The organism is Clostridium sp. CTA-1 (assembly GCF_054768215.1).
The window spans coordinates 1-43,859 of sequence record NZ_BAAAAP010000030.1; the positions used below are offsets into that span (position 1 = coordinate 1).

The 43,859-nt window shown below is 25.9% G+C and carries 35 protein-coding genes and 1 riboswitch; of the genes, 6 read left to right on the top strand and 29 right to left on the bottom strand.

From position 1 onward, the window contains the following. Nucleotides 1-492: 492 nt before the first annotated feature. Nucleotides 493-616: riboswitch (cyclic di-AMP (ydaO/yuaA leader) on the top strand. A gap of 4 nt (nt 617-620) precedes the next feature. From ACYUEW_RS16975 to ACYUEW_RS16985, 3 genes are all read left to right on the top strand, one after another. After that, nucleotides 621-1,262 (top strand): cell wall hydrolase, encoded by a 642-nt coding sequence (locus tag ACYUEW_RS16975; RefSeq protein WP_460277439.1) that lies wholly within the window; start codon nt 621-623, stop codon nt 1,260-1,262. Nucleotides 1,263-1,744: 482 nt separating this feature from the next. Continuing rightward, nucleotides 1,745-2,119 carry a GntR family transcriptional regulator gene (locus tag ACYUEW_RS16980; RefSeq protein ID WP_003486838.1) on the top strand — a complete coding sequence of 125 codons (375 nt, stop codon included), beginning with the start codon at nt 1,745-1,747 and terminating at the stop codon, nt 2,117-2,119. A 14-nt stretch (nt 2,120-2,133) separates the two neighbouring features. Beyond that, nucleotides 2,134-3,264 carry a DUF1648 domain-containing protein gene (locus tag ACYUEW_RS16985; RefSeq protein WP_460277442.1) on the top strand — a complete coding sequence of 377 codons (1,131 nt, stop codon included), beginning with the start codon at nt 2,134-2,136 and terminating at the stop codon, nt 3,262-3,264. Between the two features lie 1,382 nt (nt 3,265-4,646). Here ACYUEW_RS16985 and ACYUEW_RS16990 read toward each other — a convergent pair. The 11 genes from ACYUEW_RS16990 to ACYUEW_RS17040 form a co-directional block, all read right to left on the bottom strand. After that, complete coding sequence (locus ACYUEW_RS16990; RefSeq protein WP_460277444.1) at nt 4,647-7,214, bottom strand: 3'-5' exonuclease; 2,568 nt, start codon at nt 7,212-7,214, stop codon at nt 4,647-4,649. 682 nt (nt 7,215-7,896) lie between these two features. Next, entirely contained in the window at nt 7,897-9,342 is a 1,446-nt protein-coding gene (locus ACYUEW_RS16995; RefSeq protein WP_003486844.1) for a TrkH family potassium uptake protein, read from the bottom strand. Next, the gene (gene trkA, locus ACYUEW_RS17000; RefSeq protein WP_003486846.1) at nt 9,339-10,706 is read right to left on the bottom strand and encodes a Trk system potassium transporter TrkA; all 1,368 of its coding nucleotides are present in this window, start codon (nt 10,704-10,706) and stop codon (nt 9,339-9,341) included. The genes ACYUEW_RS16995 and trkA overlap by 4 nt, the downstream gene beginning before the upstream one ends. A gap of 517 nt (nt 10,707-11,223) precedes the next feature. Continuing rightward, the gene (locus ACYUEW_RS17005; RefSeq protein ID WP_003486848.1) at nt 11,224-11,385 is read right to left on the bottom strand and encodes a DUF3021 family protein; all 162 of its coding nucleotides are present in this window, start codon (nt 11,383-11,385) and stop codon (nt 11,224-11,226) included. A 393-nt stretch (nt 11,386-11,778) separates the two neighbouring features. Then, nucleotides 11,779-12,906 carry a YibE/F family protein gene (locus ACYUEW_RS17010; RefSeq protein WP_003486849.1) on the bottom strand — a complete coding sequence of 376 codons (1,128 nt, stop codon included), beginning with the start codon at nt 12,904-12,906 and terminating at the stop codon, nt 11,779-11,781. Nucleotides 12,907-13,209: 303 nt separating this feature from the next. Next, nucleotides 13,210-13,488, bottom strand: coding sequence for a hypothetical protein (locus ACYUEW_RS17015; RefSeq protein WP_003486851.1), 279 nt, complete (start codon nt 13,486-13,488; stop codon nt 13,210-13,212). Nucleotides 13,489-13,534: 46 nt separating this feature from the next. Then, nucleotides 13,535-14,362, bottom strand: a complete 828-nt coding sequence (locus ACYUEW_RS17020; protein WP_460277447.1) for a hypothetical protein — start codon at nt 14,360-14,362, stop codon at nt 13,535-13,537. Nucleotides 14,363-14,365: 3 nt separating this feature from the next. Continuing rightward, a complete protein-coding gene (locus ACYUEW_RS17025; RefSeq protein WP_460277449.1) occupies nt 14,366-16,567 on the bottom strand; it encodes a heavy metal translocating P-type ATPase in 2,202 nt (733 codons plus the stop codon). Nucleotides 16,568-16,598: 31 nt separating this feature from the next. Then, nucleotides 16,599-16,979 carry an HMA2 domain-containing protein gene (locus ACYUEW_RS17030; RefSeq protein WP_460277451.1) on the bottom strand — a complete coding sequence of 127 codons (381 nt, stop codon included), beginning with the start codon at nt 16,977-16,979 and terminating at the stop codon, nt 16,599-16,601. Between the two features lie 13 nt (nt 16,980-16,992). Further along, a complete protein-coding gene (locus ACYUEW_RS17035) occupies nt 16,993-17,559 on the bottom strand; it encodes an HMA2 domain-containing protein (RefSeq protein WP_052303004.1) in 567 nt (188 codons plus the stop codon). Between the two features lie 463 nt (nt 17,560-18,022). Further along, nucleotides 18,023-18,781: a prepilin peptidase gene (locus ACYUEW_RS17040; RefSeq protein ID WP_460277454.1), complete on the bottom strand. Its 759-nt coding sequence runs from the start codon at nt 18,779-18,781 to the stop codon at nt 18,023-18,025. Between the two features lie 326 nt (nt 18,782-19,107). Here ACYUEW_RS17040 and ACYUEW_RS17045 point away from each other — a divergent pair, with 326 nt between their 5' ends. Next, a complete protein-coding gene (locus ACYUEW_RS17045) occupies nt 19,108-19,482 on the top strand; it encodes a phage holin family protein (protein ID WP_003486863.1) in 375 nt (124 codons plus the stop codon). A gap of 158 nt (nt 19,483-19,640) precedes the next feature. On the opposite strand, the gene ACYUEW_RS17050 is transcribed toward ACYUEW_RS17045, so the two are convergent. Together ACYUEW_RS17050 and ACYUEW_RS17055 are read right to left on the bottom strand one after the other, a co-directional pair. Beyond that, on the bottom strand, nt 19,641-20,069 hold the full coding sequence (locus ACYUEW_RS17050) for an HIT family protein (protein ID WP_460277456.1): 429 nt from the start codon (nt 20,067-20,069) through the stop codon (nt 19,641-19,643). Between the two features lie 37 nt (nt 20,070-20,106). Continuing rightward, nucleotides 20,107-20,322 (bottom strand): hypothetical protein, encoded by a 216-nt coding sequence (locus tag ACYUEW_RS17055; protein WP_003486868.1) that lies wholly within the window; start codon nt 20,320-20,322, stop codon nt 20,107-20,109. Between the two features lie 320 nt (nt 20,323-20,642). Between ACYUEW_RS17055 and ACYUEW_RS17060 the strand changes: the two genes are divergently transcribed. Beyond that, entirely contained in the window at nt 20,643-21,107 is a 465-nt protein-coding gene (locus ACYUEW_RS17060; RefSeq protein WP_045517898.1) for a pyridoxamine 5'-phosphate oxidase family protein, read from the top strand. Between the two features lie 36 nt (nt 21,108-21,143). Here the strand turns inward: ACYUEW_RS17060 and ACYUEW_RS17065 are convergent, their stop codons facing one another. The 15 genes from ACYUEW_RS17065 to ACYUEW_RS17135 form a co-directional block, all read right to left on the bottom strand. Beyond that, nucleotides 21,144-22,037, bottom strand: a complete 894-nt coding sequence (locus tag ACYUEW_RS17065) for a DegV family protein (RefSeq protein WP_460277459.1) — start codon at nt 22,035-22,037, stop codon at nt 21,144-21,146. 320 nt (nt 22,038-22,357) lie between these two features. Then, nucleotides 22,358-22,714 (bottom strand): NifB/NifX family molybdenum-iron cluster-binding protein, encoded by a 357-nt coding sequence (locus ACYUEW_RS17070; RefSeq protein ID WP_003486884.1) that lies wholly within the window; start codon nt 22,712-22,714, stop codon nt 22,358-22,360. Between the two features lie 153 nt (nt 22,715-22,867). Then, the gene (locus ACYUEW_RS17075; protein WP_003486887.1) at nt 22,868-23,662 is read right to left on the bottom strand and encodes a CPBP family intramembrane glutamic endopeptidase; all 795 of its coding nucleotides are present in this window, start codon (nt 23,660-23,662) and stop codon (nt 22,868-22,870) included. Between the two features lie 322 nt (nt 23,663-23,984). Then, nucleotides 23,985-25,703, bottom strand: coding sequence for an ABC transporter ATP-binding protein (locus ACYUEW_RS17080; protein WP_043031782.1), 1,719 nt, complete (start codon nt 25,701-25,703; stop codon nt 23,985-23,987). Between the two features lie 304 nt (nt 25,704-26,007). Beyond that, entirely contained in the window at nt 26,008-28,380 is a 2,373-nt protein-coding gene (locus tag ACYUEW_RS17085; protein ID WP_460277475.1) for a cation-translocating P-type ATPase, read from the bottom strand. A 401-nt stretch (nt 28,381-28,781) separates the two neighbouring features. Beyond that, the gene (locus tag ACYUEW_RS17090; RefSeq protein WP_003486894.1) at nt 28,782-28,997 is read right to left on the bottom strand and encodes a heavy-metal-associated domain-containing protein; all 216 of its coding nucleotides are present in this window, start codon (nt 28,995-28,997) and stop codon (nt 28,782-28,784) included. 118 nt (nt 28,998-29,115) lie between these two features. Continuing rightward, nucleotides 29,116-31,551 carry a heavy metal translocating P-type ATPase gene (locus tag ACYUEW_RS17095; RefSeq protein ID WP_460277464.1) on the bottom strand — a complete coding sequence of 812 codons (2,436 nt, stop codon included), beginning with the start codon at nt 31,549-31,551 and terminating at the stop codon, nt 29,116-29,118. A gap of 36 nt (nt 31,552-31,587) precedes the next feature. Continuing rightward, nucleotides 31,588-31,854, bottom strand: a complete 267-nt coding sequence (locus tag ACYUEW_RS17100; protein WP_003358680.1) for a metal-sensing transcriptional repressor — start codon at nt 31,852-31,854, stop codon at nt 31,588-31,590. Between the two features lie 269 nt (nt 31,855-32,123). After that, nucleotides 32,124-32,927 carry a lipid II flippase Amj family protein gene (locus ACYUEW_RS17105; RefSeq protein WP_003486899.1) on the bottom strand — a complete coding sequence of 268 codons (804 nt, stop codon included), beginning with the start codon at nt 32,925-32,927 and terminating at the stop codon, nt 32,124-32,126. A gap of 334 nt (nt 32,928-33,261) precedes the next feature. Further along, nucleotides 33,262-33,426, bottom strand: a complete 165-nt coding sequence (locus tag ACYUEW_RS17110; RefSeq protein ID WP_003393739.1) for a zinc-ribbon domain-containing protein — start codon at nt 33,424-33,426, stop codon at nt 33,262-33,264. 228 nt (nt 33,427-33,654) lie between these two features. Beyond that, nucleotides 33,655-34,749 carry a glycoside hydrolase family 113 gene (locus tag ACYUEW_RS17115; protein WP_460277467.1) on the bottom strand — a complete coding sequence of 365 codons (1,095 nt, stop codon included), beginning with the start codon at nt 34,747-34,749 and terminating at the stop codon, nt 33,655-33,657. A gap of 360 nt (nt 34,750-35,109) precedes the next feature. Beyond that, nucleotides 35,110-37,206 (bottom strand): cellulose biosynthesis cyclic di-GMP-binding regulatory protein BcsB, encoded by a 2,097-nt coding sequence (locus tag ACYUEW_RS17120; RefSeq protein ID WP_045516815.1) that lies wholly within the window; start codon nt 37,204-37,206, stop codon nt 35,110-35,112. A 190-nt stretch (nt 37,207-37,396) separates the two neighbouring features. Next, a complete protein-coding gene (locus ACYUEW_RS17125) occupies nt 37,397-38,659 on the bottom strand; it encodes a glycosyltransferase family 2 protein (protein ID WP_042385262.1) in 1,263 nt (420 codons plus the stop codon). Between the two features lie 5 nt (nt 38,660-38,664). Continuing rightward, on the bottom strand, nt 38,665-40,329 hold the full coding sequence (locus tag ACYUEW_RS17130; protein WP_460277470.1) for a DUF2334 domain-containing protein: 1,665 nt from the start codon (nt 40,327-40,329) through the stop codon (nt 38,665-38,667). Then, on the bottom strand, nt 40,322-41,167 hold the full coding sequence (locus ACYUEW_RS17135; RefSeq protein ID WP_042385265.1) for a GGDEF domain-containing protein: 846 nt from the start codon (nt 41,165-41,167) through the stop codon (nt 40,322-40,324). Before ACYUEW_RS17135 ends, ACYUEW_RS17130 begins: the two co-directional genes overlap by 8 nt. A 266-nt stretch (nt 41,168-41,433) precedes the next feature. Here ACYUEW_RS17135 and ACYUEW_RS17140 point away from each other — a divergent pair, with 266 nt between their 5' ends. Beyond that, nucleotides 41,434-42,705 (top strand): methyl-accepting chemotaxis protein, encoded by a 1,272-nt coding sequence (locus ACYUEW_RS17140; RefSeq protein WP_003486910.1) that lies wholly within the window; start codon nt 41,434-41,436, stop codon nt 42,703-42,705. A 203-nt stretch (nt 42,706-42,908) separates the two neighbouring features. Here the strand turns inward: ACYUEW_RS17140 and ACYUEW_RS17145 are convergent. Beyond that, on the bottom strand, nt 42,909-43,859 hold a 951-nt coding region (locus ACYUEW_RS17145), incomplete at its 5' end, for an alanine/glycine:cation symporter family protein (protein WP_460277473.1).

Genomic DNA, 43,859 nt, shown 5'->3' on the forward strand with positions numbered 1-43,859 from the left:
TCCATATAAATTTGTTATATGTTTATATTTAACAAAGTATTATAATAATTACTTTCTATATTTATATCTAATTCCCTCTAATAATTTAAAAATTATGAAAATTATTATTGAAATAAATGCTATGTTTAATTTATTTTTGTATTTATTAGTATATTCTCCTATTCTTTAATTTCTTAGTTATTCTTTCCTTTTGCTCTGAGTTTATGTAACATTTTAAATCTATAATATTATTTCTAGGTTTTATGTTTAAATTTAAAACGTTATCTTCCCATTTATAATTATTTATATGTGTTTTAAACAATTAATTTTTTCCATATAAATTATAAATATTTTTATTAAAGCTTTAAATTTTAACATTAATATGCTTTTATGGCTAAATCTTAAAAAATATGTGGTTTATAATTGTATATAACCCCATATATTACTCATATTCCACATTTTTGGCATAGACAAGCTTTTAAAAATTTTGTTAAAATGTCACTAAATATTAATAAACAAATCATGCCGAATCTTCTTTATGAAGTACCGGGGATATCTTTGGGGTGAATCTCTTAGGAATAGGGTACCTCTAACCCGAACCCGTCAACTAACCTGGGAGGCAATATGGAGGGATTTAACTAATGACAAAACACAAATCATTAAAAACACTTTTAGCTACACTAACTTTTTGTGTAGGTTTATCTAGTCCAGTCTTTGCTGCAGATTACAAGGTAAGTTCTGGTGATTCTCTTTACAAGATAGGTCAATTATTCAATGTATCTTCAGACTCTATTATAAAGAATAATAATCTTAAGGGAAACACAATTTATCCTGGACAAGTTTTGAATTTACCTGGAAAAACTTCTAGTAATACTAGTCCAGCACCAGCTCCAACTACACCAAAGCCTATAGTGAATTATACAGAATCAGATTTAGACCTTTTAGCTAGACTTATAACAGCTGAAGCTCAAAGTGAACCCTATAGTGCTCAAGTAGCTGTGGCATCTGTAGTTATAAACAGAATAAAAAGTTCTCAATTTCCAGACAGTATTTCATCTGTAATTTATCAGAAAAGTGATGGATACTATCAATTTACACCTGTATTAAATGGTTGGATAAATAAACCTGCTACAGAAACATCAAAAAAAGCTGCTAAAGAAGCTTTATATGGATCTGACCCAAGCAAAGGTGCACTATATTATTTTGATGATACTGCCACTAATAAATGGTTATGGTCCAAGCCTATAACAGCTAGAATTGGCAACATGGTTTATGTTAAATAATACCATTAAAAAGCCACTATCAAGATTTAAAATATTGTTATAAATAATAACCCCATAAAGCCAATAATAAATAATTAAAAATTTTAATAAACAACATACTTAAAATTATATCAAATGAATAAACACAAAAAAGTTTCTCTTATAAATGTACATTGTTTCCTATTTAAAGTTCACATTATGTACTATTTATATAAGAGAAACTTTTTTTTATTCACATTATATTATTGTAAACTTTTAAAAATATAATTAATAATATTGTATTCTATATACATAATTGAGTTAAAAAAGTATATGTTTAGAAATATAAATATGGATAAAGATAAAAATATTTATATTTATTAGTATACCTAATCTGTATTAAAGAAATATTGAAATTTAGCATTTTTTAACCTATTATTCGTATTTTTAATATTTTACTTTTAGAATGCATGTAATATAATATATATAACAGATATAACTTATATAATAGGTGGTGATTATTATTGATTTTACAAATAGATTTTGAATCTCAAATACCTATCTATGAGCAACTTAAAAGACAAATAATAGAAGGTATAGCTAAAGGTTATTTAAACCCCGGTTCTCCACTACCTTCAGTTCGTCAACTAGCTGAAGATATAGGTATAAATCTTCATACTGTAAACAAAGCTTATAATATCTTAAAATCAGAAGGTTATGTAACCATAGACAGACGAGTTGGAGCAGTTATAAGTAGTAACTTACCAACAAAAACTGCTGAATATAAAAATAGTCTTAAAGAGGAGCTTAAATATATAACTGCAGATGCTCATTGTAGAGGTTTTTCTAAAGAAGAATTTGTGAAATTTTGCGAAGACATATTAAAAGAATATGAGTAAGGATGTGAATATCTATGAGTGAAAATTTATTTTTATCTATATTATTAGGTTCTTGTAATTTATTATTACTGATTATTCAAATTGTAACCCCTAAAACTACAAGAAAAGATATTTTTTTAGGAGTTAGAATTCCTGAAGAGGAATCAGAAAAAATTGAAATTAAAAATATTTATAAAAGCTTTGTTCTATGGAATATAATAATAAGTTTACCTGTAATTTTTCTTTTATCCTTTACAGTATATAAATTTAACAATATAGGTTTATTTGTGTTATTTACATTTATATATATATTTATTAGCTTTTTGATATATCTTAAATTCAATAAGGATGTAAAACAATTAAAATCTAATAAGCATTGGTTCAAAAATAAAAAACAAGTAATTGCTGTAGATACTGAATTTTCTTCTGAAAATCCTAATAAAAGTTTAATTAGCCCCTGGTGGTTTTTAATTCCTATTGTAATAATTTTAATTACTATATTTATAAATATAAAGATATACCCAAGTTTACCTAATAAAGTAGCTACTCATTGGGACTTTAGAGGTAATATAAATGGATATCAAAATAAGTCTACTTTTTTAATATATCAAATGCCATTAATGGAGATCCTTATGACTAGTATATTCTTTTTATGTTATAAAATTATAGGATGGTCTAAAAAACAAATAAGTGCTGTTAATCCTAAGGAATCAAAAATAAGAAATAAATTATTCAGACGTATTCTATCTATTTATATAACTTTTAGTACTATAGCAATGATTACATTCTTATCTATAATAAATTTTCAAATTATGAAAGTTATAGACATAAGCAATAAATCTATGACTTATTTCAGTTTAATATTTACTTTATCTATGATAATAGTACCTATAATATTAGGAGTAAAAATAGGTCAAGGTGGAAGCAAATTAAAATTAAAATATAAGGATGATAATATAAATAATTTTATAAATAAAGATGATGATAATCATTGGATATTTGGTAATACAATCTACTATAACAAAGAAGATCCTTCCTTATTTATAGAAAAAAGATTTGGCATAGGTTGGACTATAAATGCAGGTAGACCTTTAGGATTAATTATATATATATCTTTAATATTAATAATAATTGTATCCATAATATCATCTTTTCTCGCTAAATAAGGAAATTGTACCGTAAAGGAAGTTATACCACAGCCTATTAAAAAGGGATATGTGTCTAGAAAGACAACTCAATTCTCTAAGAGATTCTAATTTGTTTTTTCTTAAAATATATTGAAAAAAATGAAACTCGCTGACCGTTCAAACAATCATTTTTTTCTTAATATATTTTCAAAAAACAAATAAGAATCTCTAAGCTTTTTCGAATGTCTTTTACACCACATATCCCTCTTTTTAATAGGCTAAAGTTAGCATAACTCTTTAAAGATATTTGTATCATTATAAGAATATAAATAAATTTAAGATATTTATATTGTTTTCAATAAGGGCTTCAAAAAAATTTCGTTAAAAAATTGATGAGAAACATGTCAAAAGACTATATTTCCCATGGATTTTATAGAAATTTAAATTATATTTAAATCATTTGCGGTAGCAAACAAATTTAATAAAATAAAAATAATGACTTCAGCAAGTTTTATTTTGTATAAACTTACTGAAGTCATTACTATTCCTACTTAGTTTGCAACTTCTATTTATAACAACTTATTTCTAGTTTAATATTTCTAATAAAAAATACTTTTATAGCTATCTATTGACTAAAAGTATTTCTTGTTTTAATTTTCAACCTTTAAAGGCTATTAAGTCGCAATTTCCTTAAATTATTTATTTTCTTTACCATTTTAAATAACAATATTTTATAAATAAGTATTGTTATTCATAAAATGTTGTGTTATAATAAATCATTGCATGATTTCACATGTGATACCCTTTCACCAAAAGTACAATATATTTTATAGATTATATATTTATGCGCTTTTGTATTTATATATAATTTTTTTTATTGTAAAAATTTATTCGATTGCTACCATTGCTAATACTCCCATCTTCTATCAAAGTGAGAGATAAGCACTGCTACGCACCTGGATAAGTTCTTCTAAGGTTCAAATGGAGAAAAAGTAATTCTTTTAAGCAAACTCCACTTGAATCCAATAATCACTTAATAAGGAGGTGAATTTAATGCTTAAAGAAACTTTAATAATTTTAACACAAGATATTATAGAAGAATGCTTAAGTGAATGTTTATCTGAATAGTTTTAAGCAACTATTATATATTCTTTTAGAAAGGTAATTTTATAAACTATTATGCAAAAATCTAGTTAGTTTTTATGAAAAATAAAAATTATGGAGGTCTTTCATGAATAAAAATAACCCCATAGAGGAATATAATGTCTATAGGCATTATTCTATAAAAAAGCCACATTAAGTAGAAATATTTTGATTATATTTTTCTTAATGTGGCTTTAAACTATAAATTATTCTCAATATTATCTTTAATTTTTATACTTTCTATGAAATTCTTATCATAAATATCTCAGTAATATTTATTAAATATACTTCAAATAATCTTTAGGTATATAATCTATAAGCATACTTTTAGCTTTTCTTCTATTATGTTCGTATTCTGAAAAGCTTAGGTATAAAGATTTCTTTGCCCTAGTCATAGCTACATAAAATAGTCTTTTCTCTTCTATTTCATTTCCTTCTTTTACCGCCATATAATTTGGAAATATATTATTTTGAAGTCCAGCCAAAAATACATAATCAAATTCTGCCCCTTTTGCTTGGTGTACTGTTATTATTGGTACCCTTGGATACTTTATAAGCATTCTATCTAATTCGCTATTGGACAAAGAAGTTATTTTTAAAAACTCTATTAAATTATCTCTTGGGCATGTTTCTTTATTTTCTATTTCTTTAGCTATAACAAAAAATTCCCTCAAATTGTTTATCTTAGTATATTGGTCTTTGTATATTTCTTTTATCTTTGTTTTATTAACTATTTCTCCTATTATATCCTTTGGATTTTTTATATAACTTAATTCTTTTAAATTAGTTATCTCTTCATATATAGGTTGAAATTTTTTAATATATTTTCCGTACACTGCCATCCTATTTATTATGGTAGGTTCAACTTTTTCCTTTAACATAACCATAAGAACATCCTTTGTAGCTAATATATCATCCATGGCATCATGACTAGATTTTGTTTCTGTATTAAATAACTTACTTAGAGTTTCTAATTTATGATTAGTTAGGCTTGGATAAAACCGTCTTGCTATATCTAAAGTATCATAATAGGTTTTAAAATTTGCTTTTTCCAAACCTAATCTTTGAAGTTCACTATTTAATATAGTTATATCAAAGGTTATATTATGCCCAATTACCACTGTGTCTTTTACGAATTCTAAAAAATCCTTTAAAACTCTCTCTTTATCCTCTCCCTTTTCTTTTAAAAATTGATCACTAAAACCATGTACTAAATAAGAATCTCCTACATATTTCTTAGGCGTCAAAAACCTTTCAAATTTTTCTATAACTTCCCCTTTATTGTTTATTTTTATACCTGCAATTTGCACTATTTCATCCTCTGTAGTGTTAATTCCTGTGCTTTCCACATCAAAAACTACTACATTTTCATTATCTAATTCTCTAGTTAAAAGCTCATAATAATCTCCATATTCTTGAGTATTTTTATGAATTAAATCTGTAAGTCTTACACCTATTTTTATATTTTCTTCTTTTTCTATCTCTTCTATAGTCTTTTCTCCTATACCTTTTCCAAATTTTTTTAATATTCTTTTCAAACTATTATTGTCAAAATCATTTACTATAAGTTTTAAATAAGCTAATACATCCTTTATTTCCCCTCTTCTAAAAAACTTAAATTCATCCACCAAAAGAAATCCTATTCTCTCTTCTTTTGGAAGCTTTGAATTTAATATTTTAAATTTTTCACTTAAAGCTATATTTATTCTATTATTCCTAGTTAATATAGCAACTCTTGAAAGATTCTCTAGGTTTAAAGATTTTATTCTATTAAATATGAAAGCTGCCTCTTCCATAAAATCATAAGCTTTCTTAAATTCTATTAAATCCCCTTTTATGTTAGCTTTAGGTTCTATACCTTCTTTATATATTTCATTTACACCTTGTCCAAAAGCATTTATTAAAAATTCATAAGATGCTTTTAATAATATTTCTGAAGATCTATAGTTCTTATCAAAAACTATAAATTCTGGATTATATTCTTTTCTATACTTATCAAATATTATTGATGGATTAGATCCTCTCCATTCATATATAGTCTGATAATAATCACCACTAATCATTATATTATTGTTTTTAAATAGTTTTGAAACTATATTATATTCTACTTCACTAGTATCCTGTACTTCATCTATATGAATAAATTTATATTTTTGTTTCCAATATGTAGCTATTCTATCATTTTGAAATAAATCATAAACCTTTATTATTAAATCATTAAAATCCAATCCATGCCTTTCATATAGCTTTTTATCATAACTTGTTACCATTAAGTATCCATATATTTTTAAATAATCTACCAAGGTTTTATCTATCATATATTTTTCATTTTTACATATATCATTAAATATATTTGTATTATATTTTATCATAGTGTCTATAACATCTTTATAATCTCTCTCTTTATAATTTATACTTTTTTCTTTTACCATATTTATAAATCTTTGGAGACAAAAAACATTAAATTTATATGGATTTAATTCACTTATTATTTCCTTTGTATCTTCTTCATCATATATAGTAAAATCAAAGAAAATATCCGTATTCTTTTTTGCTTCCTTTTTTATTACATCAAAACAAAAACTATGAAAAGTCTTTACAGTAACTTTTAATCCTTCTTTTCCTACTGTTTCTATTATTTTTTCTTTCATTTCCTTGCAGGCTCTGTTAGTAAAAGTTAAACAAAGTATTTCATCCCCTGAAGCTAAACTTTTATCTATTATATTTCCTATTCTATTACTTAATGTTTTTGTTTTTCCTGTACCTGCTGAAGACAAAAGAAGTATATTTTTATCTAATGTATCTATTACCTTTTGCTGTTTATCATTAAAATATATATCTAACATAAGTTTCACCTCCAATTATACCTTGCTTTCTATTATTAAATATATTTATGTYATTTTTTATAAAATTATAGAATTCATACTATATAGCCTATTAGTAGTACTCCTTATATAAGCCTTCATTAATACGAGCATAAATAAATTCTTATACGCTTCATATAATAACATATATTATTTTTAATAAAACTCCACCTATAATTAAGACACATTATATACATCTTCTTATATTCTATCATAGGTAATCTATTATTATAAAAACACTATATAAATATATATTTAATTTATTTTCAAGTGATCCTTTGCTTTTTTTGTAAAGTTAACTTAAAAAAATTAGGTCCCATATTTATAATACTGTAAAAATACGTATTTATCATTAAACATTAGCTGTCATTATACTAGATACTAGGATTATTTTATAGTGGAATAGGCTAAAAATATTTCAGAATTATAAATATGAATTAAGTTGCCATATTAGTAAAATAAATTAATAGTTATCTATTAAATATTACAACTGAATTATAAAAAGAGGATATCTCAAAATAAAAAATATTTAATTTTAATATAAAAAACACTTTGTAACCATATAAATAAAATTTACAAAGTGTTTTTTATAATTGCTCTTTTAAAATTAAATGTGTCTTAATATCCCATCTGTTATTTTTATATTACTATGCATTAAACTGTATTATATTTTTCTCATTCTTGAAGGTCTTAGCATTACTAGCATTGGATATATTTCTAATCTTCCTGCCAACATACAAAATGAAAATACTATTTTACTAAAAGGTGAATAGCTGCTAAAATTGCCTATAGGTCCTACCACCTTGAAGCCAGGCCCTATATTACCTATAGTTGCAAGAACTGAAGAAAGTGTAGTCTCTATATCCATACCATCTACTGATACTAAAAGCACTGCTATTACAATTATACTAACATAAGCAAATACAAATAATCCTACCTGTGATATAGTTTCATCCTCTACAACCTTACCATCTAATTTTACTGAATTAACCATTCTTGGATGAATAATTTTATTTATTTCTCTTTTCATAGCTTTAAACAAAAGTACTATACGAACAGTTTTAATTCCCCCACCGGTAGAACCTGCACAACATCCTGTAAGCATTAATAGAGCTAATATTGACTTACTAAGGGTTGGCCACAAATCAAAATTAGTAGTAGCATAACCTGTAGTTGTTACAATAGAGGCTACCTGGAAAGATGATTGCCTAAAACCTTCCTTTAAAGATCCTCCATACATTCCTTTAATATTAAAGGCTATTACTATCATAGCAAGCAATACCATACCTATGTAATATTTTACTTCTTCATTTTTAAAAGCTTGTTTGATATTTCCTGCTATTAGTTGAAAATATACATTAAAATTAACACCGAACAATATCATAAATACTGTTATTATAACTTCTATATACACATTATTATATGCTCCTACACTACTATTCATACTAGAAAATCCACCAGTGCCAGCTGTACCAAAGGCATGTATCAATGTATCATAGAATGGCATACCTGCAATTAAAAGTAAACTTATTTGTATTATAGTCATAGCAAAATATATTAAATACATTATTTTGGCTGTTTCTTTTATCCTTGGAACAATTTTTCCTGGAGTAGGCCCTGGGCTTTCTGCCTTTAAAAGATGTATTGTAGTACCACCTATAGAAGGCATTAATGCTAATGTAAATATTAATATTCCCATACCACCTATCCAATGTGTAAAACTTCTCCAAAACAATATTCCTCTAGGTAAAGATTCTACTTCTGTTAAAATAGTAGCTCCTGTAGTTGTAAATCCTGACACTGTTTCAAATATACAATCTACAAAAGAAGGTATCGCTCCACTTATATAAAATGGTAAAGCTCCAAATAAAGATATAACTATCCAACAAATGGAAACAGATAAAAAACCTTCTTTAGCATAAAAAGTTCTATTTTTAGACTTAATATTTGACATTATAACTGCAGTACACAGCATTATGCCAATAGTTATTATAAAACTATTGGCATCTTTGCCACCATAATAGAAGGATACTATAAGGGGAAACATCATAACTAAAGCTTCATATTTTATTACATTTCCTAATACTTTAAATACTATTGGGTAGTTCATATCAAGTTTCCTCCCTCTAGTATATTATTAATATCCATTATATTATTTTCTTCTGTTACTATAATAACATTATCTCCATCTCTTATAGAGTCCTCCCCATTAGGAATTATTATATGTTTATTTCTAACTATAGCAGCAATCAATACTCCTTTTTTTATCTTTATATCTTTTAAAGCTATATTTAGACATTTAGTAGTACCATTAGCTGCAAATTCCACTGCCTCAGCTTGCTCTCCTACTATTTTATATAAATTTTCAATAAAACTTCCTTTTTTATTCTTCAATCCTCTTACATATGTAATTATTTTATTAGCCGTTAAAGTTTTAGGACTTATAACACTTTCAACTCCAATATTTTTAACTATATGATTATAATTTACCTTTGTTATCTTCGTTATAACATTATGTATATTAGCATTTAATGCAAATAAAGATGCTATAATATTTTCTTCATCTCTATCTGTTAGAGCTATAAAAGCATCTACATCTTTTAAACTTTCTGATTCTAAAAGTTCTTGTTCTGTACCATCTCCATTTATAATAATGGCTTCTGGTAATGTTTCATTCAAATCTTTACATTTAGAATAATTTTTCTCAACTATTTTTATATTAGCACCAACTTTGTTAATTAATTTAGTAAGATAATAAGTTATCCTTCCTCCTCCTATTACCATTACACTTTTAATTTTATTCTGGTGTTTACCTAAATATTTGAAAAACAATATTATATTCTCGTGATCTCCTATAACATATACCTTGTCATTACTTTTAAGTATAAAATCACCTGTAGGCATAAATACTCTGCCATCCCTTTCAACAGCACAAAATAACACAGAGCATTTTTTTAAATCAATATCAGAAATAGATTTTCCTGCTATAAAGTCTTCTTTTCCTAATCTAAAACTAACTAAATCTACTTTGCCCTGAGCAAAATTTTCTACACTAGATACCGTTGGAAATTTTATAAGTTGTGCAATTTCAAGGGCTGCTTCTTTTTCTGGATTAATAATCATATCAATTTCTAGCTCTCTTTTTAGCATTGTAAGCTCCTCTGCATATTCTGGGTCTCTAATTCTTGCTATGGTATGTTTTGCTCCAAATCTCTTAGCTGCTAAACAACAAAGCATATTTCTCTCATCACTATTAGTAACTGCAATTACTACATCTGCTCTACTAACTTCAGCCTCCTTAAGCACATTTACTCTTGTACCATTGCCTTTAATACACATTACATCAAGATTATCCATAGCCTTTTGAAGTGCTTCAACATTTTTATCAATAACAATTACATCATTATTTTCTTGAGATAAGTGCTTTGCTAAAGTGTAACCTACCTTTCCATTTCCTACAATTATAATATGCATTTTTCTTTTACCTGTCCTTTCACTAACTAGATATATATTACATATAAAAATATATAAAAAAATAAAAAATAAGGTTATAAAAATACGCTAATTCATAGACCTAATTTTTTTATTTTAATACTATATTTATTGCTCTAATAAATAATTAAAATAACACTATATTATATAAGTCGTCATGTCCCCAATAATTATAATACAAATTTTTCTAAAATGTATTTTTCTAAAGCCCATAAGCTTCAAATATTTTTATTTATTTTAATTTTTCTCTTGTTATCTTCTATTTTAAACATAAAACTACTTTATCTAATGTATTTCTACTATAACCTTTACTTTTCCTCAAAACTCTAATATTATGGCAGTTCTTCTAAATTTCTTTATTTATGTCTCAGTTCCAATTTTTTATTAATTTCTATAGTTTTTCTCTTCCAGTAAGCTTTGAAAACAAACCATGCTATTATATATATATCATTACATATAAAACAATATACTTTATTCTTGCTATATTTCCCTTTGGTATCTATCTTCCACAAATAGCTATAGAAAAATATATAAAACTAAAAATTATAAAATGAGCTATTGTTTGCTTTAATAAACTCCAAGGTTCCATATCAAATACAATAGATGAAGCCGCAAGTTTAAAACCTAGTATAGCTGATATTATAAATTGATTAAACATCATACTAACACATATCCTTGTACCCCTTCCTTTAATGCTATAATTGCAAAAATAACTTGATTTATAAATACACCTACAGCTATACCGTATAATCCTTTTTTATATTATAACTGTTTTCTATCTCCTATAAAATAGCAATAAGCGGTCTTATGTTTTATATAAGCGGTAATAATTTAGGGATAGTTCTTTAATATAAAAAAACTATCCCCTTAAAATTAATTTTGATATGCTATTTTAAATAAATTTAATTAAATATCACTATTAATTATTTTAAATTATAACTAAATTTCATGAACCATCCCTTTTAAATACTTTAATTTATAACTAAAATTTATGAACTATACCCTTAATTATTTGCATGATAATTAAAATTCATGAATCCTCAATCCTCCTAAATTATTCTTTATCTATACCTATTAAACTTACAGCTAATGTAGTTATAGGTATTGTAAATATTAATCCTATACTACCACATAGAGCTTGTATTATTTCTGCTGCCATTACATCTTGATTTAGCATTCTTTCAAATGGTAATTTATAGGAAGATATAAGTAACAAAGTATACATAGCTCCTCCTGCATAGGCTAAAATAAGAGTATTAGCCATAGTTCCCATTATATCTCTCCCTACATTAAATCCTGCTTTTACAAGTTGTTTTTTACTTATTTCTGGATTATTTATTTTTACTTCTTTCATAGATGATGCTATAGACATACTTATATCCATTACTGCACCTAATGCTCCCATAAGTATTCCTGAAAACAATAATCCTCTAAAATTAAATTTTGGATTTCCAGTTATATATATAAGCATTTGGGCTTCTTCATCTGTAAGGCCTATTACTTGAAGTATATTGCTGCTTATAAGAGCTATAATTCCTGCCACCATGACTCCGCCTAAGGTTCCTATAATAGCTGCTAAACTTTTTTTATTTTTGCCGCTTATTATGAGTAAATTTAAGATACTAACTCCTATACATATAATTATAGAAACTAATATTGGATTAAATCCTGACATTATTAATGGTATAAGTATTTTAAGAACTGAATATGTAGTTATAAGTAACGCTAAAACTGAACGTATCCCCTGCATTCCTCCTAAAAGACTTAGTAAAACTAAAAATAATATAATTATTCCTTTCAAATATTTGTACCTTACAACTTCATATATATATGCTTTTTTTATGTTATCTTTATTATCCTCTTCTATATTTATTAGTACCTCATTTCCCTTTTTTGCATAGGTTTCATGATAAGTCTTATCACTAACTAAATTGTCCATATCTATTACTTTATCTTTATATTTGCCATTTAAAATTTTCACCTTTACTTTACTTCTCGAAAGTTGCCTTTTTTCTCCTTCATTATTTTCTACTTCTATAATCTTTCCATGTATAGCTTCTTTTCTTATATAGGAACTAGGCATTAACATACCAACTATAACTATGATAGTTAAGACTATTACTTTAATATCAGACTTGGTTAATTTTTTTATGTTCCTTTTTAACATGTCTGTAAAATTCATTTCCTCATCTCCTACAATGGTCCTTTAATAAAATAATTTCCTTAATTCTACTTATATATTTAGTATTAAAATATATCATTTATTCTTAACATATAGATTTAATTATAACATAGCTTAACTTTTCTTTTATTTAAAATACTATGAATTAAATAAATTTAATATAAATTATATGAAATTTATTTAATTACTAATAGGGTATTAATATTTATTATTTAAAACAAAAATACCTCATAGAGCAGACTTTTTATTGGCTACTCTATAAGGCATTCTCTAAATTTAATATCAATTTTTTACTAAAATAAATTATTCAGCTTCTACTGTTTCGCAGCATCCTTCACTAGAACAAGTTGTTATTTCTTTTTCAGCTATTAAATCTTCTAATAATTCCTTGGTCTCCATTAGTTCTTCTAAAGACATTTGTGAGTAATCTTTATTGCTTTTAGAAGCTACATTTATTCCTTGTTTTTTTAAGAAATCATCTATTTGAGTTTGTCTTTTTTTATAAACATAATATCCTGCAGCACAAACTCCTACTCCTACTAAAGCTCCCTTAATATGATCATTATTAATGTTTGAAAACATATGAATCCTCTCCTTTGTTGTTTAATTTTATATATTATTTTAATAGCTAGCTTAATAAAAATCTGTTTATAGCTTGTCCTCTGTTACAGCTTATATCCTTACTAAAATTTTTCATAATAGTTTTATTTACCATCACATTATTTTTGCAAAGATTATTGTTTTCACATTGTATGCATTCAGATGCAAATTCTTTTACTAAATCTATTTTATTTTCTATGTTCCTATATTCTTCAAACTCTACATTATAATATTTTTCTTTAGTTCTAGATTCTTCAAATTCTTTTATATTTAAAACTATTCCTCCATAGGATCTATTTACTAGATGCCTACCAAATGTAGTTATCCAAGTTATAAAAGCAGCTCCTAAATAATTTCCTTTTCTTACAGAATCAAATAAATACATTACAGATACTACTTCTGGATCAAAACTTCCTTTATTTTTTATTTCCATTAAAGCATGCTCTACTATTGCACTAGCTGTGCTTCCTACAGATAACCAATTTAAAATTGTATGCACGCCTTTTCTAGGAGATACACTTTTCAATATATAGGATGCTAAAATTACCCCTACTGAATAATAAGCTCCTTTAGGCATACTATTGCAATTATTTTTATTTAAAACTTTTATAGAGGATAAATTATATTCTTTTGAGTATTCTATAGATACTCTTACTATAATTTCTACCATATCAATCTTTAAGGACTCAAAATGTATAAGTATAGAACGAGTAATCTCTGAATATTCGAAGGATACTATCCCCTGCTTATTTTCTATATCTTTTTTTACTCTATCTACATTTCTTATAGGATGAGATAGCTTTAGTCTTATTCTATTATGCATTCTATGAGCTATATATATAGAAGGATTATCCATAAGCTAAATGCTCCTTTCAAAATTATAAAAGAATAATCTTAATGAATTAGCTATTACAAAAATTGTACTAGAATTATGAAGTACTGCTCCCCAAAATACTGGTAACACTCCAGCAGCTCCAAGAATAAGCCCCAAAGAGTTTATACTTAAAACTATTCCAAAGTTTTCGCTTATTATATCCATAGTCTTTTTAGACATTACTGTTATTTCTGGTATTACCATAGGATTGTCTAATTGCACTGTTATATCAGAAGTCTCCATAGCCACATCTGTGGTTCCTTTTCCTAATGAAATTCCTACATCTGCATAAGATAAAGCTGGTGCATCATTTACTCCATCACCTATCATAATTACTCCTGAACCTTTAGATTGAAGTTTTAAAATAGCCTTCGCCTTATCTTCTGGTAAAAGTTCTGCTTCAAAACTATCGACTCCCATTTTTGTAGCTACAGTTTCCGCCTGTTCCTTAGTATCCCCAGTTAAAAGTATCATTTCATTTATACCTTGATATCTTAAATTATTTAAGGATTTTTTCATATTCTCTCTCATTTTATCCTCTATAATTATAGATCCTAGAAGTTTTTTATTTTTAGATACATATATTATATTTTGTTCAGTAGTAAAGTTTTTCTCTAATTTTTCTTCCATAAATGAAACATCTATTTTATTTTCTATCATAAAGTTTTTACTTCCAACTCTAATTAAATCTTCCCCTACTATAGTTTCTATACCTCTTGAAATATGGTTTTTAGTATCTTTATGTTTAGGTATTTCTAAAGCTAAAGCTCTAGCCTTATTAAGCACCGCTACGGCCATAGGATGTTTAGAAACCTCTTCCGCCGCTGCTGCTAAAGCTAATATTTCTTTTTCATCCATATAATCTTTAGCTTTAATTATAGTTTTAACCTCTGGACGGCCTTCTGTAAGTGTACCTGTTTTATCTAATATTAAAGTATCTGCCTTAGACAGAGCTTCTATATAATTTCCACCCTTTATAAGTACGCCATTTCTAACAGCTGTATTTATAGCTGCTGAGAATGCTGCTGCTGTAGAAAGCCTTATCCCGCAAGAAAAGTCAATTACTAACATATTTAAAGCTCTTGAAGAACTCTTTGTAGCTAAATAGGTTATACCTGCAAATAAAAAGTTAAAGGGTATTAAATAACTTGAAAATTGATCTGCGTAGTTTTGTATAGGTGCCCTTTGATATACAGCATCCTCCACAAGATGAACTATTCTTGAAACTACTGTTTTATCTCCTGCTTTTTCAGTTTTTATAGTTATATCTCCATTTTTAACTAGAGTTCCTGCAAAAACTGAATCCTTTTCTTTTTTTATAACAGGAATAAATTCTCCTGTTACAGAAGATTGGTCTACCACCGCTTCTCCACACACTACTTGTCCATCTACTGTTATCTTTTCTCCAGCATGAACTATAACTAAATCCTCTGGCTTTAAAGATTCTATTTTCACCTTAGAAACTGATCCATCTTCTATCTGTTTCCAAGCATATTCTTCTTTTAAAGAAAGCATATCTTCTATAGACTTTCTTGTTTGAACCATAGTATATGATGTTAATAACTCTGCAATGTCTGATAACAAAATTATCATTAAAGAAGATACCCCATTACCTGCCAATAAACTAGCTATTATAGATGACACCGTTAAAGCATCTGCATTAGGCCTTAAATCTTCTTTTAAAGAAGAAATTCCACTTTTAAAGAAAGGATAAGATAAATATAAGCTAGTTAAAGCTGGTACTGTAGTAAACTTTTTATATAGGGGTAACCCTATATTTTCATCTTTTTTTATTACAGAATAGGCTAAAGCTCCTGTGGCAATTCCTATTCTTTTTATCATATGTGGCAAAGATTCTTGTTGAATTTCTCTTTCTTTTACTGTTTTTTTAGCAAAAGCTTCTCTTTCCTTTTTATGAGCTTCCACTGTATAGTAAGATAGTACTTCTTCTATAAAAGCTAGTACATTCTCTTGATCTACAATATCATTTTTATAATTTATTAATACATTTTCAGTTAAAATATTAACTTTAACAGATTTTATAACATTAATTTTTGCTATTCTTTTTTCTATATTTTTTTCATAATCCTTTAAATATTTCAATGCTCTGCAACCTATTCTTACTCTACCTGGTAAGCTATGAATAACATTACATTTAAATAAGGGTACTTTTTTATTTTTCTTCATAAATACCATTCCTTTATATTTTGCATTGTTCTTATATATTTTTTATTTCTAATCTAAGTTGTTCTTCTACAATATTTATAACTTGTTTTAGATTTTCCTCTCCATACTGTTCATATAATTTAATATTATCTATGTTAACTTTTATTATTTTTTTTATCCATCTTAATATTTTATCTGCTGTTATTAAATTAGAATCATAATTTATAATACATGTACCTATAACATAATTTATAGAAACATCCTTTATTCCATTTAACATTTTTACAGCTTTTATAACATCTTCTTCGTGAATTTTATATTTTTCTGGTATCTTATCTAAATCTGGAAGCTTTATTCTTACTCTTCCCTCTATGCTATGTAAAACTTTTATTCTTTTTGTATATACTAACCCATATATTTTTACATCTATCATATTATTCACCCTATTATCCTATTTTATTTAAATAACCTAATGCCCAATACATTAAAGTAACTCCACCAGGCATTAAATCCGGTCTTTGTCTATATCTTCTTATTCCGTAGGAAAGTAATATAAAAAACATTATAGTTTTCATACTTAAAATTCCTTGTGTTTTTTCATATACAGCTCTATTTAAACTATTTTTAACCTCTACTAATTCCGTTCCTATTCTATCTTTAGGTTCCTTAGAAATTTCCTTTTCTAAATTTAAAAGCTTAATAAATATAGATATTATAACCATAGGCTCTATTTCATTGGTATTATATTTAATAAGAACAGTTCCTGTAATTATATTTATATCCATTAAATCTATTACAGGAATTTTATTTAATTGTTCTCCTAAAAAAATCACTGTATCCTTATTATTTTTAATCCTAGTAGAATAAAATCTAATTCTCCCTGGTATATAGTGCTTTATCTCTAATAAGCCTTTAAAACTTGGTAAATTATTTTCTTTTTTCTTTTTTACCTCTTTATCTAAAGCTATCAGCCCTGCTGACATGATTAAAGTTTTCAAAAGATTATTATACAAAAATTCCACCCCTTAATAAAAAATCACTTTTATAGCATAATTAAACTATATTTACATAGATTAATTATACATTATTGATATTGATTTTCAATATTTATTTCAATTATTTTTAATTTTTTGTTTTTTTATGAGATAATTTGTAAAATATATTCAGTTATCGTAATTTTTATACAAAAGTTAAATATTTTTTTGTATCAATTAATCTTTTAGCAATTTTCTTTTTTTCATATTTCTAAATCAAAACATAAAAGTTCATATACAAAATAAATCTACAAACTATTTATTATAGCTTGTAGACTTTCAAAATCTAATGTTAACATTGTTTTTAATTGTAATTTATATATTGTAATACATTACAATTTTTATTTTCATAATAATATATCTCAATACTTATGAATATGGGAAAAATCAATATATTTTATTAAATATTATATTATTTTCATAATATATAATATTATCTATTTTAGAAATAGATTGTTATAAAAGATACATAAAATAAAAATACTTTATCTCCAAATAGTATGGAAAATATAGAAGCTATAGCTATAAAAGGCCCAAAGGGTATATAATCTTTTCTACTCTTTCTCTTTGAAACTATAAGTAAAATTCCTATTAAAGCCCCAAAAATAAAAGAAAAAAATATAGTCATAGCAGTAATTTTAAATCCTAAAAATAAAGAAACTACTATATAAACATCTAAATCTCCACTTCCCATTCCTTTAGTTGTGAAAATTATAGTTCCTATAACCATAGTACACAATAATACTGCATATATATATGTTTTTATACCATATCCAAAATAAAATTTTTCTATTAATATGTAAATTACTCCAATTATCATAGCACTAATAGTAGTTTTACTATATACATCTGTAGTATCTAAGTCAATAAATCCAATAACAATTATAAAAGAAACAAATATAATATATTTTATAAAGTTAAAATTCAAACCACATAAATGATATATGCTTAAAAATAGTATCCCTGTTAATAGCTCTACTAGAGGACATCTTAAAGATATTTTATTTTTACAACATTTACATCTTCCCTTTAAAAATATATAACTTACTACTGGAATTAAATCATATAGCTTTATATTTACACCACATTTTTCACAATAAGAAGGTGGATAAATTATAGATTCTCCTTTAGGTATCCTATAGATACATACATTTAAAAAACTTCCTATAATTATGCCTAAAATTAAAACTATTATATTCATATCATACCTTTCAATAAGATTTTAAAAAAATTCTATATTTTATATCATACTTATATAATTACCATTTATTAGAATTTAATAACTCTATTATAATACTTTTTTATTTTTCACTATAAAATTCATTAAATATAGCTTGATTTAAATAATAAATAATTACAATCATTTATTAAATCTTAGAATGTTAATTAATTAATAAAAAAACTTGTACTATATTGTTACACAAATTTTAAATATTTTATTTTAAAAAATATTAGATAATTTATAATATTTTTTAAAATAATGTACAAAATATATATAGTAATAGTTTTAAATTGGAGGTATAAAAAATGGATGAAAGAAAAAGAGAAAATGATTCAAATAACATGTCAAGTGGAATAATGGGATACATTATAAGATTAATAGTATCTATGGTTGTTTTAAGTGTAACTGCGTTTTTTACTCCTGGGTTTACTATACATGGATTTTGGGCAGTTCTATTGGCTGCTGTAATCATAAGCGCTATAGATTATTTAGTAGAAAAACTTATGGGAGTAGATGCCTCTCCTTTTGGTAGAGGACTAAAAGGATTTGTTATATCAGCCATAATAATATATTTAACTCAATTTTTAGTACCAACCATGAGAGTTTCTATAATAGGTGCTATAATTGCAGCTTTAGTCATTGGTGTTATAGATGCTATATTGCCAGGAAGAGTTATGTAAAAATATAAATTTAAAAAAAGACCCATTTAGGTAAATAACTAAATGGGTCTTTTTTAAATTTAAAATATATTATTACAATTAAATGAAATCTTCTTATAATTAATTATTCAGTAATATAATTAAAAAATATATGAAAATAACTTTACTTTAAGGATAAATTATTTTATTAAATAATCTTTTAATTGTTGTTGTATTTTTTTACTTACAACTTCAAGGGTGCTACTATCCTCTTCTCCATAGCTCCAACTAAAACTGTCTCCTTTATATCTTGGAAACAAATGCATATGATAATGACCAACATTATTAAAGCTTCCACCATTTTGCATTATACTATATCCATCTGATTTATATGTATCTTTCAGTACCTTTACCATAATTTTAGATACTCTCATTATTTCTATAGCTGTTTCATCATCCAGCTGATCTAAATCTAAATAGTGTTTTTTAGGTGCTATTAGCATATGTCCTTCATTAATAGGTTCCTCTGCTAAAAAACAGCAAACCAAATCATTTTCATATACTATATTACCTTTTTTCTCCTTGTTTATTATCTTGCAAAAATTACAATTTTCCATAGTGTTTTTCATACGTATCTCCTTTTTTATAAAAATTTAAAATAAAATTCTATTTATCTTTTTTTATTATAATTAACTTTGTAGAAATAAAGTATACTATTAAATATACTATAAGCCAACATCCTAAATCTATAAATAACTTAACTATATTAAACTTATCACTAAATAAATTATAATTAAAGCTAAAAAAATTCATTACTAACTTATATACTATAAAAGAAAGTGCAAATTGTAAAAAAGTAAGGCCACTTTTACTTATATTCAATTATATTCCCCCAATCATTAACAAATATAAAGTTATATATTTATAATAAACCATAAATCAATCTATGTCCAAAATAAAGTGGAAAAATTTTATAATAACATTGATAATAGTATGCTTTTATTTTAATTTTTTATAATCATAGATTATTTATTTATTATAACTAAATAAAATATTAATATAATTTTTGTGTATTTATTCTAAATATATCATTGAAAGAATTTTTAAAACTATAATATAATGCTTAAGTATACTTTAATATATAAAAATTAAATGTTAGAATATTAGATAATACAATAATATTAGAAATAGGGGGGCTTTACATGTTTAAAGAAATGAGAAGAAAAGAAAAAAAACTAAATAAGGAAGAAAGTATTTCCTTGTTAAAAAAGGCTAATCATGGAACCCTTTCAGTATGTCTTGATAATGGATATGCTTATGGTGTACCACTAAATTTTGCTTACAATAATGGAGCTATTTACTTTCATTGTGCAAAGGAAGGCCAAAAAATTGAAGCAATAAATGGGAACAATAAAGTTTCATTTTCTATTGTAGATAATGTAGAATTACTTCCTTCAAAATTTGATGCAAATTATGAAAGTGTAATGATATTCGGTAAAGCTTATGAAGTATTTGAAGATGAAAAGAAAAAAGCTTTACTAGCCCTTATAACTAAATATTCAAAGGATTATTTAAAAGAAGGTACAGATTACATAGAAAGAGCTCAAGATAAAATTAAAATTATAAAGATTGAAATAGAACATATTTCCGGTAAAGGCCAAAGATAAAAAATAAGGAAGTTGCGACACAACTTCCTTATTTTATTAATTTATATCTATTATATGATTTTGTCTATGATCACTCATAAAAAATACATTAAGAGATCCTGGCCCACCATAGGTTCCTACTACTGGACCTACATAGTTTATTATTACATCTTTAACTTTTATCTCTTTTAATATACGTTCTTTCAACTTCTCTGCATCCAAATCTGAATCTCCATGAGAAATAGCTACTATTTCTTCTTCTGGATTTTTTATTCTTTCTATAACTATTTCTGTCAATTTTTTTATAGCCACCTTCCTACCTTTAGCTTTACGCACAGTTATAACTCTGCCCTCATCATTTAAAGTTAGTATAGGTTTTATATTAAGAACCGTCCCTATAAGAGCTGCAGCTGTTGAAATTCTTCCTCCTCTTTTCAGATGAATAAGATCGTTTACAACCATATAACTATTTAAATTTAATTTATTTTCTTCTAAATAACTAGTAACTTCATCAATAGTTAATCCATTTTTTTTCATATCCATAGCCTTTATTACCATGATTCCTTGTCCTAATGATGCAGTTAATACATCTACTATTTCTATTCTGGCATTCTCAAATTCATCTAAAATCATATTTTTAGCTATATTAGCACTATTGTATGTTCCACTCAACCCTGAAGAAACACATACATATAATATATCCTTTTCTTTATCTATTAACTCCTTAAATACTTTGTAATAAGCTTCTGGACTTGGCTGTGACGTTTTTGGTATCTCTCCCTTTACCATAGCTTCATAAAACTCTTTGTAAGGAAGACTTTGTCCAAAATTATCTATATATTCTTTTCCTTCAACATTACAAGTTAATGGGACATACGGAATATGATTATTTTCTATATACTCACTAGATAAATCACAGCAAGAATCTGTCATTATAATATATTCTTTCATTTACAATCTCCTCTTTAAAATGAATTTTCATAATTTATAACAAAAAATACATTTTCAATAAATTTTTATTATTATAAAACAAATTATATAAAATTAAACCTATGTACATTTAATATATGTAACTATATTAGATATTATTTTATTATAAATTATATTATAAAATTATTTCTAATATAACTAATATATCAGATATTATTTAAAAATATAATATATTTTTACAAAAATTTATTATATTTTTAAAATTAATAAGAAAATAAAAAGTACTTTTGTAAAATAATAAAAAAAATAAAAGGAAAGTACTAAGTACTTTCCTTTTATTTTTAATGATGGTGATGTTCCCCATGATGATTACACATTACTTTTCTATCTTGAAGTTCTCCTTTTAAATATTGCTGTAATATATCTTCAATTTTCCCTTTAGCTCCTCGTATAACTTTTAGTCCTTCCTTAATTAAAGCATCATAGGCTCCTTGACCAATGCCTCCTGTTATAACTAATTCTACTTTTTCTTCTACTAATAAACTGGATAGACCACCATGATTATGTTGTAAGCTTTCTGTTGATATATCTTTAATATCTACAATTTTATTATCTTCTACTGTTGCTATGGCGAAAGCCTTACTTTTTCCAAAATGTTGATTAATTATTTCCTCATTTTTAGGTATTGCTATTTTCATTTATATCACACTCCAATTATATATTCTTCTATATTGGTATATTAACATATATTTCTGTATACTTCTAATTTATAATTAACAACATATGTTTTTGATTTTGAAGAAACAAATTAATTAACTCTAAAATTATAACTATGAGCTAGACATTGTTTGCTATAAAATAATCTTTTCACCATTTTTTCCTAAAATATATGCTAATGTTGCCAAAATCGCTATTCCAATACCTAGTCTTATACTATTAAATTTAGTTTTATATATGCTAGGATAGAATTTAACTATGTTGCAAAATAAGTTATTTAAAAAATGAATCATAATACAAGGCATTAAAGATTTAGTTTTACAATAAACAGTCCCAAGTATTATGCCTGCAATAAAAGCATCTGTTAATTGGACAAAATTGAGATGAATTACTGCAAATATTAATGCAGAAATAATTACAGCTTTTTTACAATTATATTTAAGCAATAGCTCATCTAACATTATTCCTCTATAAACTATCTCCTCAAAAATAGGTGCCATAACCACTGTTCCTATAAATCCTACTATTGGATTTTTCATTTCTTTAGCCATAACATCATAAAACAAACTATTCTTTATAACCTTTGATAAAATTATTTCAATTGTATTATCATAAACCAAAATATATCCTATAATTAGCATTGCTATAAAAACATAACCTTTAAAATGCAATGTGTTTTGAAGTTTTAATTTATATCTATTATCTTTAGTATAATTTTTAATAAAAAATATATATGATAAAATTTCTCCTGTTAGTTTACTATATGGTTCTATAATATCTTTGTTTAACCCCATATACCCCAAAATATCTGCTACAATGATAAATATTATAGTAAATACTACTTGATAAAAAATTAAATTCATAATAATATCTGCAATTTTCCCTATATCTCCCCTATCTTTATTTTTAAATTTTATATTATCTGCCATTTTAACCCCCTATTTGGTAAATATAAAGTATTACATCATTAATACTTTTAATATATATTTTTTCATTTATGTATATATTTTTTCATTTATATATATTTTACCATTTAAGTTGTTAATTGTATATATATTGTTTGTAATTATGTACCATAATTTGTATGATACTTTGATAAATTTAATTAAATGGATAAGTCTAAAAGTAAAACCCCAATTCTATTGCTTAAAATAAATTACAAACAATATAATTGGAGTTTTATTTTTATACAGATATTTTTTTACAACACAAAATTTTTTTAATGTTTTTTATAATAAAAAAACATTATATTTAACTTTCTGTTTTTTCAATATTTTTATTAAGTTCACTGTAAATTCCATCTAGTGCTAACAACTCCTCATGAGTCCCTCTCTCTTCAATTCCTTTATCTGTTAAAACCATTATTTCATCCGCATTTTTTATAGTAGATAATCTGTGGGCTACTACTATAGTTGTTCTTCCATTAGATAATTTTTCTAAAGATTTTTGTATTAAATATTCTGTGGCATTATCTAAAGCAGATGTAGCTTCATCTAGTATAAGTATAGGTGGATTTTTTAAAAACACCCTTGCAATAGATAATCTTTGTTTTTGTCCTCCAGATAACTTTATTCCTCTCTCTCCTATATAGGTATTATATCCCTCCGGTAAACTTTCTATAAATTCATGTATATTAGCAAGCTTTGCTGCTTTTACTACCTCTTCATAATTAGCCTCTGGATTACCATATAATATATTTTCCTTTATAGTTCCTGTAAATAAAAATACATCTTGCTGAACAATACCTATATTTTTTCTTAAAGAGCTTATGTTTATATCATATATACTATTATCATCAATTAATATATCTCCCTTATCTATATTATAAAATCTAGGTATTAAATTACAGAGGGTTGTCTTACCTCCACCAGAGGGACCAACTAGTGCTAAAGTCTTTCCTTCTTTAACTTTAAAACTTAAATCATTTAATATATGAGTATCTTCATCATATTTAAAACTTACATTTTTAAATTCTATTGCACCCTTAATATTTTCTAAAGCTTTAGCTTCCTCTTTATCTTTTTCGGGTTTAACACTTAAAAGTTGTCTATATCTTTCAAAACCTGTTACCCCTGATTGGTATTGCTCTACAAAAGAAATAAGCTTTCTAATAGGTGTCATAAACATCTTTATAAATAAAAGATAAGCAACCAAATCACCAAAGTTGATTAAATTTTTATATACAAAATATCCACCAGCTATAAGTACTATTAGATCCAGTATATCTATGAAAAAATACATTCCTGAAAAATAATCTGCCATAGACTTATAAGCCATTTGTCTGGCTCCTACAAATCTCTTGTTGCCTACTTCAAATTTTTCATTTTCATACTCTCTATTAGTAAAAGCCTTAGAAACTCTTATACCTGCAATACTATTTTCTAAATCCGCATTAAGATCTCCAATTTTTACTCTACTATCCATAAAAGCTTTTTCCATTTTAAGTCTATTCTTCATAGAAAACCATACTAGAATTGGTATGAATATAAAACTTATTATTGTTAGCGGTACATTTATAGTACATAATATTATGAAAGATCCTATTAGCATAATAATGGAAATAAAAAGATCCTCTGGACCATGATGTGCGAGTTCTGATATTTCCATAAGATCATTTATGATTCTGGACATTATAACCCCTGTTTTATTTTCATCAAAATATGTAAAAGGTAAAGTTTGAAGATGGTTAAAAACCCTTTTTCTCATATCTGCTTGTATTCTAACCCCTACCATATGTCCCCAATACTGAATAAAATGATTTAAAAAATATTTCATTATATATATAATTAATAAAGATATTGCCCAAAAGAAAAGTAATCTAATCTTTCCATTTGGAATAATATCATTTATGATTTGTCTTGTTATCATAGGATAAAACAAATCACATAAAGCCACAATAAAAGCTGCTATCATATCTAAAACAAACAACTTTTTATGCGGTTTATAATAGGATATAAATTCTTTAAGCATAAATATTTCCTCTCCTTCTTAAATAAGACATATTATCATTTTATCATATTAAATATAAAAATAAATACATTGTTTTATTTTTATTATTAAATAATAGCTATATGCTACAAATAACAAAACCCTATAAATATTTTAAACTATTTTTATACAAACCTTTAAACTTAAAAATAATCCTTATTTTTAACATCCTTACTATTAGTTTTTTATCCTAAAACATAAAAAACTACCTGTACCTTAGAATACAAGTAGCTTTAATACATATTATTAATCTATAAAATGAATACTTTAAAAATTACTTTATCTATTATAATCTATCCATGTTTTTCTTTAAAATAACTCTTTTAAATATTACTTTATTTATTTTAGGTATGATTAACATTAAAGCCATAGCTATAGAATATATAAAAATTATAGGTATTAGATACTCGACTCCAAAATACTCTATAGCAAAAATTCTTCTTGTAGAGGGTATTAAAAAAGCTAACACAAATAATATTGTCATAGAAATAACTATAGAAACTCTATAAAAATTTAGTGGTGTAGATACTTTAAGTAAAATAAATAAACTTAAACTACCAAAAGTTACTAGAGCTAATGTTCTACATTGTTCTAGTGATAAACCTGTATGATATCCTAATAAAAACATTAGAGCTGTGCTTATTCCTATTAAAATACCATTAGGTATAGATACTTCCAGTACTCTTTTCAAAAAATCTTTCTTTATTACATCCTCATTAGGTGATATAGCTAGAAAAAAAGATGGTATTCCTATACTTAATGATCCTATTAAGGTAAGTTGTATTGGTATTATAGGAAATGGTTTCACTAATAAGGCAAATATTATTGATAAAATTATAAAATAAGCTGTCTTTGATAAAAATAATTCTGATACCTTTTCCAGATTGTTTATAAGTCTTCTTCCCTCTAAAACTACTTGGGGAATAGCTGCAAAATCTGAATTTAAAAGTACTAACTGAGCTACCGCCTTTGTTGCCTCAGACCCACTAGCCATAGCAATACCACAATCAGATTCCTTTAATGCTAGCACATCATTTACACCATCTCCAGTCATAGCTACAGTATGACCATTACTTTTAAGTGCTTTCACTATACTTTTCTTTTGGTGAGGAGAAACTCTTCCAAAAACAGAAACCTTATCCACAATTTTTTTCAACTCTTCTTCATCTTCTGGTAATTCTCTAGCATCTATATAGTTTTCTGCACTTTTTATTCCTACCTTCTTAGCTATAGAAGATACAGTTATAGGATTATCTCCAGATATTATTTTAAGATTCACCTGTTCTTTATTAAAATAATTAATAATTTCTTCAGCATTTTCTCTTATTATGTCCTCAATTAATATTAAAGCTACCTCTTTAACATTTCCATTTAACTCTTCATTAAAATTTTCTCCTTCATATTTGGCCAAAAGTAATACTCTTTTTCCCTCTTTGGCTACCTTTTCTATTTTACTTTCTATGTTTTTATATGCATCTTTTAATATCATTTCTGGAGCTCCTAATATAAAAGCTCCTTCCTCTTCAAATTCTACTGCGGACCACTTTCGCTTTGATGAAAATGGTATCTTATTTTTAATTTTTAAATTAGGATTACTTTCATATCTTTCTAACAGTGCTTTTTCTGTAGCATTTCCATTTTTAAAACTATGAACTATAGCCGCAATTATTTTATCTGTGTCCTTTATATTTTCATTATTTAAACACTGCACCTCTGTTACTTTTAAATCACCTTTAGTTATAGTTCCTGTTTTATCTAAACACAAAACATCTACTCTTGCTAAAACTTCTGTAGCAGGTAATTCTTGAATAAGTGTATCCCATTTGGAAAGTCTTATAACTGCTACTACAAAAGTTGCACTAGTCAAGAGTACTAGACCCTCTGGAACCATACCCACTATACCAGAAACGGAGCCTAAAACTGCATCTTGCCAGCTTTTCTTAACATAAAATAATTGTGTAAAGATAAGTAATGAGCCTATCGGAATGGCAAGCCACATTATTATTTTAAATATCTTATTTATAGATATTTGTAACTCTGAATTTATAAGTTTAAATTTTTTAGCCTCTTCTGCTAATTTTGCTGCATAGGTATTTTCCCCCACATTGATTACCTTTGCGTAAGCATTACCCGCAGATACAAAACTTCCAGATAAAAGCTTATCACTTTCTATTTTTAGAATAGAGTCTGGCTCTCCTGTAATTAAAGATTCGTCTACTTCTATTTCATTATGAGAAAGAAGCTCACAATCCACTAATATTTGATCTCCTGCTTTTAAAACTATAATATCATCTAACACAATTTCTTCTACATTTATATTATTAATTTCTCCTTCTCTTATAACATCTACAGTTTTCTCGTTTAGAACAGATAACCTTTCTAATATACCCTTAGCACGAATTTCTTGGAACATCCCTATTATAGTATTAGTAATTATAACTCCTGCAAAAACAGCATTCTTAGGAGAACCAGCCATAAATACAATTATTGCTAAAATAGCATTTAAAGCATTATAACTAGTAAATAAATTTGCTCTAACTATTTGTCCTATTGTTCGTGATGGAGCTTTAGGTAATATATTTACTTTTCCATCTTTTATTCTATGTAATACCTCAGCTTTACTAAGTCCTTTTATTACATTCTCATTTATTTTATCCATTTTTGTCATACTTTCACCACCTAATAATAAGTATAAGCTATATTTATTAAATTAAACTTAAAAACATAATAAATTAAACTTAATATATCATAAATTGTATATAACAAATTAGAACGTATTGATGAACCTTATAAATTTTATTATTTCTTATACAAATTAGTATATTATAATTTTAAATTTAAAACCAATATATTATATTTATTTTTCAATTGTTAGCTCTGAACCATTTAACATAAAGTGTAAAAAGAATGTCTCAAAATTAAAAACCACACTTCAGTTAAATACCGAAGCGTGGTAAAAAAATAAACAACTCGTTTTAAAATATCTGATTATTTAGGTATATACCAAAATTAAATGTATTTGGAGACATCTTTTTTACATTCATAAATAATCTATTTTTATTAAATTATTGTTATTCCTTTAAATTCATATCCGAAATCTTCTATAGCAGATTTTATATCATCTTCACTAACTTCACCAGTACTATCAAACTCTGCAAATTTTCCTTCTAAGGAAACAGTTATGTTTGAAATTCCTTTTAGTTCTGAAAGGGCCTCCTTAACGTGATTAACACAATGCATACAACTCATTCCTTCTATTGATGCTTTCATTTTCATAATAAAATTCCTCCATTTTTAATAAAATTATTTTATATAATTTTGTTTACTTAAACCTATTTGAATTTTAAATTTTCTCAAATAAATTTAAAGTAATCACTATTATATTTCACTTAATTTAAGCCTTAAAACCTCTTAATCTTAAAGCATTTAAGAGTACTGAAACTGAACTAAAGCTCATAGCTGCTGCTGCAATCATAGGATTTAAGAGTGGTCCTCCAAAAATGTGTAAAATACCCATAGCCACTGGAATCCCCAAAGTATTGTACCCAAAAGCCCAAAATAAATTTTCTTTAATATTTTTTATTGTAGCTCTACTTAACTTAAGGGCTGTTGGTACATCCATTAAATCGCTTTTTATAAGTACAATATCTGCAGATTCTATAGCTACATCTGTTCCAGATCCTATGGCTATACCAATATCTGCTTGAGCTAAAGCTGGTGCATCATTAATTCCATCTCCTACCATTGCTACAATTTTTTCTTCTTGTTGAAGTTTTTTTACCCAGTTAGCCTTATCACTAGGAAGAACTTCTGCAAAAATCTTATCTATACCCACTTGTTTTCCTATAGCCTCTGCGGTATTCTTATTATCTCCAGTTATCATAACTACTTCTACACCCATATTATGAAGCTTTTCTATGGCTTTTTTACTATTTTCCTTAAGAGTATCTGCTACAGCTATTATTCCTTTAATTTTATTTTCTATAGCTATAAACATTGGAGTCTTTCCTTCCTTTGAAAGCTTATGAGATTTATCCATAAAGTCCTTCATTTCCACCTCATATTCTTCCATAAGTCTTAAATTTCCAAGAAGCACTTTTTTATCCTCTATAATAACCTCTATGCCTTTACCAGGTATTGCTCTAAAATCTTTACCTTGAAATAATTCTAAATTTTCTTCTTCTGCTTTTTTTACTATAGCTTCACCTAAAGGATGTTCTGAGCCCTTTTCCGCAGTAGCTGCTACTTGAAGTAAATATTTTTCATCTACTCCTTTGGAAACCAAAATATCTGTTACTTTTGGTTTTCCTTCTGTAATAGTTCCTGTTTTATCGAATATAATACTTTGAACTTTATGAGCAGTTTCTAAAGCTCCTCCACTCTTTATAAGAACCCCATTTTCTGCCCCTTTTCCTGTACCTACCATAATAGCCGTTGGTGTGGCTAATCCTAAAGCACAAGGACAAGCTATTACCAATACAGAAATAAATATAGTTAATGAAAATATTAGAGATTCTCCGCTAATATACCAAGCTAAAGAAGAAATTATAGCTAAAGTTATTACTGTTGGCACAAAATAAGCAGAAATTTTATCTGCTAACCTTGCAATGGGCGCTTTACTACCCTGAGCTTCTTCTACAAGTCTTATAATTTGTGCTAGAGTAGTATCTTTTCCAACTTTAGTAGCCTTATATTTTATCACTCCATGCTTATTTATACTTCCTGCCACTGCTGTATCTCCTATATGTTTTTCTACAGGTAAACTTTCTCCTGTAAGCATAGATTCATCTACTGTTGTAGAACCTTCAATAATTTCTCCATCTACGGGAAGTTTTTCTCCTGGTTTAACCAAAACTATATCATTTATTTTAACTTCTTCTATAGGGATTATTATCTCCTTATTATCTCTTATTATAGTTGCATTTTTAGGAGCTAAGGCCATTAATTTTTTTATAGCTTCAGAGGTCTTCCCCTTAGATACAGCTTCTAAATATTTTCCTAAAGTTATTAATGTCAAAATAGTAGCTCCAGATTCAAAATATAAGTCATGAGCATAATGCATATTTCCTTTAGATATTTGGAATATAGCGAAGATACCATATATTACAGCTGCTGATGTACCTATGGAAATTAAGGAATCCATATTAGGACTTCCTTTAATTAAGGATTTAAAACCTACCCTAAAAAACTTGTTTCCTACTAATATAATTGGAATCACTAAAATAAGTTGTATTAATCCAAAGTTTAAAGGGTTATGCATTGGATCAATAATTTTAGGTAACTTTAATCCCATCATACTTCCCATAGATATAGTAAGCAAAGGTACTGCAAATATTAAAGAAGTTATAAATCTTCTCCACAAAGATTTTATTGCATCTTCTTTTCCTTTTTTTTCTTCTTCTATATTTTTTTCTTCTAAAGCTTTGTATCCTGCCTTTTCTATAGCAATTTTTATATCATTTAAACTTACTTTTGATTTATCAAAAGTTATATCAAGCTTTTCTGTTGCTATATTAACGTTAGCTTCTAAAACACCATCTAACTTTCTTGAAACTCTTTCTACAGCTTTGGCACAAGCTGCGCAAGTCATTCCTTCTATCTTTAAATTTCTATGTTCCCCATCTAAAAAGGCTTTATATCCTGCTTTTTCTATGGCTTTTTCTATATCTGAAGTATTACATTTTTTTTCATCAAAAATTATACTTAACTTTTCTGTAGCTATGTTCACATTAGCCTCTTGAACACCTTCTAATTTTTTAGAAACCCTCTCCACAGCTTTAGCACAAGCTGCACAGGTCATTCCTTCTATCTTAAATGATAATTTCTTCATTTTTTACACCACCTTTGAATTGATATTTAAAATTTATTATTTACCAAGCAACTTAGTTAATGTATCTATAATTTCATCTACCTTTTCTTCTCCATTATCATGAAGAAAAGCTTGTTTTACACAATGATTAAGATGCTGCTTTAAAATAAGCATGTTAGCTTTTTTTAATAAAGATTGAGCAGCTGTCATTTGATTAGATATATCTATACAATATCGTCCCTCTTCTATCATCTTTATTATTCCTTCTATCTGTCCTTTTGAAGTTTTTAAAGCTTGGAGAGCTGCTTTTTTTTCTTCATTCATTATTCTTCCTCCTTATATAATTTAGTTTCTATATTTAATAAAAACTATATTTATTTTTAAAATTTTGTACTTAAATAAGTTCGCCTCGTTCAGCCACCCCCACCCTGGGGGTGTATCTTAATTAAAGCACAACTAATATTATTTTTCAATAGTTTTTTCAAAATTTTTAAAAAAAATGTGTATCAAAATAAATTTAAATCTATCTTGATACACTATCTTGAAATTATATTTCTAATGAGTTACCCTATTACCAATTTTACTACAAATATTTAAATTAATCTTGCAATAGTACTAATAATTTGTGCTGCAGGCTTTAACAAAATTTGTGCTAAGAGTGTGCCTACTATTAATCCGCCAACTATAAAAGTTATACATCTATTAAAATTAACCTCACTGCAACTTCCTGCAATAACATCATCTGTAAGCATTGAAATAAAAGGATCTATAAATATAAACATGAGAATTGTTGCTATGCTATTTATAACGGATGACAATGTACTACAGGTTGTTCTTAATTCTGGGTTTAGACATCCTGCGTATAAAGATGCTAATATTCCAACAGTAGATATAGAAAATGCTATTGTATTCAATAACACTAGTTTTTTAGGTATTTTTTTATATTCTTTTATATATTTAAAATTTTCTTTTTTAGGCCTAGTTACACTTTCTTTAAACTGTCTTATTCCAGATTTCGAAAATCCATGAAATAACAATTTAGGTATAGAACGATAAATACTAAAAGATTCTACTGCTCTTCCAAAAAACTTTATAAATGTTGGCATTAGCAATGCTCCAACTACTGTTGCCAAGGTTGTTGACAAAAGTATCCACCTAAAAACATATAATAATCCTTCTGAATTGCCTAAATTTATACTATTTTCAATGGTTTTAGCTAAAAGTGGTGCCTGTATAGTGTTGGCAGTTCTAGATAACAATGCAAACACATTAAATACTGCAAAAGATATTGCTATTCTACCAGTTCTTACCCCTACAATCCTTACAGAATATGCCAAAGTTGATATGACATAAATAACAAATGTAAGTATAAGAACAATTATAATCTGTGTAGACATTTTTTACCTCCATAAATATGTAAACTATATTACTATTGATTAATTATAGCTTTTTATTTATCATATTATTAAAAAATAAAGTGATTAGTCTCATCTAATTTTTTAATATATTATTTAGTAAATTCAATCTTAATTCTTAAAGATCTATGCATTACTAAATATAGTAATATATTTAACTTAAAATTTCAACTTAAGCACCATTTAAAATTATATGAAATCTTATTTATAAATATTTTATCTACCTTAAATAGAAAAATAATACTGCTCTAAAAACTATACTAATATACAAAAAACCTGTAAGAGTAATCTCTTACAGGTATAATTACGAATTCAATTATCTTCTGAATCCTCTGTTGTTTTGTTGTTTTCTTGCTTTTCTGCATTCTGGGCATCTTTGTGGTTCATTTTCGAATCCTTTTTCTTTGTAGAATTCTTGTTCTCCTTCAGTGAAAACGAATTCCTTTCCACAATCTTTGCATGTTATGTTCTTATCTGCCATTTTAACATTCCTCCTTCTAATTATTAAGATTTAAAACTGATTCACATAACTTCTTAAAAAGAGGAGATGTTATTATCATATTAAATCCTTAATTGTTGCAGTTATTAAACTTACAACATAATTAATAATACCACATATAGAAATAATAAGCAATAGTTTTATTACTTTATTTAGCAAATTAAATATTTAAAATTTTCACAATGTATTTTAATCTTTATAAAATATATACTATTTACTATACCATTTTTTAATTACCTTTGTAGTTTCTTCTGAAGGATAAAAGTTTTTACCCTCACTATTCTCTCCTATAGCGAAAATAGAAAACCCTAAAAGCCAAGGTTCTTTTTCAAAAACCCTTCTATAAGCTTCAAAGCATCTAGCCTGTTCTTCATTGTTAGAAAGCTTTGAAGGCATAGGATTCCAAGGTTCAGAGGCTGCCTTATTCTTTCTAGGAAAACCTAGCTCTCCAAAGAAAATAGGTTTATGCCATTTTTCATTTAAATGATATAATTCTTTTTTTATATTTTGTCTTCTATCATTTTTCTTTACGTTATCTATAGCATCTACGAGCTCTTCCACTGTATTAGTATCTTTATCTGTAAGTTCAAAATAAGCTGCAACAGATATAAAATCCACCTTAGAAAATAATTTATTATTTAATTTTTTTTGGTACTTCTCTTTAGTTTCAGGTTCCCAATGAGCTGTATACCACCAACAAGTTCTATAAGTTATAAGTCCTTTATAATGTTTTCTTGCAAAATCTATGGTATTACACCACTGCTCTTGTTCATCTTCAATATATACAAAATTAGAAGCTACATTTAAAGCATCCACATGATAGGGAACTGCTATATTATCTATTAATACTTTAAGCACATTATTTTGCCAATTTTTAAAGAATTGTTTTTTATTATTAGGATTCCATTCCGTTTCATAAAGATTACCATTATCTATCCAAGGATATGGTTCTAATATTATATTTATCTTTTTCCATCTTAATTTTTTTATTAATTCTATAGCTTTTTTTTCACTTTCTTTATCTACACTCATGTTACTAGAGGATAGATTTTTTATATTTATGACTACAGGTATATTTATTGTATTTATCCCTAATTTATTTATATCTTCCAACGTTTGATTTATATCATAATCTGTAGATAAATTTCCTGATTTTATTTTAACTTCAAATTTATCATTTAAAGTTTTTCCATAAAACTTATTTTTTATTTTATTTATTTCTCCATGAACAATTGGATTTAAATTTAATACATAAATAAAAATCAACATTATACTTATCCATATTATATATTTATTCTTTTTCATAAAATAACTCCCTTTGTATTAAGGTATTCTTAACCTTAATAAACCCTAGACTATACCTTATAAAATTTACCCTTGATTTTCCTAATATTAACCAAAGCCCAAACTACTCAATACTAATTATAACTTATTTAATCATTTTTATCCGATGACTACCCGCCCTAATACACCTATCTTATTCAACGTAGGAGTAAAGAGCGGTTACGTCCCTGGATAACGATTTCTCCTAAAGGATAACGACTTCTAAGGAGTAAAACTCCTAAGAATTCTGTTAATAAGCTTTAGTGGGAGTAAAAACTCCATCTAAAGCCAAGACCTCTGTTTATTAAGTTATCCTAATTATTGTACTAGTAATAATATATCCTAACTATTTTTTTTATATTTTTTTATAAATAATAAAGAACCTCCCACTAAAATAAGCATTATAAATATAAAAAATATTAATAAATTTTTTATATTAGAGTTTAAAGTTATATTTTTAAATTTACTAATATTACCGTTTTCTTCTTTTTCTTTATCATATTTATCTCCAAAATATGAATAATTCATTATACCATCTCTATCTATAGTTACAGCATTCCCTTTAAGATTTTTTACTAAAGATATATCACTTAAATATTTTTGTGCTAAAGCTAAATCTCTAGTATAAGTTGATGTTACTATCATTGCTTTGTTCTCTTTATTATAAGGAGAGTCTATAAGTTGAATAGAGGCTAATTTGCTGCTATAATCCTGAAAAAATTTCATTTTCTCATTGGATAGAAATCCATTAAAATTCTTGTTAAATTTAATATATAAATTTTTATTTAAATTTTTTATAATAGAATTGCTCTCTGGTGTTCCTATGATTATTAAATTACCCTTCTTAAGTTTAGATGATAAATCCTTTGCTGCTACTGCATTAAATTTACCCCTATTGATATCTACATCATGCCCTATGGTAGCCATTATATTTCCTGCAAAATTAAGTTCTTCAGAAGTAGTATTATCTGAAAGTACTAATGTCAAATCATTCATACCTCCATTAGATACAAATGGATTAGGATAATTTTCAAATACATTATCCCTACCCTCTTTATAAGGGGTATAAATGTAAGAATTATTTAATATATAAGCCCAAGGATTTTCGCCCTCTCTAAAAGTACAAAATAAATCTTTAATTTCTAAATTAAACACTACCTTTATTTCATAATTGCTACTATTTCTAATATCTTTTGGAATACTTATTTCAAAGCTATCATTATCCGCTGTTTTGCTGTCTAATTTTTTACTACCTATTGGAGTATCATTTATATAAACCGTTATAAGAGATCTATCAAAATCTATATTTTTAGAATATCTATTATTTATAACTACCTTTGATCCCTCTTTTATAAATCTATCTTTGGGAATATTCAAATTAAAGGTTGCCTCCTGTTTAAAAGGTCCTTTTAAACTTACATTGCCATATCCTAAATCTGACAATGATACTCTATTCCCTTTTTCTTCTTTTATATCTTCTACATCCATACTATTATTAACTATTATAGTGTCTTTATCTATTTGCTTCATATAGTCTTTACTACATAATAATTTTGAAGCCTTTATCATATTCTTTTCATTATTAGATATTAAAAGCAATAGCTTTTTACTAGGATTATAGGGTGAAATAACCTCTTTAACAATAGCATCTTTATCTAGCCTATTTATCTCTTCTTTGGACAGTAAAGTTAACAAATCTAGGGGAGTATTATTTTTACTTCCTATAAAAATTATATCTAATTTATTTTTAAAATTAGCCTCTGAAGTTTTATAAACTTTCACATTTACATTATCAAACTTTCTTTTTGATCCAAAATTAGAACAAAGCAACATAGCAGATGTTATTTCCCCCTGAGAAAAATTATCTGATATCATAATCATACTGTTAGCTGGATTTTCATCACTGGCTTTTAAATAAGGGTAAGGAAATTCTTTAAGAGTTTTTGTATCTTCTCTATCTTTAAAATCCATATGAACATAAGAACCTTTGTGAATTATAAACCAATTCCCACTATTTACATCATCTACACAGGGTTTTTCTGATATTCTACTATAAACTTTAATTTTAACTTCATTATATCCGGATATCAATTTATCCTTTGGTATATTAATTTTTATAGATTCTTTATATTTCTTCTTGTCTCCAACTTTCATAGAATATACGGGGAAATCATTTATATAAACTGTTAATGTAGATTGGGTTTTATCTAAAAGCTCACTCTCTGTAAAAATTAGATTTAAATAAGTATTATCTACCTTCCAACTTCCATCTATATTAAAGAAAAATACATTGCTCCCAAATACCCCTTCCATCTTCATATCTTTTTCTACTCTAAAATTTTTAGATTTATTTGGGGCCGCCATTACATTTTGTACACTTATAATATTTCCTAGGAAAACTATTATAATAATAATTATTATTCTCAAATTTTTCTTCATATTTACTCCTGATTTCTAAAGTCATAATAAATAGTAACATTAACTAAGTATTTTTTTCCTGTTAATCAACAACTAATCAGGTTTTCACCTGCCTTTCTTTTTATATTATTATTTATTTCATTTAATATTTTCATATCCTTTAAGTGATAATTCTTTTATTGATTTTTCTATGTGTTTTTTATATTTATTCTTAGAATCTTTCCGTTTTATACCATTTAACCTCTTTTTTAAACAATTTATCCTGCATATATTGAATTATTCCTTTAAGTGCAACTATCATCCACATTTGACAATATGTAAAATACATAATAGGCACAAGTATTAAATTTTTCCTATTACTTTCCCCTTTTTCTAAGGTTAGGGTTAAACTTACTTCTAAAACAAAAAGCACATATGCTAATATCCAAAGAACATTAAAATTTCCTGTAACATGTAAATTTATATTTGAAAAAATACCAACAATAAATAAAATATCAGATATTATTACAGAGGATAAAAATAAAAAGTACACTGAAAAAAAATAAAAAATATCAAATATTATATTTTTACTAGTTCCTTTAAATATATTTTTAAAATATTTTAGAAGCACATAAATATTACCTTTGGCCCATCTAGTTCTTTGTTTAAACCAAACCTTTAAATTTTCTGGCTCCTGTTCCCAGGTTACGGAGTATGGTACAAATTTTATTTTATATCCTAATTCATATATTCTAAAACTTATTTCTGTATCTTCTGCTATAGCCCTTGGATCCCAACCATTCAACTTTTGTATTATATCCCTTTTTACTATAAAATTAGTGCCAGGTATAGTACATAAATTTAATAAATTCCATCTTCCAGCTTGACACATCCATTGAAAACTTAAGGTTTCTATATTTATAAATCTTGTTAACATATTTCTGTCTTTATTTCTAGTTCTAAATTTTCCTATAACTGCTCCTAAACTTTCGTCCTCAATTATAGTTTCAATAAGATATTTTAATGCATTTTTGTCTGGAGTATTATCCGCATCATATACGGCTATAAAATCACCACTTGAATGTTTATACCCTATATTTAAGGCATTGGACTTACCTTTTCCTCCTGTTATACTATCTGTATTTATTATTTTAAAATTATAAAATCTGTATTCTTTTTCAATCTGTTCTAATATTTTTTTAGTATTATCTGAGGAATCATCATTTATAACAATAAGTTCCATTTTATCTTTAGGATAATCTAAAAGCAAAATAGATTTTACCGTTCTTCCTATTACCTTTTCCTCATTATGGGCAGGTACTAATATGGATACCATAGGATATTCTTCATCCTTTAATCCTTTAAGTTCACTGTTTAAAGTTTTTAAATAATATCTATACCCAGACAAAGATAAAATTATATTTACAAGCAGTAGCATCCATATTGAAACTAAAGAATAAATAAAGAAATAATCTAACCAATTTAAACTTTTCACATTTATCACCTTAAAAATTTATTTTTATCCTTTTTCTTGGATACAAAAAATATAATAAGAAATATAATCACAAATACAGCCACTATTATTATAATTATAAAATTAGCTCTTTCTATAAACTGTTTATCTTTAAAACTTTTTTTATTATTAATTTTATTATCCTCTTCACTTTTTTTATACTGTATATTTACCTTCCCATCCTTTGATAAAATTTTTATGTCATTCCATTTAACCCAATTTTCTTCTTTTTTCAAATCTAAAAAATCAACATTTTCACTTTTAAAATAATCAACTAGTTCTTTTAAATAATTTATATCTATATAAGAATGAAAAAATACTCCAGCAGTATATCCCTTTACCATAGAAATCTGACGAAAATTCTCCTGTATTTCCTTAAGCCATAGTGGATTCTCCTTTTCTACATATCCCAGATTTTCAGGGATAAATATATTAAAAATTTCTGTGTCCTTTAGTATGTAAGGATATGCTGTACTTGTAAATCTTTTATCGCTACTTTGATATTGCCCTACATAAGTGGAAAAATACTTTTTAATTTGTTTATATGCTCTCATGTCCATAGCATAATGAGGTGCTTCAAAGCCTAATGGATATATATTATTTTTTACACATTCTTTAATACCTCTTCCTACTTTGTCATACACATACTTTTCCATATCCACTTTCAAAGGAGCATTTTCTTTTCCATTCCAAAACTCATACCCCTCTCCTGAAGCTTCTTCTTTACTATTTTGGTGAGTGTATCCATGTAGTATTACTGTGCCACCTTTTTTCTGCATATATTTTATAGTATCAATAAATTCTTTTTGATCTGACATACTATTCATATAACCTGTTTTAGTATCTACAAAAGTAGGAATAAGAGCTATCATAAAGGGTACGTCTTCACTGTATAAATAGTCTGCTATAGCTTTAAGCTCATTTATATCTCTTAAAGGATGAACATCCTCTATTCTTATAAAAACTTTCCCCTCTTTAAATTTATCTACTTTAAATATATAATTTAGAATATCTGAAAAAATATAAAAAATCACTGAGTTGTCATCTATTCTGCTTATATGCCATAAATTTTTTTCATTTACTATATAAGGGAAATAGTCTTTCCCATTACTTAAATAAGCATATATTTTTGCTTCTTTAGAATAGGGCTTTAAAACTGTAAAGCTTTCTTTTGAATCTAAATAAAATTTTTCCATTTTAGAAATATTTATATTTTCTTTATTAGAATAATAGACTTCTGTAATATCTGATCTAGAATCTAAAAACCCCATATTATATTTAGGGTCGTTTTGCAATAAAATATCTATACCTTCTCCTATCCAACATATTTTTTTATTATAATCTTTTAAGTCCTTTATAAGCTCTTTTTTATTTAATTTTCCTTCTATACCCATTACAAACACATAATCATAATTATCTATTTCCCTTTCCCTATAATCGGCCACATTTACTACTTTTACCTCTGTATTAAAGGCTCCTAAAAGTTCTCTAACAGAATATACTATATTGTTGTTATAGGGAAAAAATTTAAAACTATCATATATTATTAAGACTTTTTCTTTTTTAACATTATCCACTGCTTTAATTTTACAATTTACATTCGTAAATAGTAGAAAGAATACCATAAAATAAATAATTATTTTCTTATACATCGTACTCTAATTCCTTTTCTGCTAATTCTTTAAATTCAAAGGCTTCTTTTATAGTATTTTCATATTCTACTATTCCTATTTTTATATCAAGATTAACATTCTTATCCTCTTGTTTTATTTTTAAGTTTTCTTCACTGATACTTTCCTTTATTCTACCTTTTACTACCTCAGCCCCTTGAATATTTGTACTAGGCATAAGCACCGCAAGAATATCTTTATCTAATTTATAACTAATATCCTCTCCCCTAATTGCTAAGGTTATAACATTACTTATAACCTTTAAAATTTCCTCCATTCTTTTCTCTCCTAAAATAACTTTAAGTTCATCATAATACTGTATTTTTACGATCATAAGAGAGAGGCTTAATTTATGCCTTTTAGCCTTACTCATTTCTCTATCTAAATCCATATAAAATCCTTTTAAATTACTAAGGCCAGTAGTCCTATCAATGGTTATTAAATCTCTATATTCCTTTTGCAGTTTTGCATTTATATTCTGAATTAAGTTTATGTTTTCTGATAACCTTCCAGATATAAAAGCACTTAAGGGTATATCAACCATCCAAATATAAGTAATAAGTTCTATAGGATTTCTATAAATTATATTATTATAAATTATATAAGTAACATAAAAGAATATAATCATAGCACTAAATAAAAAGCCTTCAACTATTCCTCTAAAATAAGCTACTATTGTCACCGTAAATAGTAAACCTAACATTATAAAATTTAACATAATATTTTTACCTAGATTAAAATATATAAAACTACATATACAAAAAAAGTTTAATAACAAAATAATTATGTATATATCTATATTCTTAGAAAATCTATTCATATTTTTATTTCCCTCCAGGAAAAAATTTATTATTAATTCATACTTTTAAGCAACGTTCTTTTACTATATTTTCCATATATTATAACATAATATTTCTTTAATACTATAGTTATTTTATTGATGTTAATATTATTTCCTTATAAACAAATATAATTTATATTTAACAATATTATTTATAAAAATTCACATAAAGGTTTTCATTAAAATATCGTAAATTAATATTGTAAATAATATCCCTATTTATTCATGTAAAGGAGTTAAAAAATATGTACACTGATACTAGCTTTAAAACAAAATATATGATTACAACTATGTGCTTAATTTTACCCTCAACCTTTATATTAGGAATTATTACATCCTATATTTTAAATCTTAACGGTAAAAATTTTTTATTGAATATTCTATTTTATGTTTTATCAGGAATAATAATAGGAATTTCCTCTATATTTAAAAATATAAAAAAATTTATAAATCCCTCCATTTTAGTTAATGAGGCTGCCCTTAGCATACAAAATAATGATTTTACATATAAACTTTCAAAGGAAAATTTAACAAATGGTAATGAAATGCTTCAAAATCTAAACAATGTAATAGATAATTTGAAATCTATGATAATTACTGTAAAAGATTTAAGTTTAAACGTAACCTCTAGCTCCTATGAAAACAATTCATACTTAGACAATGCAATATTAAAGCTAGAAGAAGCTATGTTATCTATAAATAATGTAGTTACCCTTTCTTCCAAACAAGCAGATAGTCTTAATGAATGTGAAAATTTAATATCCCATTTATCTAAAGATATTAATGATATACTAAAAGACATGAATAACTCAAAATCTTTTATTACTAAAGCATTAAATACCATAGATGTTATTGAAGATACGGTTAAAAATCAAGAAATAAAAATGAAAGATACTAAATCCGCTTCACTAATGGCAGTAAATTCTGTAAAAGAATTCGAAATAAAATCTAGGGAAATTAGTGATATAGTTAATGTTATAGGACAAATTTCTCAGCAAACTAATCTTCTTGCTTTAAATGCATCTATAGAGGCTGCAAGAGCTGGAGAATATGGAAAAGGATTTGCGGTTGTAGCTGAAGAAATTAGAAAACTTGCTGAACAATCTGCTAACTCTGTTGAAAGCATAGAAAAAATTGTAAAATATATTGAAAATGCTGTTTCTAGTACTGTTAATCAAATAACTACAGTAAATTCAGTTGTAGATGAGCAAAATATTTCACTTTTAGAGGCTATAAAAGCATTTAATGAAGTATCTAATCTTGTAGTTAATGTATCTACGGATATAACTAAAGTTTTAAATTCTGCAAATACATTGACTAATAATTGCGAAAAAACTAAAAATGAAATTTTTTCAGTTACACATTTTGCTGAGGAAAACGCTAATAATACTAAAGAAGTTTCAAGTTCCATTAGTAACCAATTAAATATTTTAAACAAAGTTAAGACTTCTTCTAATAGACTTAGTAATCTTTCTAATTCTTTAGAAAATAAAATAAATATATACAAAGTAGAGTAATAAAAATCTTAATAGTAATTAATTTATATTAATTACTATTATTAGTTATATCAAAAATAAAGGATGTATTACTAACATAACCTCATGTTAGTAATACATCCTTCTATGCTTATTATATACCCTTCTTTAAAATTTTATATTCTTTAAATATATTCTTATATTACTACTTTAAGCTATTAATATACTTAAAGTCTTTCTTATATTTATTTATCTGTAACTTTAAAATTTTCATTATAATCCTTTAATGACTCTTTTACTATTTTAACTAAAGCTATCAATGCTATTACATTAGGAATTACCATAAGTCCATTAAAAGTATCTGCAAGTTCCCAAACTAAATCTACTTTTAAAGTTGTTCCTACCACTATAAAAATTGCCACTAATAATCTATATATATTTAAGCCCTTACCTTTAAAAAGATATTTTACATTAGCTTCTCCAAAGAAATACCATCCAATTATTGTTGAAAAAGCAAAGAAAAATAATGCAATGGCTATAAAGTATGCACCAAAATTACCTAATCCTTGAGTAAATGCATTTTGTGTTAATTCTATGCCTGTTGTCTTTCCATCTAGTACCCCTGTTGTAAGTATTACGAATGCTGTAAATGTAAGAACTATAAAAGTATCTATAAATACTCCAACTATAGCTACTAATCCTTGTTCTACTGGATGTTTTACCTTAGCTACCGCATGGGCATGTGGTGTTGATCCCATTCCAGCTTCATTTGAAAATAATCCTCTTGCCACTCCATATCGTATAGCTTGTTTCACAGTAACACCTGCAACTCCACCTACAGCAGCTTTAGGATTAAAAGCAGAAACAAATATTAATTTAAAAGCAGGTAATATATTTGTATAATTCTTAGCTAATATTATAATACTTCCTATTATATAAAATAAAGCCATTATAGGAACCATTTTTTCTGTTACAGAAGCTATTCTTCCTATTCCTCCTATAAAAACAACCAATCCAAGTATTGCAACTATTATTCCTATTATCCAAGATGGTATATTAGAAATATTTGAAAAAGCTGCCCCTATAGAATTTGCCTGAACCATRTTACCTATAAATCCTAAGGCTAATATTATAGTTATAGAGAAAAAACTAGCTAAAAATTTACTTTTAAGTCCTTTGCTTATATAATAGGCTGG

Bases quoted from the DNA above. Each gene is read 5' to 3' on its own strand.
- ACYUEW_RS16975 (WP_460277439.1), top strand. From the start codon at position 621: ATGACAAAACACAAATCATTAAAAACACTTTTAGCTACACTAACTTTT.
- ACYUEW_RS16985 (WP_460277442.1), top strand. From the start codon at position 2,134: ATGAGTGAAAATTTATTTTTATCTATATTATTAGGTTCTTGTAATTTA.
- ACYUEW_RS16990 (WP_460277444.1), bottom strand. From the start codon at position 7,214: ATGTTAGATATATATTTTAATGATAAACAGCAAAAGGTAATAGATACA.
- ACYUEW_RS16995 (WP_003486844.1), bottom strand. From the start codon at position 9,342: ATGAACTACCCAATAGTATTTAAAGTATTAGGAAATGTAATAAAATAT.
- trkA (WP_003486846.1), bottom strand. From the start codon at position 10,706: ATGCATATTATAATTGTAGGAAATGGAAAGGTAGGTTACACTTTAGCA.
- ACYUEW_RS17005 (WP_003486848.1), bottom strand. From the start codon at position 11,385: ATGATGTTTAATCAATTTATAATATCAGCTATACTAGGTTTTAAACTT.
- ACYUEW_RS17010 (WP_003486849.1), bottom strand. From the start codon at position 12,906: ATGAATTTTACAGACATGTTAAAAAGGAACATAAAAAAATTAACCAAG.
- ACYUEW_RS17015 (WP_003486851.1), bottom strand. From the start codon at position 13,488: ATGTTTTCAAACATTAATAATGATCATATTAAGGGAGCTTTAGTAGGA.
- ACYUEW_RS17020 (WP_460277447.1), bottom strand. From the start codon at position 14,362: ATGGATAATCCTTCTATATATATAGCTCATAGAATGCATAATAGAATA.
- ACYUEW_RS17025 (WP_460277449.1), bottom strand. From the start codon at position 16,567: ATGAAGAAAAATAAAAAAGTACCCTTATTTAAATGTAATGTTATTCAT.
- ACYUEW_RS17030 (WP_460277451.1), bottom strand. From the start codon at position 16,979: ATGATAGATGTAAAAATATATGGGTTAGTATATACAAAAAGAATAAAA.
- ACYUEW_RS17040 (WP_460277454.1), bottom strand. From the start codon at position 18,781: ATGAATATAATAGTTTTAATTTTAGGCATAATTATAGGAAGTTTTTTA.
- ACYUEW_RS17045 (WP_003486863.1), top strand. From the start codon at position 19,108: ATGGATGAAAGAAAAAGAGAAAATGATTCAAATAACATGTCAAGTGGA.
- ACYUEW_RS17050 (WP_460277456.1), bottom strand. From the start codon at position 20,069: ATGAAAAACACTATGGAAAATTGTAATTTTTGCAAGATAATAAACAAG.
- ACYUEW_RS17060 (WP_045517898.1), top strand. From the start codon at position 20,643: ATGTTTAAAGAAATGAGAAGAAAAGAAAAAAAACTAAATAAGGAAGAA.
- ACYUEW_RS17065 (WP_460277459.1), bottom strand. From the start codon at position 22,037: ATGAAAGAATATATTATAATGACAGATTCTTGCTGTGATTTATCTAGT.
- ACYUEW_RS17070 (WP_003486884.1), bottom strand. From the start codon at position 22,714: ATGAAAATAGCAATACCTAAAAATGAGGAAATAATTAATCAACATTTT.
- ACYUEW_RS17075 (WP_003486887.1), bottom strand. From the start codon at position 23,662: ATGGCAGATAATATAAAATTTAAAAATAAAGATAGGGGAGATATAGGG.
- ACYUEW_RS17080 (WP_043031782.1), bottom strand. From the start codon at position 25,703: ATGCTTAAAGAATTTATATCCTATTATAAACCGCATAAAAAGTTGTTT.
- ACYUEW_RS17085 (WP_460277475.1), bottom strand. From the start codon at position 28,380: ATGGATAAAATAAATGAGAATGTAATAAAAGGACTTAGTAAAGCTGAG.
- ACYUEW_RS17090 (WP_003486894.1), bottom strand. From the start codon at position 28,997: ATGAAAATGAAAGCATCAATAGAAGGAATGAGTTGTATGCATTGTGTT.
- ACYUEW_RS17095 (WP_460277464.1), bottom strand. From the start codon at position 31,551: ATGAAGAAATTATCATTTAAGATAGAAGGAATGACCTGTGCAGCTTGT.
- ACYUEW_RS17100 (WP_003358680.1), bottom strand. From the start codon at position 31,854: ATGAATGAAGAAAAAAAAGCAGCTCTCCAAGCTTTAAAAACTTCAAAA.
- ACYUEW_RS17105 (WP_003486899.1), bottom strand. From the start codon at position 32,927: ATGTCTACACAGATTATAATTGTTCTTATACTTACATTTGTTATTTAT.
- ACYUEW_RS17110 (WP_003393739.1), bottom strand. From the start codon at position 33,426: ATGGCAGATAAGAACATAACATGCAAAGATTGTGGAAAGGAATTCGTT.
- ACYUEW_RS17115 (WP_460277467.1), bottom strand. From the start codon at position 34,749: ATGAAAAAGAATAAATATATAATATGGATAAGTATAATGTTGATTTTT.
- ACYUEW_RS17120 (WP_045516815.1), bottom strand. From the start codon at position 37,206: ATGAAGAAAAATTTGAGAATAATAATTATTATTATAATAGTTTTCCTA.
- ACYUEW_RS17130 (WP_460277470.1), bottom strand. From the start codon at position 40,329: ATGTATAAGAAAATAATTATTTATTTTATGGTATTCTTTCTACTATTT.
- ACYUEW_RS17135 (WP_042385265.1), bottom strand. From the start codon at position 41,167: ATGAATAGATTTTCTAAGAATATAGATATATACATAATTATTTTGTTA.
- ACYUEW_RS17140 (WP_003486910.1), top strand. From the start codon at position 41,434: ATGTACACTGATACTAGCTTTAAAACAAAATATATGATTACAACTATG.